This window comes from Saccharibacillus deserti, assembly GCF_013618475.1.
Lineage (GTDB): Bacteria > Bacillota > Bacilli > Paenibacillales > Paenibacillaceae > Saccharibacillus > Saccharibacillus deserti.
The window spans coordinates 1-57671 of record NZ_JABJVN010000006.1; the positions used below are offsets into that span (position 1 = coordinate 1).

A 57671-nucleotide genomic window follows, 5' to 3' on the forward strand; every position below is an offset into this window, starting at 1 on the left:
TCCGGTTGGGACTCGCTCACTTGTTCGAACCGCACGGTCACTCTCTCAAGGCCGTTCCTAGAATATATCATGCTGGGTTTAAGAAAGCAAGCACTTTTTCAAGAAAAGTATCGATTAAAAATAAAAGGCCCCCAATCACTTGAGAGTCTTTGTCTTGGCATTGGGATGCCGGCTTGCTATGTGTTCTATAGCACTTCCAAGATAAACAGTTTTCGATCCTGAATCAGGTTAACGATCTCTCCGTTAATCGATACAATCGGTCGGGTAGGCTGGTGGGCGTCGGCATAAACGATCTCACCCGTTTTTCGATTGCTCAGTTTCACGCGCGTTCCAAGCGACAGCTGGGTCGTATGCTTGATTAGCGTACGGACAATCACCGGATCGAGCTTTCCGAACGAATCCTGTTCCAACTGTTCCAGTACCAGATAAGGCGAAGTGGCTCCGCGATAACGCCGGTCCAGTGTCATGGCATGGAAAATGTCTGCGACAGCTACGATCTTTGAATAGAGATGAAGCTTTTCACCTGTCAATGCAAAAGGATATCCGCTGCCGTCGATCCGTTCATGATGCTGCAGCGCAGCCAACAGAACGCCTTCCTGCAGAGCCGTCGCATTTTTTAGAATCTGGTAGCCGTACGTCGTATGATTGTCCATCTCCGCTTTTTCTTCCGGAAGCAGCGGCGTCGGTTTATGCAGAATCGTCGGCGAAACTTTGACTTTACCCAGATCGTGCAGCAAACCGGCCAGCGCTACCTGAATCCAGTTCTTCTGCGGAACATCCAACCAGCGGGCAAGCATATATGAAGTTAAAGCACACAATACGGCATGATGATACATATAATCGTGCTTATCCGGCATACGCGGCGTAAAGCCCAAAATCCGGTATCCTTGAATTTGATCGATCAGCTTCTCCAGCTGTGCACGCCATTGAAAGACCGGAATTTCCATAGCAAGTACGGATGGAAAACCTGTCTTGGTCAACGCTACCATCTGGTCGTATTCTTCGATGAAGCCTCTTTCCTTACGATTCACGTTCGGACGAACGGTCTCGCCGCTTGGAAGCGCCGATTCTTTGCTTTCTTGTTCCGCTGCTTTTTTGCCGGTTTCTCCCTGAAGTTCTACCTGATCGATCATAAAGGCGTGCAGGATCTCCAGATCTCTCGGAAGCAGCACTCTGCCTTTTTGAAAAAGAAGATTGCCTTTATCGGTATAAACGTTGGCTGCGATTTTTTTTCCGGCCTCAAGTTCGGTTACGGATACACTTACCATGGTACACACCTCCTCTATTGCGGTCGTTCGGGCTTTGGAAATCGGATATTCACCCTTAACCTCGGATAAACGCCGTCTGATTGTCGTACGCAAACCGCTTGCTTACCCTTTCGATTATATGCCGTGATACCAAGAGCAACAATACCAAAAATATCCGAAATCGGTTTTCTATGCGCTCTTTTAAGTAAAAGGAAATTTCCACGCAAAAAAAGGAAGTCCCGGAGGACTCCCTTGGCTTGTCGGCGCCGCTCGGTTCTTACTCCGACGCTTCCGGATCGTTATCCATCATTTCCAGCAGAGCCTTGGCTTCAACGTCCGCCACGACCGCACCGGCCTGCTCTTCCGACAATTCGCCTTCGCCCAGTTCGTCGTCTTCAATCTCTTCGCTCTTGTCGATTCGGCAGACGGTAGCCACTGCGTCTTCATCGCGAATATGAATAAGTCTTACACCCTGTGCGTAGCGTCCCATCGAAGAAACGCCATCCATGCTTGTACGGATCAGCGTACCGCTGGTCGTAATAATCATCAGATCCTCTTCGGATTTGACGACTTTCAGACTGGCAACCGGTCCGTTTTTATCCGTGACATTGATTGTCTTGATCCCTTTGCCGCCGCGGGTCTGAACCCGATACTCGCCGATCGGCGTACGCTTGCCGTAGCCTTTGCTCGTGACGATCAGCAATTCGCGGTCCGTCTTGACGACGTCCATGCCGATAACCGTGTCTTCGCCTTCAAGAGAGATCCCTTTGACCCCTGTCGCGCCGCGGCCCATCGAGCGCACGTTGCTTTCCTTGAAGCGGATCGACAGCCCGGAAGAGGTACCCATGATGATCTCCTGCTCGCCGTCGGTCAGCTTGGCTCCGATCAGGGAGTCGTCGTCGCGCAGCGTGATCGCGATCAGACCGCCTTTACGGATATTGGCATAATCGGTCAGCGGCGTCTTTTTGACAATGCCCCGGCCCGTAGCAAAGAACAGGAAGCGGTCTTCCTTGAACTCGTGTACCGGAATCACCGCATTGATCGATTCGCCCTGTTCGATCTGGATCAGGTTGATGATCGGAGTTCCGCGTGCCGTACGGCTGAGTTCCGGAATTTCGTAGGCTTTTAGCCGGTATACTTTGCCGCGGTCCGTAAAGAACAGCAGATGATTGTGGGAATTGGTCGCAAACAGATGCTCGACGAAATCTTCGTCTTTGGTTCCCATTCCCATTACGCCGCGTCCGCCCCGTTTCTGGCTGCGGTACGTGGTAGCCGGCAGACGCTTGATGTAGCCGGTATGCGAAATGGTGATGACTACTTCTTCCTGCGGAATCAGGTCTTCATCCAGAATGCTGTCTTCGCCGACCGTGATTTCGGTACGCCGCTTGTCCGCGAAACGTTCCTTGATCTCGTTCAGCTCGTCGCTGATGATCTGGACAAGCAGCTTCTCGTCCGCCAAAATGGCGCGGTATTCGCCGATCCGCTCCAGAATTTCGTTATATTCGCCTTCAATCTTCTCTCGCTCCAATCCGGTCAAGCGCTGCAGACGCATATCCAGAATGGCCTGAGTCTGTTCCTGGCTGAGCGAGTAACGCTCGGTCAGCTGCTCGCGAGCGGCATCGGCCGTCTGCGAACCCCGGATCAGGGCGATAACTTCGTCCAGATGATCCAGTGCAATACGCAGACCTTCGAGAATGTGAGCCCTTGCTTCGGCCTTTTTGAGATCGAATTCGGTACGGCGGCGTACGACAACCTTCTGGTGCTCCAGGTAGTGATACAGCACGTCGCGCAGGTTGAGGATTTTCGGTTCGTTGTTGACGATCGCCAGCATGTTGACGCCGAACGTCGACTGCATGGCCGTATGGCGGTACAGGTTATTGAGTACAACGCTCGGGTTCACATCGCGGCGAAGCTCCACCACGATCCGCATTCCGTTGCGGTCGGACTCGTCGCGCAGATCCGTAATGCCGTCGATCCGCTTCTCGCGAACCAACTCGGCGATCTTCTCGACCAGCCGCGCTTTGTTGACCTGGAACGGGATCTCGTTCACGATAATCCGCGCTTTGTTGCCGAATTCCTCGATCTCCGCTTTGGCCCGCATCGTAATGGAGCCGCGTCCCGTCTGATAAGCCTGACGGATGCCCGAGCGTCCGAGAATAAAGCCGGCGGTCGGGAAATCCGGGCCTTGAATATATTCCATCAGATCCATCGGCGTCAGATCCGGGTTCTCGATCAGCGCCTGAACGCCGTCAATGACTTCGCCGAGGTTGTGCGGAGGAATATTGGTGGCCATACCGACCGCAATACCCGATACCCCGTTAACGAGCAGGTTCGGATAGCGGGCCGGCAGGACGATCGGTTCATGCTCTTCGCCGTCGTAGTTCGGCTGGAAATCGATCGTTTCCTTGTTGATATCGCGCAGCATTTCCATTGCGATCTTCGAAAGACGGGCTTCCGTATACCGCATCGCTGCGGCTCCGTCGCCGTCTACGGAACCGAAGTTGCCGTGTCCGTTGACCAGCATATAGCGCATCGAGAAATCCTGGGCCATGCGGACCATCGTCTCGTATACTGCGGTGTCCCCGTGGGGGTGGTACTTACCGATAACTTCGCCGACGATTCTCGCCGACTTCTTGAACGGCTTATCCGGCGACATGCCGAGTTCGGACATCGCATAGAGAATCCGTCTGTGGACCGGCTTCAAGCCGTCTCTGACGTCCGGCAGCGCGCGGCTGACGATGATACTCATTGCATAATCCATAAAGGACTCGCGCATTTCAACGCCGATATCCCGATCTATGACCTGCGATCTTTGTTCTTCCGCCATGACTGCCTCCTTCTATTTGGACACTGGTCCGGGCCTGCCCGCTTCCGGGAAAAGGAAAGACTCGAACCCTGTACCGTTGGTGCCTGCATAATCACGTGGGCTGCTGCTTTTGTATTTGAAAGTAAAGCCTTGAAATCGTCTTGCAAACGCTGGAATATGCGGCTTCCACATCCTTATTATTATACCATTAATCCGTCGGGATGTCCGTATTTTGTCGTGGAAAAACAGCGGTAAAAAGAGCTTTGTTCCACATTCCCCTGCGTTTTTCATACAAAAAAAGAAGAGACGCCCCCTTCGGGCCGCCCCTTCTTCGCCCTCTCCCCCAAGAGGGAGAAATCCGGTGTTAAATGTCCAGGTTGGTTACGTAGCGGGCATGCTCTTGAATGAAATCACGACGAGGTTCGACGTTATCGCCCATAAGCGTATCGAACAGCGTATCGGCCAGCATCGCATCGCCGATCGATACCTGCATCATGGTCCGGCTTTCCGGATCCATCGTCGTTTCCCACAGCTGTCCGGCATTCATCTCGCCCAGACCTTTATAGCGCTGTACGTTGACTTTGACGCCCGGTCCGAAGCTCTCGATGATCTCGTCGCGCTCTTTCTCCGAGTTCGCGTAAATGACCGTTTTGTTGCGCTCGATCTTGAACAGGGGCGGCTGTGCAATATACACATAGCCGGCTTCGATGATCGGACGCAGGTAGCGGTAGAAGAACGTCAGCAGCAGCGTACGAATATGCGCGCCGTCGACGTCGGCGTCGGTCATGATGACGACTTTGTGATAGCGGGCTTTGGCGATATCGAAGTCTTCGCCGATTCCCGTACCGATCGCCGTGATGATGGCGCGGATCTCCAGGTTGGACAGGATACGGTCGAGTCTGGCTTTCTCGACGTTCAGGATTTTGCCCCGAATCGGCAGGATCGCCTGGAAATGCCGGTCGCGGCCTTGTTTGGCCGAACCGCCGGCGGAGTCTCCTTCGACGATATAGACTTCGCTGATCGAAGCGTCCTTGGACGAGCAGTCGGCAAGTTTACCCGGCAGCGCGCTCACTTCCAGTACGCTCTTGCGGCGCGTCAGTTCGCGGGCTTTGCGCGCCGCTTCGCGGGCTCTCGAAGCCTGAAGCGCTTTGTCGAGAATGCGACGCGCCGCAGCGGGATTCTCGTTCAGGAAGTCCGTCAGCTTCTCGGAGAAGAGCGACTCCACGATGCCCCGAACTTCGCTGTTGCCGAGCTTGGTCTTCGTCTGTCCTTCGAACTGGGGCTCGGGGATCTTGACGGAGATAATCGCCGTCAAGCCTTCGCGCACGTCGTCGCCGGTCAGGTTGCTGTTCGCGTCCTTGATGACGCCCGCTTTGCGCGCGTAATCGTTGATGATACGCGTCAGCGCACTTTTGAAGCCGGATTCGTGCGTACCGCCTTCATGCGTATGAATATTGTTCGCAAACGAATAAATGCTCTCGGCATAGCCGTCGTTATACTGAATCGCGATCTCGACCGCGATCATGTCGCGCGAACCTTCGACGTAGATCGGGTTTTCCTGGATTACGATCTTGTTCTGGTTAAGGAATTGGACGTATTCGCCGATCCCGCCTTCGTAGTGGAACGAAGCGTTCTCGCCTGTCCGCTCGTCGAGCAGCGAGATCATGATGCCTTTGTTCAGGAACGCCAGCTCGCGAATTCTCGTCAGCAGCGTGTTGTAATCGTAAACGACCGTTTCGGTGAAAATTTGCGGATCGGGCTGGAACGTGGTGGTCGTGCCCGTTTCGCCGTCCGCCACTTCGCCGATGACGCGCAGATCGTACTGCGGAGCGCCGTAACGGTACTCCTGCTCGTAGATTTTGCCGTCGCGTTTAACCTGAACGACAATTTTCTCGGACAGCGCGTTGACGACCGATACGCCGACGCCGTGCAGACCGCCGGATACTTTGTACCCGCCGCCGCCGAATTTGCCGCCCGCGTGCAGGACGGTCATGACGACTTCGAGCGCCGGACGTTTCATTTTCGGGTGTTCGCCGACCGGAATCCCCCGGCCGTTGTCGATTACCGTAACGCTGTTGTTCTCATGCACAATAACCTGGATATGGTCGCAGTGACCGGCGAGCGCTTCGTCGATACTGTTGTCCACGACTTCCCAAACAAGATGGTGAAGGCCTCTGGCGCTCGTCGAACCGATGTACATCCCCGGCCGCTTGCGTACCGCTTCCAGTCCCTCGAGGACTTGTATCTGACTGGCATCATACGATTGTTGATCCATTGACATGCTTCGTTCACCCACTCCTGTAGTTTGTGAAAATTTGAGAAAAGAATACGAAACGCCCGCTCCCGAAGCCTGTTACCGAAGGCAGAGGGAAGGGCGGCGTATAAGGAATTCCTAGATAAAACCGATTCAATCCGACATCCGAAACCTTTATTTAGAGGCCTGCGCTAAATGTTTTGGAACGCTTTTTTAGCGTCGCGGAAGAAATAGGCGAATAGTAGACGACGGACTTGGTGACGACGATGGACTTGGCCTCTTCCTCGCCGATCGTTTCGACCTGTTTGCTTTCTTTGGCGGCCGTGGTGAACTGCTTGGAGATACGCGAAGATTTTTCGATCGAAACGTCGAAAATGGCAATCAGTTCCGAAGAACGAATGATTTTTTCACCGCCGATATGGATATACATGAGCACCCGAAGCCTCCTTGAGTCACACCTTTAGAATTCCACATGCCCCTCGCTGACCGAGTAAATATGCGCGCCCTGCAGCTTCTCCGCATGGATCGTCTCGATTCCGGTCGCGGTAATGAACGTCTGCACCCGGCTCTGAAAAGTCTCGATCAGTTGGGTCTGCCGGTAGGGATCCAGCTCCGACAGCACATCGTCGAGCAGCAGAATCGGGTACTCGCCGATTTCTTCGTGAATGAGTTCGATCTCGGCCAGCTTCAGCGAAAGCGCGGTGGTGCGCTGCTGGCCTTGAGAACCGAAATTGTGTACTTCTTTGTCGTTGATGAAAAAAGTCAGGTCATCCCGATGGGGGCCGGCAAGCGTCGTTCCCCTGCGGATTTCCTGTTCGCGTACTTGTGATAATTTTATCATAAATTGTTCCAATAAAACAGCTTCATCTTCCTCTTCGGCTTCGCCGAACGAAGGAACATAGCGCAGAAGGAGCTGTTCCTTGCCGCCGGTTATCCCCTTGTGGATATCCTGTGCCCATACCTGCAGCTTGCGGATAAACCGCTTGCGCCGGCGCACGATGCTGGCTCCGTGTTCGGCCAACTGTTCGTTCCAGATCTCCAGCATGACCGGATCCGGCGTTTTGCCGTACGACTGCTTGAGCATGTTGTTGCGCTGCAGCAGAACTTTCTGGTACTGCTGCAGATGGAACAGGTAGCTCGGCTGGACCTGTCCGATCTCCATATCGAGAAAACGCCTGCGAATGCCGGGTGTCCCTTTGACGATCTCCAGGTCTTCCGGAGCAAACATTACCGCATTCAGCGTACCGATAAAATCGCTCAGCTTCCGCTGCTCCAGGCCGTTGATCTTCGCCTTCTTCCCTTTCGGAGACAAAGAAAGCTCCAGGTGGACATTTCCGTATTTCTTTTCCACATGGCAGCCTGCGTAAGCGGAGTCCTCGCCGAAAGCGATCAGCTCCCGATCTTTGGCCGTGCGGTGCGATTTGGTCAGTGCCAGCACGAACAGCGATTCCAGCAAATTCGTTTTGCCCTGGGCGTTGCGGCCGATCATCAGGTTCACGCTGCCGAAGTTTTCCAGTTTCATTTCGCCGTAGTTCCGGTAATTTTTGAGTGCGATGTCTCTAACTAGCACGTGATTTCGATGCCTCCTGTGCGCCGCCGCAAAATGAAGACGGGACCGCATTTGCACGCCGCAAAGCTGCCCCGTCTGCTGTGGATAGTGGATAACCCGCCCTGGGCGGACCTGTTTCGCCGCTTGGGATAAAATATGTTCCCGTCAAAAAGACCTTAGTCTTCCCGCACGACTTTATACGGACCTTCTCCGTCTACCTCAACCGTATCTCCCGGATACAATTTGCGGCCCCGGCGCTCTTCGTTTTCTCCGTTTACCTTGATCAGACCTTCGGCGATCAGCATTTTGGCGCTGCCTCCGGTAGAAATGCAGTCGGCCAGCTTCAAAAAGGTGTCGAGCTTGATATATTCCGTACGAATCGATACTTCATTCATCATTTTGCCTTCCTTTCGGGATTGTGTCAAAAAGAAAAGGCTCGAAGGCTGCAGGGAAGTTCCGTTACGATCGCTTGTTGCCCTCAGGAAGTTTGATTGAAATTTTACGGTATCCTCCTGAGGGCAAAGGCGAACGCTAGCGCTTCTTCACTGGAACTTCCCCTACGCCTGCTGCCTTTTCTTCAGAATTAGGTTTCTGTTTAAAAAAACAAAAAATTTAGTTGGTCGTCCGGTAAGGGAGAATGATGTACAGGCTGTTGCTGTCATCGGTCGGTTCGATAATGATCGGGCTCATGACGCCGGTGAACCGGATCGTCAGCTGCTCGCTTTCGATGACTTTGAGGACATCCAGCATATATTTCGAGTTGAACGACAACCGGAGCTGTTCGCCTTCGAACTCGGCCAATTGAATTTCTTCCTGTACGCGTCCGAGTTCCGTCGAGCTGGACGAAATCTCGATGCCGCCCGCTTCGAGCGTCTGCATCCGGACGATATTCGTCTTTTCTTCGCGGGAAAGCAGATAAGCGCGATCGATCGACTCGCTCAGGTTCTTGGTGTCGAGCAGCAGGCGCGTCTTGTGGCTCGAAGGGATGATCTTCGACGTATCCGGATACAGTCCGTCGAGAATGCGCGAATAGAACAGGACGCGATCGACTTTGAACAGGACCTGATTGTCGGCGACGACGATATCCACAAGCGTATTCTGGTCCGGAATGATTTTGCCCAGTTCGTTCAACGTTTTGCCGGAAATGACCACGTTGTTGAATTCGAGATCTTCGGTGCCTTCAAGGCGGACCGTCCGGGTTGCCAGGCGGTGGCGATCGGTGGCGACAAATTTAAGCTGTCCGTCTTTGAGACTCCACATGACGCCGGTCAAGATCGGAGTCGTCTCCTGGGTCGAAATGGAGAACACCGTTTGACGGATCATATGCCGCAGCAGATCGCCGGGTACGGACAGGACGCGGTTTTCTTCAATGCTCGGCAGCACCGGGAATTCTTCGGGATCCAGACCTACGAGCTGAATGTCCGTTGCGCCTGCGCGGATAAAGGTCTGGAATCCGCTTCCCACTTCCATCTCGATCTCAGCGGTCGGCAGCTTTTTGATAATTTCCACGAAAAATTTGGCCGGAAGCACGACGCTGCCGACTTTCTCCACGGTGACCACCGATTTGTTGTCTTGTTCCGCCGGAATAAAAGCCTGAATAGAAATATCGGTGTCGCTGGCTGTCAGGGTAACGCCGTGATAAGCCACATCGAATTTGATACCGCCGAGGATCGGAATGGTCGTCCGGCTGGAAATGGCTTTCGATACGTGTTGAATAGCTTCGCTGAGGTGGGATTTGGAAATGCTGATCTTCATCTCGTCACTCCTGTAATAGATAATATATTCTTTAAGATCTTTATAGTAAAAGTAGTAGGGGCACTGAATATGTGGATAACCTGTGAAAGAGCCCGGAAAACATAACAAACGAAGCCTATCCACATGTGTATAAGTTGTGCATAGGCTTTTCGCTTATTCAGGACGGATTTTTGATTTTTTCGGTCAGGCTGTGGACAACTTTCGTCAGCTCCTGATCGATCTTCAACGACTGGGAGATTTTCTCGTGCGCATGGATCACAGTCGTATGGTCGCGTCCGCCGAATGCTTCGCCAATCTTCGGCAGCGAATAATCGGTCAGTTCGCGCGACAGATACATAGCCACTTGACGCGGAAACGCGATCGCTTTGGTCCGTTTTCTCGCTTTGAAATCTTCCATTTTTAAATTGTAGTATTCGCCGACCCGCTGCTGGATATCCTGAATCGTGATGATCCGCGGACGGCTGGACGGAATAATGTCTTTCAGGGCTTCGGCCGCCAGATGCGCCGTTACGTCCTGATTGGTCAGGGAAGAGTAGGCCACGACACGGATCAGGGCGCCTTCGAGCTCCCGGATATTCGTATCGATCTGGTTCGCAATGTACATCATCGCTTCATTCGGTACATCCAACTTCTCCGCACGTGCTTTTTTTCGCAAAATCGCAATCCGCGTCTCGAGATCCGGCGGCTGGATGTCGGTGATCAACCCCCACTCGAACCTTGAACGCAGGCGTTCTTCCAGGGTCGGAATCTCTTTCGGAGGCCGGTCACTGGAAATAATGATCTGTTTGCTCTCTTCGTGCAGAGCGTTGAAGGTATGAAAGAACTCCTCCTGCGTCGATTCTTTGCCGGCGATAAACTGAATATCGTCGATCAGCAGGATATCGATATTCCGGTACTTGTTCCGGAAACTTTCCCCGCGATTGTCGCGAATCGAGTTGATGAACTCGTTCGTAAACTTCTCCGAAGAAATGTACACCACGCGGCTGCTGGGATTGTGCTGCAAAATGTAATGGCCGATCGCATGCATCAAGTGCGTTTTTCCGAGCCCGACGCCTCCATAGAGAAAAAGCGGATTATAGGCTTTTGCCGGCGCCTCGGCGACGGCGAGCGACGCGGCATGGGCAAAACGGTTGCCCGAGCCGATGACGAACGTGTCGAATGTATATTTCGGATTCAACATGTTCGTATTCGCCTCGACGCTGACCTGGACCGGCGTTGGCGGCGGAGTCGATTGCTTCTGCAGCGACTCTTCTTCATGTCCGGGTTCCTCGATCACAAATTTCACCGTGACATTGCGTCCAAGCACATCGAAAGCTACCTGCGCGACAAGTTTGGTATAGCGGCTTTCCAGCCATTCCACAGCGAATGTGGTAGGCGCCGATACGGTCAGCGCGCCTTGGGTGAGCTGAATGACCTCGGTTGCCTTGAACCAAGTGTCGAAGCTCGGTTTGCTCAGCTTGGTTTGGATGATAGATAGAATTTGTTGCCACAATTGAGCGGTATGGCTGTCCACAAACTGTCACTCCTTTAAAATCGTACGATGTGGCTTAAGCCGGAGCATCCGCCGAAAGTAGTCGGAAATAAGGAAAGCCGAGAGAGGTTATCCCCACTGCCAAGAATTATGGGAACAAAAAAAGAAGGATAAATTGACTTGTTCACAACTTTATCCACAGACTGTTGATAATATGGAGGCTAAAACCGGATATTCACACCGAAAAGTAATCTAATCATAGCAAAAGAAGCCGTTCATTTCAACGTTTGGCGTTATATTATCCACAATACCAATACCTTGTGCATAATAGATATCCACACCACAAGATATTGTTCATAACGTGTTCAGAATTCGCCTGTGCATAAATCGGTTGCCCAAAACTATACACAGGCCAAAAGGCAATACGGTGGAAAAGTCGATTACGCAAAAACGTCATTCCGAACGGGAAGCTTGAATGGGAACGGGATAAGCGTCTGTGGATAACTTTGGAGCCGCAAAAAGACCGCGAATAGGCCGCGTCAAGAAAAACGAAGCAGGCGACAAACCAGAGAGAGCGAAAAGAGGGTTGGTAGGGAATCGCGGATCCGGAAGCCAGAGAGGGAGAGGATGAACGTGCGGAAAATGAAAAGAGGGAGAGAAGCGGAGGATGCAGCTTACGATTTCCAGCAGTTAAAATGAACATAAAGCGAAGCTTGCCCGCCTGCCTGGAATGCCCTCGAAATTTTCCCTACCTTATATAGAGGTTTTTCGGCCTTGTTTTCTTTCAAAAAAAAGAGGGAGGTATCGCAAGAAGATGACTTGACTTTGCTGGAAACGCATGATTAAATGATAAAAGGCATGTTCTGCGAGAAGAAGAACGAATGTGTGAAACTATATTGGTTTAGCGATTTTGCAAAACCTGTACTACCGTAAAAGGAGGTGCTATTGTAATGGGTCCTACTTTCAAACCAAACACCAGAAAGCGCAAAAAGGTGCACGGATTCCGTAAAAGAATGAGCACGAAAAACGGCCGCAAGGTGCTGGCTGCTCGTCGTCTCAAAGGCAGAAAAGTGCTGAGCGCGTAAGTTCAGGCACATGAGCGAAGACCACCTGGAGGTGGTCTTTTTTTTCTTAAAACAAAGGGGACGCGAGGAAAAGTGCAAAAAAAGCTACGATTACGGAACCGGGCCGAGTTTACTCGCGTATACCGTCACGGCAAGTCTTTCGCGAACCGGCAGCTGGTCTTGTACTGGTTCCATAAACGGGACGTCGAGCGTTTTCGCATGGGCGTGTCGGTCAGCAAAAAAGTGGGCAATGCGGTGGTCCGCAACCGGATGCGCCGTTTGATGAAAGAAATTGTCAGGCAGCATGCCGACGAAATCGTCGATCATGTCGATCTTGTTTTCATTATCCGCAAGGGCGCGTTGGATCTGGACTACAAAGAGCTGGAGAAGAGCGTACTGCACGTGCTTCGCAAATCTTCGCTGATCAAGCGCAAAGGCCGTTGAACGGCGTTTTGGGGGATACGCGAATGAAGCGCTTTTTTGCGTTTCAAATAGCGTGCTAATTATGGTATGATTTTCACAACTGCCGACAATTTGTCCGATCCGGCAAGGAGCCTCACGGGAGTGCAGGAACATGAAGGTTAAGAGAGGGGTTATCAAGTGTCTCATTTGTTTAAACGCAGAGGCAAATGGCTGTTCGTTATCGCCGCTGTCCTGCTGATTGCCGTTCTTGCGGGCTGTACGCCGACGAATACGGCGCTGCATACGACGGAAGACTTGAGAAACAGCGGAAGCTTCTGGCGCAGCAACGTGGTGTATTGGTTCTCGCTGGCGCTCGACACATTCGCCAGATGGTTCGGAGGCGAATACGGCCTCGCCGTCCTGCTGCTCGTGTTGATTGTCCGTACGTTGATTCTGCCGCTGACCATTAAGTCGGTCAAGAGTTCCAAAGCGATGCAAAAGATCCAACCGGAAATGCAAAAGCTGAAAGAACAATTCAAAGACGATCCGCAGCGTATGCAGCAGGAGCAGATGCGCCTGTTCCAAGAGAACAAGGTAAATCCGGCTGCCGGCTGTCTGCCTCTGATTATCCAGATGCCGATTTTTATCGCTTTGTATAACGCTATCATCTATAACAGCGATTTGGCACAGCATTCCTTCTTGTGGATGCAGCTGGGTAAACCCGATATTCCGCTCACGCTGTTCGCAGCGGCAACGACATTCCTGCAAACCTGGCTGATGATGCGTCAGAATCCGGCACAGCAGCAGGGACCGATGCAGTTCATGCTGTTTGTATACCCGATCCTGATCTTCTTTATGGGTTATCAGTTCCCGTCCGCACTGCCGCTGTACTGGGCAATGAGTAACGTGTACACGATTGTGCAGAACTTCTTCCTGTACCGCAACAACGACCCGAAAGCCGCAGCTGCCGTTATCGCGCAGCAGGGCGGATCGAAACCTTCGGGCGGCGGCGTAAGTCTGTCGAAGGGCGCAGGCCCGGTCTCCAGCCGCAAAAAGAAAAAGAAAAAACGTTGATTTTCAAATAGAAAAACCGTTCTGACTAGCATGTGAAAAGACGAAGCGTGAACACAAGGGGGCGCGGATTCGATGACGAGCAAAGTGACGGCTGTGGGGAAAACGGTAGACGAAGCCATAACACAGGGGCTGGCACAGCTTGGCGTAACGAGAGATCGTGTCGAAGTCAATGTGCTTGAGCACCCTTCCAAAGGTTTCTTGGGCCTGTTCGGCAGCCGCAAGGCAAAAGTCGAACTCACGTTAATCCGATCGAACCGCGTCCTCGAAGAGGCAGTCGAACCTTCTCCCCAAACGGAAAAGACGGTTCGGCGCGAACGGCAGGACCGCCCGGGGGATGAACAGGTACCGCGTCGGGAGCGGCCCAATCCGGCCGCTCCCGGTCCGGTCCATGCAAACACTCCGGGTCAAGCGGATCCCGATGCGCCTCGGCGTTCCCGTCCGAATCCGGCCGCGCCGGCTCCTATGGGAACGGCAGGCGAAGGAGATTCGGCGGACGGAGTGACCGTTTTGTCCGAGTCGAAACCGGAAGATCGTTACGGAGAAGCCGCTGCGTTTATTCGCGACGTTGCGCAGTCCATGGGTCTTGAAGTCGAAGTCGATATTCGCAAGAACCGCGACGGCGGCCTGCTCGATATTTCCGGCCCCGAGCTGGGGATGCTGATTGGACGTCGGGGTCAGACGCTCGACGCGCTGCAGCTGCTCGCAAGCGTGGTAGCCAACAAAGACTCGGACCGTTTTGTCCGCCTTACGCTGGATGCGGAGAATTTCCGCCGCCGCCGGGCTAAAACGCTCGAAGAGCTGGCGGACCGTCTGGCCGAACGCGTCGTTCGTTCGCGCAAGGAAGTCGTGCTGGAACCTATGCCTCCGCAGGAGCGCAAAGTCATTCACGCACGGCTGCAGAACCACCCCGAAGTCGAGACGGGGAGCCGGGGCGAAGAACCGAACCGGCGTGTTGTGATCACGCTTAAATAAGCCGGCTGTTCCCGGCAGAACGGCGCCCTCTTTGCCTTCGCGGTGAAGAGGGCCCTCTGCCGTTCGGGAGTCGCTGCATTGAATTTGAATGTGAAAGAAACGGATGCCCAGAACTTCCGGGATGCGTAAGAGCGGCTTCAAGGCTCGGCTTGGCCGGGACCTGTCGAAACCCGCTCAAACGCGGCGCGGAGGGGTCCGTTTCTTCTTGTATATAGGGCGTGCGGCAAGGCAGGCCGAGAAAGAGAGGGACAAGCAGATGATTAGCGATACGATTGCGGCTATATCAACAGCCGTCGGCGAAGGCGGGATTGCCGTCATCCGCGTCAGCGGCCCCGAAGCGGTCGGGGAAGTCAGCCGGCTGTTTCGCGGCGCCAAACCACTGACCGAAGCGCCTACGCATACGGTGCATTACGGATTTATGGTCGATCCCGGAACAAAGGAAAAGTTGGAAGAAGTGCTGGTGACCCTGATGCTCGCGCCCAAGTCGTTCACGACGGAAGACGTGGTCGAGATCAGCGCGCACGGCGGCGTCGTCTCGGTCCGGCGCATCATGGAACTGCTGCTGAAGCAGAAGATCCGTCTGGCCGAACCGGGCGAGTTCACGAAGCGCGCTTTCCTGAACGGCCGGATCGACCTGTCGCAGGCGGAAGGCGTCATCGATTTGATTCGTTCCAAATCGGACAAAGCCTTTTCCGTGGCATTCAAGCAGGTGGAAGGCGATCTGTCCCGCCGCATCCAGGAGCTGCGGCAGACGCTGATCGAGACGCTGGCGCATATCGAAGTCAATATCGATTACCCGGAGCATGATGTGGAATCGATGACTTCGCTGTTTATCCAGGAAAAATGCGGGGCCGTGCTGGAAGAAGTCGAACGGCTGCTCAAGACGTCGAACCAGGGCAAGATCCTGCGCGAAGGCATCACGACGGCGATTGTCGGACGGCCGAACGTCGGCAAATCTTCGCTGCTCAATGCCCTGTCCGGTCAGAACCGGGCGATCGTGACCGATATCCCGGGAACGACGCGCGACGTCATCGAAGAATTTATCACCATCAACAATATCCCGCTCAAGCTGCTTGATACCGCCGGAATCCGCGAGACGCTGGACGTTGTGGAACGGATCGGGGTCGAACGTTCGCGCACCGCACTGAACGAAGCCGACCTGATTCTGCTCGTACTCAGCCATGGCGACGAACTGGATGACGAAGAAATACGTTTGATGGAGCAGATCAGCGGCCGGCAGTCGATCGTGATTTTGAACAAAATGGATCTGCCGCAAAAAATCGAGACGGAAAAAGTGCGCCAATTCTACAAAGAAGAGCTGATTGTGCCGATGACCGTTAAAGACAGCGAAGGGATCGACAGTCTGGAAGAAGCCATTTCTTCCCTGTTCTTCGCAGGCAAACTCGAAAGCGCCGATCTGACCTATGTGTCGAACGTACGCCATATTGCACTGCTGCACCAGACGAAGCGTTCGCTGCACGATGCGATCGAAGCGGCTCGGATGTTCGTGCCGATCGACATGATCCAGATCGATGTGCGGATGGCCTGGGAACAGCTCGGCGAGATCGTCGGCGATACCGCCCAGGACTCGTTGATCGATCAGATCTTCTCCCAATTTTGTCTGGGCAAATAAGCCGAAGCCGCTTTTTCTTTTAATCATACAGTGAAATACAACTACAGCGAAGCCAGTAAACGAGTAAGCGGAATGTCCTGAAGAAGCGAAGCGCTCGCCTCTGTTTTCGGAATATCTCCCTTAGGGAGCTTATTCAAATATTCCGAAAGCAGCAAGCGATCGTAAGGATATTCCGCGGCACGAGTTCACCCAGGCGAGCACCCCCTAAGGAGGGAAACACCAATGACATACTCAGGCGGAGAATTTGACGTAATCGTCGTAGGGGCCGGACATGCCGGCGTCGAATCGGCGCTTGCCGCAGCCCGGATGGGCTGCAAGACGCTGATGGTCACCATCAACCTTGATATGGTAGCCTTCATGCCCTGCAACCCGTCGATCGGCGGCCCGGCCAAAGGCCATGTCGTACGCGAGATCGATGCGCTCGGCGGCGAAATGGGACGCAATATCGACAAGACTTTTATCCAGATGCGGATGCTCAATACCGGCAAAGGTCCGGCCGTTCACGCGCTGCGCGCGCAGGCCGATAAATTCGACTACCAGCAGACGATGAAGGAAACGATGGAAAAAGAACGCAATCTCACCATGCGCCAAGGCATGGTCGAAGAACTGATCGTCGAAGACGGCAAGTGCGTGGGCGTCGTAACCAAGACGGGCACGCGGTATACGGCCAAATCGGTCGTGCTGACGACAGGCACGTACCTGCGCGGCAAGATCATCATGGGCGAGCTGATGTACGAGAGCGGCCCGAACAACCAGCAGCCGTCCGTGCGTCTGGCCGAACATCTGCGTGAGCTTGGATTCAACCTGGTTCGCTTCAAGACCGGAACGCCGCCGCGCGTGCACAAGGATACGATCGACTTCTCGAAGACCGAGATTCAGCCGGGAGACGACAAGCCGAAGTTCTTCTCCTACGAAACAAAAGGGTCGACCAACGAGCAGCTGCCGTGCTGGCTGACCTACACGTCGCCGGAAACGCATCAGATCATCAACGACAACCTGTACCGCGCGCCGATGTTCTCCGGTCTGATCGAAGGGACCGGTCCGCGCTACTGTCCGTCCATCGAGGACAAAGTAGTGCGCTTCAGCGACAAGTCGAAGCACCAGATCTTCCTGGAGCCGGAAGGCAAGAATACGGCCGAATATTACGTCCAGGGTCTATCGACCAGCCTGCCGGAAGACGTTCAGCTGAGCATGCTGCGCACGATTGCCGGTATGGAGAAAGTCGAGATCATGCGCAACGGTTACGCGATCGAATACGACGCGATGGTGCCGACGCAGCTCTGGCCGACGCTCGAAACGAAGCTGCTGCCCGGTCTGTTTACCGCCGGGCAGCTGAACGGAACATCGGGATACGAAGAAGCGGCGGGACAAGGCATTATGGCCGGAATCAACGCCGCGCGCAAAGCCCAGGGTCTTGACGCTATCGTGCTCGATCGTTCGCAGGGGTACATCGGCGTTCTGATCGACGACCTCGTTACGAAAGGGACGAACGAACCTTACCGTCTGCTGACTTCGCGCGCCGAATACCGGCTGCTGCTTCGTCACGACAATGCGGATCTTCGTCTGACGCCAATCGGCCGCGAAATCGGATTGATCGGAGAAGAACGGTACGCAGCGTTCCTTGATAAAAAAGCCAAGGTCGAAGCGGAGATCGAACGTCTGCGCAAAACGAAAGTACACCCGGATCAGGTTAATCCGATGCTGGAACGAATCGGATCGGCCGTAATCAACAACGGCTCCGATCTGCTGACCATCCTGCGCCGTCCGGAAGTGACGTACGCGGAGATCGCGACGATCGTACCGACCGAAATCGAGCTGGACGAAGAGATGAAAGACCAGGTCGAAGTTCAGGTGAAATACGCCGGCTATATCGAGAAGCAGCTGGCGCACGTGGAACGTTTGAAGAAAATGGAACAGAAAAAGCTCCCGGAAGATCTCGCCTACGAAGAAGTGCGCGGTCTGGCGATGGAAGCGAAGCAGAAGCTGGCCGCGATTCGGCCGCTGTCGATCGGGCAGGCTTCGCGTATTTCCGGCGTAACGCCCGCCGATATTTCGATCCTGCTCGTTTACCTGGAACAGGTTAATCGGGTAGCGGCGGCACGGGGGTAAGCATGGACGAGATACAGAAACGGTTTACGGAGCGTTTGAAAGAGCGCGGAATCGAACTGAACGAAACACAGCTGGAACAGTTCGAGACTTATTACAAGCTGCTGGTCGAGTGGAACGAGAAGATGAATCTGACCGGCATTACCGAACGCGAGCAGGTGTATGAGAAGCATTTTTACGATTCGCTGACGCTGGCCTTCTATGTCAATATGAAAAAGGTAACCAGCCTGGCCGATATCGGTTCGGGTGCCGGCTTCCCCGGCGTCCCGCTCAAAATCGCTTTCCCGCATCTGAAATTGTCCATCATCGATTCGCTGAACAAACGGATCACGTTCCTCAAGACGCTGTCGGAAGGACTTGGACTCGCAAATGCCGAGTTTCTGCACGGCCGTGCCGAAGAGTGGGGACACAAGCGCGGATATCGCGATTCGTTCGATCTGGTAACGGCTCGCGCGGTTGCGCGCCTCGCCGTGCTGAACGAGTTCTGCCTGCCGTTCGTCAAGCCGGAAGGGATCTTCGCGGCGATGAAAGGCACGGATCCGGCCGAAGAAATCGCGGATGCCCAGAAGAGTCTGCGCGAGCTGCGGGGCGAGATTTTGGGCGTCGAAGCGTTCCAACTGCCGTTTGACGAGTCGGAGCGCCATATTATCCGGGTGTCGAAATTCGCGATTACCCCGTACAAGTATCCGCGTACGCCGGGTCTTCCGATGAAAAAGCCTCTGGTTTAAGCCGGCTTGTTTCACGTGGAACACAAAAAAACAAAGATTTCGACCCGATGTACGGGTGACACAAGCGCTGCCTCCGGGCGGCGCTTTTTTTGGTTTGGGCCGCCGTTTTCGGAGAGAGTCGGAGGCGGGCCGGCGGTGGATTTCAGGATAGGATTCACCGCTAAAAAGTGATAAACTGGAATTGTCTGCCCGCCGAATTTCCGCGGGCTGCCCAGGATTTGCAATTCAGGAAGAACCGGCGGCCAAAGCCGCCGGTTCCGGAAGATACACGCTGCAAAAAGCTGCAAGAACAGGCTTGGCAGGCGCGATCACAGGCGGGAAACGCAAGGAAGTCCAGGATGCGGGGGGAACGCATCGGCTTCCGGTCTCCGCCCGGGTCCCGCGTACGGCCGGGCAGGGAGTTGAAATTTCTTGAGAAGGACGGCTTAAGGTGCCGCTTTCCCGGAACAGGTGGTCATGGTCGGAATGAAAGAGCAATTTTCCAAGTTATTCGGGCTGACGGAACGTGCGGCCGGAGACGAAGTCAAACAGATTCCGGTCGATGAGATTGTGAGCAGCCCTTATCAGCCGCGAACGATCTTCGATGAAGAAAAGATCGAGGAGCTGTGCCAGACGATCCGGACGCATGGCGTCATCCAGCCGATCGTCGTGCGTCTGCGCGGCGGCAAATACGAGATTATTGCCGGCGAGCGGCGCTGGCGCGCCATCCGGAAGCTCGGCCTTCCGACGGTTCCGGCTATTGTGCGCGAATTCAACGATTCGCAGACGGCTTCGATCGCGCTGATCGAAAATCTGCAGCGCGAAGGATTGACCGCGATCGAAGAAGCGGCCGCTTACGAGAAGCTGATCGAGCTGCATCAGCTGACGCAGGAAAGTCTGGCCCAGCGTCTGGGCAAAAGCCAGTCGACGATCGCCAACAAGCTGCGTCTGCTGCAGCTTCCCGAGCCGGTCAAGCAGGCACTGATGGAACGCAGGATTACCGAACGCCATGCCCGCGCGCTTCTGCCGCTCGGAAGCGAGGAACTTCAGCTCAAGCTGCTGAAAGAGATCGCCGCCAAAGAGCTGAACGTCAAGCAGACGGAAGCCCGGGTCGCTTTTTACAAAGAAACCGTTCAGGTCAAGAAATCCAAGCGCGTCTCTTACAGCAAAGACGTCCGGCTGGCTCTGAATACGATCCGTCATTCGATTGACATGGTGTCGGGATCGGGGATGAACATCCGGACCACGGAAGCCGACCAGGGAGATCACTACGAAATCGTGATTCGGATTCCCAAAAAGTCCTGATTGCGGAGCGCGGCTGCGGAATTCATGCCGGTACGGAACAAACCAATCCCAACCGAGGTGAATCCGATTGTCCAAAATCATTGCAATCGCCAATCAGAAAGGCGGAGTCGGCAAAACGACGACATCCGTCAATCTGAGCGCCGGTCTGGCCAAGCTGGGCAAGCGCGTGCTGCTGATCGATATCGACCCGCAGGGCAATTCGACAAGCGGAGTCGGAATCAACAAAGCCGATGTGGAACACTGCATCTATGACATCCTGATCAACGAAGTTCACCCGAAAGAAGTCGTCGTCTCTACGCATATCGAAGGGCTCGACGTCATTCCCGCCACGATTCAGCTGGCCGGCGCGGAGATCGAGCTGGTCCCTGTCATGTCGCGGGAACTTCGGCTGAAGAAGAATATCCATCTGATCAAAAAAGATTACGATTATATTCTGATCGATTGTCCGCCCTCTCTGGGAATTCTGACGATCAATTCACTGACGGCCGCCGATTCGGTCATTATTCCGATCCAATGCGAGTATTATGCGCTTGAAGGCCTCAGCCAGCTGCTCAACACGGTGCGTCTGGTCCAGAAACAGCTCAATACCGAACTGCAGATCGAAGGCGTGCTGCTGACCATGCTTGATGCGCGGACCAATCTGGGTATCCAGGTGATCGAAGAAGTGAAAAAGTATTTTCAGGACAAAGTTTACGAAACGATCATCCCCCGCAATGTGCGTTTAAGCGAAGCCCCGTCGCACGGTCAGACGATTATGACATACGACCCCCGTTCCAAGGGAGCCGAATACTATATGGAGCTGGCAAGGGAAGTGATGACCTATGAATAAAAGATTGGGCAAAGGGCTTGGAAAAGGATTGGATGCGCTTATTCCGTCCCTATCCGTAGGGGAAAACGATCAAGTGGTCGAGATTCCGCTCAACCAGCTCCGCGCCAATCCGTACCAGCCCCGGCACTCTTTTGACGAAGAAGGACTGCGCGAACTGGCGGAATCGATCCGCCAGCATGGCGTGATCCAGCCGATCATCGTTCGCAGCGTGCTCAAAGGGTACGAGATCATCGCCGGCGAACGCCGGACGCGTGCCTCGGCGTTGGCCGACAAAAGCCGTATTCCGGCTGTAGTGCGCGAGTTCACCGATCAGCAGGTGATGGAAATCGCGTTGATCGAAAATGTGCAGCGGGAAAATCTGAATGCCATGGAGATCGCCGTCGCTTACCAATCGCTGATGGACGAGTTCAAAATGACGCAGGAAGAATTGTCCACGAAAGTAGGCAAGTCCCGCTCGCATATCGCCAATTTCCTGCGGCTGCTGTCGCTTCCGGAGCAAGTGAAAGAGCATGTTTCACGTGGAACGCTCTCGATGGGGCATGCCAAAGCAGTCGTCGGATTGAAAAATCCCGCCGTTCAAATCGAGCTTGCGGAAAAAGCGATCCGTGAAGGCTGGAGTGTACGGGAGCTGGAAGAATCCGTTCAGGAAGCGGTAGTCCAATCCGGCGCCAAACCCAAAAACAAGACCAAGAAACGCGATCCGTATATTGCCGACGTCGAAGACTCGCTGCGGGAGCATTTCAAAACGACAGTCAAGATCAAGCCGGGCAGCAAGGAAAAAGGCAAGATCGAGCTGAGTTATTACGATCAGCAGGATCTGCAGCGTCTGCTCGATCTGCTGCAGTAATCCGGCTTGTTCAAAAAGTTTCTTCATTATTAAACAGCGGAAGGAGGAGCGGCGGTTGAGACAGACGGAAAAACCGGTAATCTATCTGGATCACGCAGCGACTTCCTGGCCCAAACCGGAGACGGTACTTGCGGCTATGCAGCATTCGATGCAGGAAGAAGCAGCCAACCCGGGCAGGGGCGGACATCGCATGGCGATCTCGGCCGGAAGGGTATTGGTCCGAACGCGAATGCTGCTCGGCCGGCTGTTTGGAGCAGCGAATCCGAACGATATCGCTTTTATGCCCAATACGACGACAGCTTTGAACCAGGCGATCAAAGGACTGCTGCAGCCCGGCGATCACGTGATTGCGACCATGACCGAGCATAATTCCGTTCGACGTCCTCTGGAATATATGCGGCGGGAACACGGGGTTCAGCTCGATTATGTACCGGTCGACGAATTCGGGAAGATCGATCTGGGTGAGCTTTCTTCGCTCTGCAGGCCGGCAACGCGGTTGATCGTCTGCAACCACAGCTCGAATCTGCTCGGAAGCATTCTTCCTGTCGCGGACATTGCGGATATCGCACGAAGCTGCGGAGCGCTGCTGCTGGTCGATGCCGCCCAGAGCGCCGGGGTGATGGATATCGACGTAGGGAAAATGGGGATCGATATGCTGGCTTTTCCCGGACACAAAGGGCTGCTGGGACCCCAGGGAACCGGCGGGCTGTATGTGGATCCTTCGATCGACCTCGTACCGCTGATTCATGGAGGAACGGGCAGCCAATCGGAAGAAGCCGACCAGCCTTCCGTGCGTCCCGACCGCTATGAAGCAGGTACGCCCAATACGGTAGGGATTGCCGGGCTGGGTGCGGGAGTCCGCCATGTGCTGGAGGAAAGTCCGTCGGTAATCGGGCAGAGGGAATGGGAACTGACCCAGCAGCTTATGGGACGACTGTCCGCCGTGCGAGGACTTAATTTGTTGGGACCCAAACTTGGGGAGCCGAGAACGGGCATCGTTTCCTTTACGGTAGAGGGGATCGGTTCCGCGGATCTGGCGTTTCGCTTGGACAGGGACTACGGGATCGCGGTGCGGGCGGGTTACCACTGCACGCCCCTTGCTCACCGGTCCGCGAACACGATCGGCAGCGGAGCGGTCCGAAGCAGCGTCGGTTTTATGACCACCGAGACAGAGACGCAGGCCCTGGCGGAAGCCGTACAGGAAATCGTGCGGTCCGTTTTCTGAGGAACGATTGAAGCCAAAAAGCGCCGATTTTACAAACTCCACTAGACAAGCGACAGAAGGGAAAGAGTCGAAGCATGGCAGAATTGAATGAGTTGATTTCCGAGTATTTGTTCGTGGTGGTTGCCGTTCTGGCTTTATTGGTCTTGTTGTTTCTGATTATCGTGGTGGTGCAGTCCGTTAAACTGGGCAGGCTGCGCAAGCGCTACGAACGCATGATGTCGGGTGCGGGCGTCGAAGATCTGGAATCGCTGCTGCTGAACCTCAAAATGCAGACCGATTCAGTGGAAGACGAGCAGGAAAAGCAGCGGCGGACGATGATGCTACTCGAACAGCGCCAGCGGATGGCCAAAACGAAACTCGGCATGAAGCGTTACAACGCTTTTTCCGACCAGGGGAGCGACCTCAGTTTTTCTTTTGCGCTGATGGACGATCTGGACAACGGGATTGTCGTCAGCGGTCTGCATAACCGTGACAGTTCCTATGTGTACGCCAAGCCGCTCGAGCAGGGCAGTTCGAAGTACGCACTGTCGCCGGAAGAAAAAGAAGCGGTCGAATTGGCACGCCGGGAGGGGTCGGCTTGAGCGAACGCGAATGGGTGCTGGCCTTCGATTCGTCCCAACAGGCACTGCGTGCAGAAATGCTGATGGACGAAAATCAGGTTGAATTCGATCTGATTCCCACGCCGGGCGCCATCACGGCAGGGTGCGCGATCAGCCTTGCTTTTGATGCGAAGATGCTGGAAAGCGTGCAGACCGTCGTAGAAGCGGAAAAGATCGAGATCCGGGGGCTTTTCCGTTCAAACGGTACAGGTTACCAACAGCTGGTCTGAATCGACTCGAATGAAATGCCCGCGCCCGGAAGACACCCCTTTGCCATAAAGGGGGTGTTCTCCGGGCGCGGTGCCAGAAAGGAGAGCTGGAATGATTTACGGATTTTTGAATGCCCTGACGGCGGCGGCCGCAAGCGATACGAACGACGCCAATAAGACGCCGGATACGACTGCCGAGACGGTCGATAAAGCCGTGTCGTTCACTCAGGGATTGTGGAACAAACTGACGGACGCCGCAACCTGGATCGGCTTGGCCGATACGGCGCTGCGCATCGTGCTGATTATTCTGCTGGCGCAGATCGCGATCCGAGTCACGTACAAGATCATCGACCGGGCGCTGCTGCGTCAAAAAGAAGACACCGGGGACAGCAGGTTCCGCGTGAAGCCGAGACGTTTCGTGACGATCGGCAAACTGCTGAAAAATATGGTGGTCATCGTGCTTAACTTCATGATGATGCTGCTTATTATTTCGGAACTCGGTTACAATCTTGCTCCGCTGATCGCCGGTGCCGGCGTTATCGGCCTCGCCATCGGTTTCGGCGCGCAAAGTCTGGTCAAAGACGTCATTACCGGATTTTTCATCGTGTTCGAAGATCAGTTTGCGGTCGGGGATGTCGTCCAGATCACCACGTTCAAAGGCACGGTCGAAGTGATCGGCCTGCGGACGACCCGGCTGCGCAATTGGAACGGGGAAGTGTACGTCATCCCGAACGGTATTATTACGAACGTGACGAACTTCTCGCTTGCCGATGCCAAAGCGGTTATCGATATTCCGATGAGCGCGGAGCGTCCGCTGGACGAAGCGACCCATCTGGTAGCCCGTTCTTTGGAAAAAGTGCATGACCATAATGCCAAAATCTTGGCTCCGCCGAATATCCTCGGGGTGCAGGCGATGACGACGGGCGAGTACACGCTGCGCATCTCGGTCAGCTGTTCGCCGAATGCCCAAGCCGAGGTCGAAAGCATGATCCGCGGAGAGATCAAGCGGGCCATGGAACGCGACGATGCGCTCAAGCAGGCGCTGGCCGAAGAATCCGAGCGCAATGCGCAGGCGGAAGACGAAGCGAAGGCCAAGCCGGAGGAAGCTGCGAAAGCGGAAACGGCTCCGGTTCCGCAGAAGCCGGAAGGACCGGGCAAACCGGAGTCCGAGAAGACCGATGCGGAGAAAACGCCGAACACGGAAGACAAGCCGCATTCGGCGCAGTAAGGAAAAGGGGGTGTTCCGGTTGGAACGCAAAGTATTCGCTCTGGGGGACATCGTACAGATGAAAAAGCCGCATCCGTGCGGCAGCAACGAAATGGAGATCATTCGTATGGGCATGGACATCCGGATCAAATGCACCGGATGCCAGCACAGCGTACTCATTCCGCGCGCGAAATTCGAGAAGAACATGAAGAAAGTGCTCAAAGCCGCGGCGGCGGAAGAACAGCCTGAATAAATCTTTGTCCGCAAAATGAATGGGAAAGAGTCCGGACCCTCGCCAACTGCTGCGCCGGCAGAGCGGGCGGGCTGTACCGGACTCTTATTTTTATCATCAAAAACGGAAAATTTCGCTAAAGCGCTTGATTTCGTCCGAAGCCTGCTATATAATAAATCTTGTTGTGAAACTTGCTTTGTGGAGAGGTACCCAAGAGGCCCAAGGGGGCTGACTCGAAATCAGTTAGGCGTGTCAAAGCGTGCGTGGGTTCGAATCCCACCCTCTCCGCCATATTGTTACTCAGACTAACGACCATGGGTCGTTTTTTTGTTTTTATGGACTGGAAATTTTTATTGCTTGCAATAAAGAAGTCTGGTATAATAATACGGTCCGGGCTTACAGCCCGTTCCTTGCTCCCAACCCGATTGGGGGCCTTAGACCAAAAGGAGGTGAAACATATGCGTAACTATGAAGTGATGTACATCATTCGTCCAGACGTTGAACAAGAAGCGGTAGACGCTGCTATCAATAAATTCTCTGGCGTTATCACTGACGGTAACGGCGAAATTACCAAGCACGATGCTATGGGTAAACGTCGCCTCGCGTATGAGATCAAGAAATTCCGTGACGGATTCTACGTTCTGACTAACTTTACGGCAGCGCCGGAAGTTATCGTTGAACTTGAACGCGTTATGAAAATTTCCGATGATGTCATCCGCTATCTGATTACCGCAGTACCAACGAAGTAATCGTCGAACTTAGAGCCTGATTTCATACCGAAGCAATCCGCTTGATATGAAAACGCAGGCTCTACCGGCAAAGGAGGGGACCGAGATGTTGAACCGAGTCATTCTGATCGGCCGGCTGACACGTGACCCTGAGCTGCGGTACACGCCTGCGGGCGTAGCCGTAACCCAGTTTACGATTGCAGTCGACCGTCCGTTTACGAGCCAGGGTGGAGAACGCGAAGCGGACTTCATTCCGGTAGTCACCTGGCGCCAATTGGCGGAAACCTGTGCGAACTATTTGCGCAAGGGACGCCTGACGGCGGTGGAAGGCCGTATTCAAGTACGGAATTACGAGAATAACGAAGGCAAACGTGTATACGTAACCGAAGTTATTGCCGATAACGTCCGTTTCCTGGAATCGCCGAACCGCGAAGGCGGCGGCGGATCGGGCCGTGAAGAGTCGTCTTCCAATGGAGGCGGCAACAGTGGCAGCAGCGGCGGTGGAAATCGTCCCGAACCATCTTACGGTGGTGGCGGAGGCGGCGGAAACCGCGGCGGTGGCAGCCAAGCTCCTCGTGGAGGCGGCAGCAGCAATAATCAGGATCCTTTTTCCGATGACGGAAGACCGATCGATATTTCGGATGACGACCTGCCATTCTAACAACAGAAAGGACTGAATCGAATGGGCTTTAAACAACGTGATACCGGGGACGGCGAAAGACGTCCTAGCGGCGGCCGTCGTGGTCGCAACAAGCGTCGTAAAGTGTGTTACTTCACAGTAAACAAGATCACTTTTATCGATTATAAAGATACGGACCTGCTCCGTAAATTTATCAGCGAGCGCGGTAAAATTCTGCCTCGTCGTGTAACAGGCACAAGCGCGAAATATCAGCGCATGCTGACTGTTGCTATCAAACGTTCGCGTCAGGTAGCTCTGCTGCCTTACACAACGGAATAGTACGAACTCCCAAGAGACGATCGGCATCTGCCGGTTGTCTCTTTTTTTGTGCAGAAAGAGGATCGTTTACCGGGACAAAAAAAGCTGTACAAATATGAAAACGTTCTTATAATAGAAGGAAGCTAAAAAACCCGGTGACAAAAAAGACTATCCTTTTTCGGACAGTATGCTAAAATGAAAAAACTCCCTATTTTAAAGACATCTTCCTCAAACCTTTTCCTTTCATCGCATATTCTTGTCATATTACCTGACGTAAAAAGAATTCGATTTGCATGATTGACGTTAAAAGGTTCCTTTTGTGTAGGAAATATAGTTTTTTTATGCACAAAAGAGATAGAATATACAGATTGATTACGGAAACACAGTATAAAAAGGTGTTTTTTCTCAAAAAAAGTATTGACGTGAGTATATTTTACACGTAGTATTTACATTAAATTTACCGTTGGTTCATTAAGCCGAAGCGCTAAAGTAAGCAGTGGTGCGGTTTTAAATCGACCAAAGGTTAAATGTAAAGGTCTAAAAATGCTTTATACATTTATGCTCAGCCGAATTAGCAGGTTGTAAACCGTCTTCCGGCAAGCATTCCCGCCAATCGGGAAAGGTTTTCGTTTCCTGTCGTTGGGATTAGAGAGAAGCGTTTCTAGTCCGCTTGTCGCCCGTCGTCAAAGGTTTGTTTAAAATAATCAGGATGCTTCACGATTTCCGATTATTTTTATAGCTTTTGCAGCTTTTAAACTTCGATTAGGGGGATCTACATGAAAAAGAGATTATCTTTGATGCTTGTGACGATTATGGCCTTTGGTTCGATTTTGGCCGCTTGCGGCGGCGGAGAAGAAGCGGCGCCGGCAGAGACGACGCCTACGGAAACGACAGACACGACGACACCTGCCGAAACGGGTACGGAAGAAGCGGAACCGGCGGAAGGTGCGGAAAGCGCGATCGGCCTGACAGAAGCGGAAGACACCAGTTTGAATCCGGCTCCTGCCGTAGCGCGTACGGACTCCGCCATTCTGGGTACGGTAGCGCCGCAGGGCGTATTCAACCCGCTGTTCCACCAGACCGCTTACGACTTTGCCATCGATGATACAATCTTTTCTTCCCTGATCAAAATCAAGGGCGACGGCACGTATGAGAACGATCTCGCCGACAACATCGAAATTTCCGAAGACAACAAAACGTATACGTTCCACATCAAAGATAACGCCAAGTACAGCGACGGTACTCCGGTAACAGCCAAAGACTACCTGTTCACGATGAAACTGTACATGGATTCGAGTTATGACGGACAATCCGATCCGCTCAGCTGGAACGTGGTAGGTTCCAAAGAATATAACGCCGGTACGGCCAAAGACATTTCCGGAATCAAAGTTATCGACGACCAAACGGTATCCGTTACGGTCAGCGATTACGATGCCATGACTCAGGTTAACCTGGGCGCGGTGACTCCTCTGTCCGAAGCTTATTACGGCAAAGGCTACAAACAGGGTGATCTGAGCAGCGTCAAACAGCTCAACGACAAGCCGATGGGCCCTGGACCTTACAAACTGACCAAGTACACGCCGGGTCAGGAAGTCGATCTGCAGGCCAACGAGAACTACCACGGCGGAGCGGCCAAGATTCCGAACCTGATCTATAAAGTAACGACCGATACAACGAACATGGCAATGCTGCAGTCCGGCGAGACCGACCTCGATAACGTAACGGTTAACGAAGACAACGTCGAAGAACTGAAAAGCGTAGGCTTCCTGGACGTGAACGTTCTGAAAAACAACGGGTACGGCTATGTGGCCATGAACAATAAAAACCCGCTGTTCGCCGACAAGAAAGTTCGTCAGGCCCTGACTTACGGTCTGAACCGTGCGGAAGTGGTCGAAGCGGCTTACGGTCCTTATGCCGAAGTCATCAATATCCCGCAGTCCGACGTATCGTGGGCTTACACGGATAAAGATATCGAAGCTTACGACTACGATCTGGAAAAAGCAAAATCGATGCTCGACGAAGCCGGCTGGAAAGAAGGCGCCGACGGCATTCGCGAAAAAGACGGCAAAAAATTCGAAATCAACTTCTCCGCTACGGCGGATAACCCGGTTGTCGATGCACTGATCCCGATCATGACGGAAAACTATGAAGAACTGGGCATCAAGCTCGTTACCGAAACGCTCGACTTCAACGCCATCATGGAGAAAAAGGATAAAGGCGATTACGATATGTTCTTCGCCGCATGGGGTCTGACCCCGGATCCGGACACGACCGTATACATCACGGACGGCGCACAGAACAACTCCGGCTACTCGAATCCGGAAGTCGATGCCCTGTATGCCAAAGGCAAAAAAGAGCTGGATCTTGAAAAACGCAAAGAAATCTATGCTCAGGCTTACCAAATGATCAACGAAGACGCTCCTGAAATCCTGATGTACCAAAGAACGAACATGCTGGCGATCAACGGCAGACTCGACGGTTGGGACATTACTCCTTACAAGGAATACCAACACAGCTTGAACCAAGTCGAAATTGCTCAGTAATAGCCGCACAGGCCGATATTTGGACATCCGATATGCTCAGCTCGAGAGAGCTGGGCATATCGATTTATATGCCAGGAGGAGACGAGTCAATGAGTCAGTATATCATCCGGCGGCTGCTGCAGATGATCCCGACTTTGATCGGTATATCGATCATTGTTTTTGTTATTTCACAGATGGTTCCGGGAGACTATATCACCGCATCGCAGAATCCGAACATGACCGCCGAGCGGGCAGACCAACTGCGGGCGATTTACGGGTTGGATAAACCTGCTATCCAGCAGTATTTTATTTGGGCTAAAAATATGTTAACCGGTAACCTGGGAGATTCCTTCCAGCATAAGATGCCGGTCACCAAAGTTATCAATACTTATGTATGGAACTCTTTCGTGATCGCTTTTGTCACCCTGATTCTGAGTTGGGTAATCGCCGCATTTGTCGGTGTTTTTTCTGCGCAGTTTCAATATTCTTTCTTCGACAAGGTCGTGACCCTGCTTGTGTTCCTGCTGATGTCGCTGCCTTCGTTCTTTATCGGGCTGCTCGCCATCAAATATTTCGCTCTCGATTTGAAATTATTTCCGACCGGTGGGATGACCACGGCCGGATTGAATGCCAGCGGCTGGGCTTATATCAAAGACGTTGCTGGCCATATGATACTGCCGGTGACCGTAATGACTACGCTCAGCGTCGGCAGTTTGACCCGTTACTTCCGTACGGGCATGCTGGAAGTGATCCGTCAGGATTATATCCGTACGGCGCGTGCCAAAGGACTTAACGAGCGAACCGTTATTTTCAAACACGCATTCCGCAACGCCCTGCTTCCGGCCATTACGCTGCTCGGGTTCGAGCTGCCCGCTTTGTTCGGCGGCGCCATGATCCTCGAACGCGTCTTCACCTGGCCGGGTATCGGCCAGATTTATCTGGCTTCGATCAACATGCGGGATTATCCGCTGATGCTTGGATTCACGATGTTCCTGGCGGTATTGACGCTTCTCGGGAACCTGATTTCCGATATCCTGTACGGGGTTGCAGACCCGAGAATTCGTCTAAAGTAGGAGGAGATTGAAAGTGGAACAGCCGCAAAACCGTATGGAGCAGCTTCAGGAGCAGCTCAAAATCGTCAAACCCGAATCTCCGTGGAAAATTGCGGCCCGGCGATTTGCCAAAAACAAACTGGCTCTGGTCGGACTGATTATTCTCGTCCTGATGTTTCTGATTTGTTTTCTCGGACCGTTGTTCTCGCCTTACGAATTGAACCAGACCGACGTCAAGAACAAGAATCAGGCGCCGAATGGCGATTTTTGGCTCGGTACGGACAAGCTGGGGCGCGATATTCTGCTGCGCGTGATGCTGGCCGGACGAATCTCGTTGACCGTAGGTCTGGTCGCAACGGCGATTTCCGTAGCGATCGGAGCAACCCTCGGCGCCGTTGCGGGCTTCTATAGAAGATATGCCGATACGATCATCATGCGGATCGCGGATATTTTCCTGGCTCTGCCGACGCTGCCGATCCTGATTACGCTCGGAGCGATCTTGTCCGACCTTAAGATCGAGCCGTCCAAACGGATTTACTTCCTGATGCTGATTATCGGCCTGCTCGGGTGGGTAGGCCTGGCCCGTCTCGTGCGAAGCCAGATTCTGACCCTGCGCGAGCAGGAATTCATGCAGGCCACCGAAGCGCTCGGCCTGCGCGACAGCCGCAAAATTTTCCTTCACCTCATGCCGAACACCGTTCCGATCATTATCGTATCCGCGACGCTCGGCGTTGCCGGAGCCATTTTGACCGAATCCGTATTGAGCTTCCTCGGCCTGGGTGTCGTGCCGCCTACTCCATCATGGGGCAACATGATCACCGCAGCCAACAGTTTGATCGAATTCCGCAAAAGACCCTGGACCTGGATTCCTCCCGGTCTCTGTATCCTGATTACCGTTACGGCAATTAACCTGATCGGCGACGGTCTGCGAGACGCGCTCGATCCGAAGATGAAGAATAGATAAAGCAGTCCATACTGAAGAAGTAGGAGAGACGAAATGGCAAAAGAATTAGTCGAATTCCGAAACCTCGAGACCCATTTTAAAACGTCCGCAGGCACTGTCAAAGCGGTTAACGATGTCAGCTTTTCCATTCGTGAAGGAGAAACGCTCTGCGTCGTAGGCGAATCCGGCTGCGGCAAAAGCGTGACGGCGATGTCTCTGATGCAGCTGATCGAATCGCCTCCGGGCAAAATCGTCGGCGGCCAGATTCTGTTCGAAGGCAAAGACCTGCTCAAGCTCAGCAAGAAAGACATGAGCCGGCTGCGCGGTAACGATATTGCAATGATTTTCCAGGAGCCGATGTCTTCCCTTAACCCGGTCTTCACGATCGGCAAGCAGATTGCGGAACCGCTGCTGCACCATCTGGGCATGACCCACAAAGAAGCCAAAGCGCGCGTGATCGAACTGATTACGATGGTCGGCATTCCCCGTCCGGAGAAAATCTACGATTCGTATCCGCATGAACTCAGCGGCGGCATGCGCCAGCGGATCATGATCGCGATCGCGCTGAGCTGCAATCCCAAGCTGCTGATCGCCGACGAGCCGACAACGGCGCTCGATGTGACGATTCAAGCCCAGATCCTGGATCTGATGCGCGATATCAAAAGCAAGATGAACACCGCGATCATGATGATTACGCACGATCTGGGCGTCGTAGCCGAGATGGCCGATTTCGTCGTGGTGATGTACGCCGGCAAAGTCATCGAGGAAGCACCTGTGCTGGAACTGTTCAAGAATCCCCAGCATCCGTATACCCAGGGGCTGCTCAAAGCCAAGCCGATCATCAACCAGCGGCAGGAACGGTTGTATTCGATCCCGGGACAGGTTCCGAACCCTGTCAACCTGGGCGACAACTGTCATTTCCACGACCGCTGCGAATTCTGCATGGAAATCTGCAAAGTGAAAACTCCGCCTTTGCGTGCGCATGCGGACGGACACAAGACAGCTTGCTGGCTGTACGAAGAGGAGGGAAAGCGCAATGAGCGAAACGTCGGTTCAGTCGGAACAGCAGCGGAATAGCGGAAGCGGCTCACTCCAACCCCTCGTTCAGGTCGAAAACCTGAAAAAGTATTTCCCGATCATGGGCGGCGTATTCCAGCGCAAGGTGGGAGACGTCAAAGCCGTTGACGGCGTATCTTTTACGATCAATAGAGGCGAGTCTTTCGGTCTGGTCGGCGAGTCCGGCTGCGGTAAAAGCACGATCGGCCGTACTCTGCTTCGTTTGAACGACAAGACAGAAGGCAGCGTACATTTCGAAGGCAAAGATCTGCATGCACTGTCCAAGTCCGAATTGCGGCATATGCGCACCAAGATGCAGATCGTATTCCAGGATCCGTTCAGCTCGCTGAATCCGCGGATCAAGGTCGGTGAAGCCATTGGCGAAGCGCTGCTCGATCACGGTCTTGTCAGCCGCAAAGACGTGAAGGATCGGGTCATCGAAACGATGAAAATCTGCGGACTGGCCGATTATCATTACGACCGCTTCCCGCACGAATTCTCGGGCGGCCAGCGTCAGCGGATCGGGATCGCCCGCGCGCTGATCATGGATCCGGAATTCATCGTAGCCGACGAACCGGTCTCGGCGCTCGATGTGTCGATCCAGGCGCAGATCATCAATCTGATGAGCGACCTGCAGCGCGAGAAGCAGCTGACTTATCTGTTCATCTCCCACGATCTCAGCGTAGTCGAGCATTTGTGCAACCGAGTAGGCGTGATGTATCTCGGCACGATGATGGAGATGGCGCCGACGGACGAGCTGTTCAGCAATCCGCTGCATCCGTATACGAAAGCCCTGATGTCGGCTATTCCGGTACCGGACCCGACCTTGAAGCGCGAACGCATCGTACTTCAGGGAGACATTCCAAGCCCGGCTAACCCGCCGTCCGGCTGCAAGTTCCATACCCGCTGTCCGATGGCTTCGGATATCTGCAAAGAGCAGGTGCCGGAGTATCGCAATATGGGCAACGAACATTTCGTCGCCTGTCACTTCGCCTAGAACTTTCCGCGTGAGAATCTGTCGCGGTCATTCAAGCCGAACTTCGAACGTTTCATTCGAAGTTCGGCTTTTTTACGTGCTTCTGCAGCCGTCTTCCACCTTTAAGTGCGTCCGGCGTCCAACTCGGTTACCGATTTTGAAGAAATCTATCCGAAAAAGCTTCTTTTTGCGAAAAAAAACGGAAAAATTTTGGTTTTTGCAGACTAAAACCGAATTTCGTACGTCTAATAAGCATAAGGAAGGGAGCGGATTGGGTGATGAGCGGTGGCATACATAAAAAAGCGATATTGATTGTGCTGGCTGTGGCCCTGCTGCTGATCCCCCAGCAGCTGCTGGCGGGGCGTCCCAAAGTGGATGCGGCGGCCGCCGTTCTGATCGATGCGCAGACGGGCAAAGTGCTGTGGCAGGTGCAGGGAGACCGGGTGCTTCCGGCCGCGGGGATGACGCAGCTGATGACCGAGTGGCTGGTGCTCGATGCCGTTCGCAGCGGACGGATCGGTTGGGAAGATCCGGTCCGCGTCGGCGGGAAAGCGGAAGCGGTAAAGGTCTCGAAGCCCCATGCCAGCCCGCCCAATAATCGGATTCCGCTGCGGGCCGACGACCAGATTCCGCTGAACGAGCTGTTTATGGGAGTCGCGGTATCTTCTTCGCCAGAAGCGGAGCAGGCTCTGGCCCGGCACGCCGCCGGATCGGAAGCTTCTTTTGCCTGGATGATGAACGAAAAAGCCCGGCGGATCGGCATGTCGGGTTCGACATTGTTCAAGCCGGAACCCGGTAAGGAAGAAGCGGTTTCTTCTTCCGACGGACAGCCTGCGGGCAGCCGGATGACGGCCACAGATGCCGCCAAGCTGTGCCGCGAATTGATCGGAGATCACCCGGAAGTGCTGCGCATGTCTTCGGTGACCCAGACGGAGATCCGTTCGCGCGGGATCTATCTGACGAACAGCAACGCCATGCTGCCCGATTTTGCGGGGCCGCACGCTTATCGGGGAATGGACGGACTCAAAGCTTACGGTTCGGAGCAGTCCGGCTACTCGCTTGCCGGAACCGCCCAGCGGGACGGGCAGCGCTTGATCGTCGTCATTATGGGAGCCGAGAGCCGGGAGAAAAGTTTCCAGGCGGCCAGCCGGCTGCTCGATTACGGCTATGCGCGTTCGGGTTCGTTCGCCGACCGTGCGGCATCCTGGCTGAACCTCGTTTGAGCGGATATTTTCAGGCTCTCCGGTCGGAGTTTTACGCAGCAAAAAAGAACATTCGGGAATCAGCGGCCGTTTCGACGGCCGCTGATTTTTACTTTCCTCCCCCACTTTACGCTATAATAGAAAGGCGGACCGACAAACCGGAAGCGCGGCCAAATTAAGACCGGCATTTTCGGGGTGATGAACAGAAGAATCGTCGACCGCCAACCGTTTAACACCAGTACGTTGTCTCAACGTGATCTGTTGTTCGTTTTGCGCGATTCCTTTATTTGAAAGGCAAGGACTTGGGCAGCGACAAGGGAAGATCGGGCGGAGACAACAGAATAGAGAAGGAGAAATCCGCTATGAATATTGCTTTTTTCCTGCTGCCGAAGCACGAAGTTGCCTTTGTTACACTCGATGCCACGCTTCGCCAGGTCATCGAACGCATGGAACACCATCGATACACCGCCATTCCGATCATCGACAAAGAAGGCGAGTACGCGGGTACCGTGACCGAAGGAGACATTCTTTGGCATATGAAGCATTCCGAAGGACGGATCACTTTTGAGAACGCTTCACGCTTTACCTTAAAAGAAGTCCCGCTGCGCATGAACAACAAGCCCGTATCGATCGAATCGGATATGGCCGACCTGATTACCTTGTCCAAAACGCAAAACTTCGTACCGGTCGTCGACGACCGCGGCCGATTTATCGGGATCGTTCGCCGCAGCCAGATTATCGAATACTGCGCAAGTTTCGTCGCCAAGCAGAACGGCGCTCCCCAAAGCAGGTAACGTTCCGGGGGCTCGGTATCGGCGCCCGCCGCGAATATGCTATAATGATTGTCAAAACTTTAGATCCCAAGGAATCTCGCATGCCGCACGTTCGGTAAGCGGTATTCGTATCCGCACAAGAGGTGAATCGATTTGAAATTGCGTTTATCTTCAGCGATGTGGGCGATCCTGTATCTGCTGGTCCTGCTCTCGCTGTTAACGCCGCTGTCCGCGATCACTCTTTTGGTGATGGTCGTTCCGGCAGCCGTGCTTTACGCCTCTTTGCGCGTAAACGTTTTTTGGCTGCATGTTTTACCCGTTTTGGCGATTTTGGCCGTCTTTTCCGGTACGCTGGCTCCCTACACGCTTATTCTGGCCGTCTATTTCCTCGTGCCCGGTATCGTGATGGGCCATCTGTACAAGAAACGCGCTCCGGCGCTGCAGACGATCGTCTATGGAACGGGAACGCTGCTCGGTATGCTGTTGGTGCTGCTGGCCGGTGCCAAACTGATACTGGGCTTCAACCTGTCCGATTATGTGAGCGACTTCGTGCATCAGACGTTCGATCCGCTGTTGGCCGTGGCGGAGATGAATCCGATGCTGAGCGGGCAGTGGAGTCCGGACTTTATCTTTGCGCTGGCCAACCAGACCGTCATGATGATTCCGCTCGGGATGACCGTCAGTTCGTTCATTCTGGCCGTCGTCACGCACGCGATCGTGCGGCCGACTCTGGCTTCCATGGGCGTCGCCGCGCCGAAGCTGCGGCCCGCGCATGAATGGAGACTTCCGCGGGCGCTGATTTTCTATTATTTCATCGTTCTGATCGTGGATATGGTGACTTACAATCAGGCGGACGGATTCTGGAAAGCGGCGGCCGTCAATCTGCTTCCGCTGCTGCAGTTCTGTTTTATCGTACAGGCTATCGGGTTCTGGTTCTTCTTGGGGCACGTCAAAAAATGGCATCGGGTGATTTCTATTCTGCTGGCGATCGTTACGGTTATTTTCCCGCCAATGCGAATCATAGGGATTATCGATCTGGCTTTCCCGCTGCGCGAGTACATTACGAGACCTAGACGATAGGGTGAGGAAACCATGCCAAACTTTTTGCTGAAACGCTGGTACGGATATCGGACGGTCTGGGCGTTTCTTCTGCTGCTGACGCTGACGGTCTTCGTGTCGATCTATAACTGGCTGCTCGGCCTGGTGTCCTTATGTCTGGTATTTGCCGTCGTCTTCGTTATGCTGAGGGCCGAGCTTAAATTCAGGCAGGGGCTTGCCGAATATACGTCTACCCTCTCCTACCGCGTGCACAGCATCGAAAGCGAAATCGCAAGCCGGCTGCCGTTCGGACTGCTGCTCTACGACGCCGAACGGACGGTCGAATGGCATAACCGCCAGGTCGCCCAACTGTTCGAAGTCGAAACGGCCGTAGGCCTTCCGCTCGCGGAACTGCTGCCCGGTCTTCCTCCGCTGAGCCGGGACCGCAAAGACGGTTCGAAAGAGCCGCTCAATCTGGTTCGGGCAGAGATCGAAGTGGGCAAGCAGACGTACGATGTCCACGTCTATCCGGAAGAACGATTGATTTATCTGCAAAAAATGACGGAAATGGCCGAACTGCGGGAACGCTATGAGAAAGAAAGCCTGGCTCTGGGCATCCTGCTGTTCGACAATCTCGACGAAGCGTTCCAGGGAATGGACGACCAGCAGCGGACGCTGACGATTGCCAGAGCGACGACGCTTATCAACGGCTGGGCCCGTCAGTACGACGTTTATCTGCGGAGGCTGTCCAGCGAGCGGTATATGATGCTGCTGAATCAGGCTTCGCTCGACAAGCTGGAGCACAGCCGCTTCGTTATTCTTGACGAAGTGCGCGAATCGACAAGCGATCTGAAAGTTCCGATGACCCTCAGTATCGGTCTGGCCTGCGGGAGCGAGAAGATCAGCGAGTTGGGCGCGCTGGCGCAGTCGAGTCTCGATATGGCACTCGGCCGCGGCGGGGATCAGGCTGCCGTGAAAGTGGGGCAGCGGCTGTCCTTTTACGGAGGGCGTTCCAACGCCGTCGAGAAGCGGACCCGCGTTCGCGCCCGCGTGATCGCTCACGCGCTGCGCGATCTGATGAAGCGCAGCGACCGGGTGCTGATTATGGGACACAAGAATCCCGATATGGACGTGATCGGTGCAGCGATCGGCATGCTCAAAGCCGCCGATCAGCTGGAAGTCGAAGCGAGCATCGTGCTTGACGGCGACAATCCGTCCATCACCAAGATGATGGAGCGCATTCGCACCGACGCCACGCTGGCGGACCGGTTCACTTCGCCGGAGGAGTCGCTTGCGCTGATGACCGAGCGAACGCTGCTGGTCGTGGTCGACACGCACAAGCAGTCGCTGACGATCGAACCCAAGCTGGTTCAGCGGGCGAAGCAGGTGGTCGTCATCGACCATCACCGCCGCAGCGAAGAATTTATCAACGAAGCCGTTATCGTCTATCTGGAACCGTATGCTTCGTCGGCCAGCGAACTGGTGACGGAACTGCTGCAGTATATCCACGACAATATGGCATTGACGCCGCTTGAAGCGACCACGCTGCTGGCCGGCATTACGATGGACACCAAGCATTTCACCCTGCATACCGGCTCGCGTACCTTCGAAGCGGCAGGGTTCCTGCGCCGGAGCGGAGCGGATACCGTCCTGGTACAGCGTATCCTCAAAGAGGATTTGGGCGAGTATATCTCGAAAGCAGAAATTATCAAGAATGCCCGCATTGTCATGGGCGGTGTGGCGATCGCGGCAACCGACGAAGGCCGGCAGTTTCCGCAGCTGCTGATCGCCCAGGCCGCCGACACGCTGCTTAATATGACCGATGTGAACGCATCGTTTGTCATCGGCAGCCGCCCGGACGGGCTGACGGCAATCAGCGCCCGCTCGTTCGGAAAGATCAACGTTCAGGTCGTCATGGAACGGTTGGGCGGCGGCGGGCATTTGACCAATGCGGCGGTACAGCTCGATATCTCCCCGCAGGAAGCGGAGAAGAAGCTGGTTGCCGTGCTTGAAGATATCGAAAAGGAAGAGGGGCTATTCGAATGAAGGTTATTTTTCTGAAAGACGTAAAAGGACAAGGCAAAAAAGGTGAAGTGAAAGAAGTCTCGGAAGGTTACGCACAGAACTTCCTGTTCAAGAACGGCGTCGCCAAACCGGCTACCCAAGGCAACGTGAAAACGCTGGAAAACCAGCATGCCGCCGAAGAAAAACGCAAGGAAGAAGAGAAACAAGAAGCCGTGGAGCTTGGCAAAAAGCTGGAAGAAGCCACGATCGAGATCAAAGCCAAATCCGGCGAAGGCGGCCGTCTATTCGGAGCCATCACAAGCAAACAAATCGGCGAAGCGCTATCCAAGCAGGGCTTCAAAGTCGACAAGCGCAAAATCGAGCTGGATGAGCCGATCCGTACGCTGGGCGTCACTCAGATCTTGATTAAACTCCACAAGGACGTCAAAGCTACGCTCAAGGTTCAGGTTTCGGAGGAATAAGATGGGCGAGGATCTCTTTTTCGACCGGGTTCCGCCGCAAAATCTGGAAGCGGAGCAGGCCGTGCTGGGTGCGGTACTGCTTCAGGCCGAGTCACTTATTACAGTCATGGAGAAAATTACGGCCGACGATTTCTACGACAAGTCGCACCAGATGATATTCGAGGCTATGGTCCAGCTCGGGGAAGAGAGTCAGCCGATCGACCTCGTGACGCTGACCTCGCTGCTCAAAGACAGGGGTCAGCTGGAAGATCTCGGCGGGGTCAGCTATTTGGCCAAACTGGCAAATGCCGTTCCGACGGCTGCCAACGTCGAATATTATGCGCAGATGATCGAAGAAAAAGCGATGCTGCGCCGGCTGATCCGCACCGCGACGCAAATCGTCAGCGAAGGCTATACCGGCGGCGAAGACGTCGGGCTGATGCTGAGCGACGCGGAGCGCAAAATTCTCGAGATTTCCAACCGCCGCTCCAGCGGCGGTTTTGTCGCGATTCGCGATGTGCTCATGGAAGTGTTCGACCGCGTCGAAATGTTGAATCAAAACAGCGGCAACTCGACCGGCATTCCGTCCGGCTTTGTCGATCTCGATCGGATGACAGCCGGATTCCAGCGCAACGATCTCATCATCCTGGCGGCGCGTCCTTCGGTCGGCAAGACGGCGTTTGCCCTGAACGTTGCGCAGAACGTATCGGTACGGGCGGGAGAGACGGTAGCCATTTTTAGTCTGGAAATGTCGGCGGCTCAGCTCGTTCAGCGGATGATCTGCGCCGAAGCCAACCTTGATGCGAGCGTAATGCGTACGGGCGAATTCAAGGACGAGGACTGGACCAAACTCACGATGGGGATTGCGTCGCTGTCCGAAGCCGAAATCTATATCGACGATACCCCTGGGATTACGGTAGCCGATATTCGTTCCAAATGCCGCCGGCTCAAAAAAGAGCGGGGACTCGGCATGATCGTGATCGACTATCTCCAGCTGATCCAGGGCCGCGGCAAGTCGGGCGAGAACCGTCAGCAGGAAGTTTCCGAGATTTCGCGGACGCTCAAACAGATTGCGCGGGAACTGGAACTGCCGGTTATCGCGCTGTCCCAGCTCAGCCGGGGCGTCGAGCAGCGTCAGGACAAGCGTCCGATGATGTCCGACCTTCGAGAATCCGGCTCGATCGAGCAGGATGCCGATATCGTCGCTTTCTTGTACCGGGACGATTACTACAATGCCGATACGGAAAAAAAGAATATCATCGAGATCATTATCGCCAAGCAGCGGAACGGGCCGGTCGGAACCGTGGAGCTCGTGTTTTTGAAGAACTTCAACAAATTCGTCAATTACGAGCGGGCCCATTCGGATTCGTTTGCCGGATAGAAAAGAGCCGCCGGAGAAATCCGGCGGCTCTCATGTTGTCGAGAACGTCCTATGCGTAGGAGAAGCTCGTCGGCTGCGGGAGAAATTCGTTTCGGTCGCGTGTTGAAATCGGGAAAAGAGATTGAATTTTAATAGAATTTTCCCGATTTCAAAGGCGAACGCTTGCGCTCCTACACTGAATTTCTCCCTTCGCCTTCTCCCTTCACTCGGAATCAGATACTTCTCAACAAGTTGAGCCGCCGGAGAAATCCGGCGGCTCTTTTTTTGGAGATGAGGTTGAGAGACTACAATCTCGTAAGCAGCGAAGTCTGCTTAACGCTGGGCACGGAAACGGGCATGTCCGGCGTTGTCTTTGCGTCCGGGAATTCCGTCTTGCAGCAGCCGGATATGGAAGAAGAACTCGAAAATACCGACGATCAGGGCAATGACGAACATGTCGAAGTAAGAAAGGTTCCAGTCCAACATGGACGAAGCGGCCCAAAGTACGACATACGTCAGAGCGCCATCGGCCAGGGTTGCGGCTGTATTGCCGGCAGCGGGCAGAATAAACATATCGCCGATTACGTAGGCGAGAGCCCCGAGAATGACGGTTACGATTAACGCGCTCACAAAATCGGCTTCTCCGAACCACATCGTCAATCCGATCACGACAATGGCGTTGACCAGCATTTTAACAGCAACCTTAGTCATTTCTTCACCTTCTCTTCGTTGTTTTTCCCTGCTGATGTATAGGCTTGGGTCAAATAAGGAACAGCGCTGTCTTTGTTATTTTTATTTTAAACCGATCGCGCGGATTGAAACCCTTTTATGGAAATGAAAAGGATGAATGGCCGAAAAGAAAAAATTGCGCAAACAATAATGCGAATTCCAAGTAACAGTGTTATACTTAAGTTTAGTTCATACGAAAAACCAAGCCACGCGGTTCTTTGCGGCGACCCGGTCGCCAGGAAAGACGCCGCTGTAGTTTGCACGGCAGCAGTATCAATGCTACCGCTCTGCGGGTGCGATCCGGATTTCGAGCTTCGAAGATTCCGGTACCCGAAGAGCGGCCGGCCCTCTGATAAATACATGCTTTTTTCCTTCGTGGGGAGGGAACGACGGCGCTTGGGCCTGCAAAGGCTTAAGCGCCGGTATGAAGCAGACTGCAAAAAGCGGAAGAGACTGTCTCTTCCGCTTTTTTGCGTTTTCTTGGCGTCAAGCTTTGCTTGCTCCCTCCTCATTTCCGAACATTAAATTCCTTCTGCTTCTTATTCGTTCGTTATTTATTTGACTTTGAAAAAACGGGCTGGTACACTGTAATTGCTGCGTTAAAGCAGCGCAAGGAGCGCTTTTTCGTATTCTGCGTCCTTTTTTTCAGGCGAAAATGCGTACAAAAGCCGTCTCCGCTCGTCCGTTAGCACGCTTCTCCGCCGGTATTTTCCACTGACGAAATTCCTGCCGGGATAGAGGACGGACGACCAATACAAAGGTGCAAAGGCACCCACGGAGGAATGTACAATGTCAACGGTAGTCGTAGTGGGAACGCAGTGGGGAGACGAAGGAAAAGGCAAGATTACGGACTATTTGGCGGAAAGCGCCGACGTGGTCGCCCGTTATCAAGGCGGCAACAACGCGGGCCATACCATTTTGATCGAAAATAAAAAATACAAATTGACGATGATTCCATCGGGCATTTTCTATACGGACAAAGCCTGCGTAATCGGCAACGGGATGGTCATCAACCCGAAAGCGCTGATCGAGGAAATCAACTATATTCACGATAACGACTTCACGACGAAGAACCTGTCCATCAGCGATCGCGCGCATATCATCATGCCGTATCATATGGTGCTGGACGCGCTCGAAGAAGAACGCAAAGGCCCGAACAAGATCGGAACGACCGGCAAAGGCATCGGCCCGTGCTACATGGACAAAGCGGCCCGGATCGGTATCCGCATGGCGGACCTGATGGACGCCGAAGAGTTCGAGCTGAAACTTCGCCATCTGGTCAAAGAAAAGAACCATATGATCGAACAGGTCTACGAAGGCACTCCGGTCGACGTGGAAGAAATCCTCAAAGACTATCTGGCGTATGCCGAAATTCTGCGTCCGTACGTTTGCGACACATCGGTCGTGCTTAACGAATACATCGATCAGGATAAAAAAGTGCTGTTCGAAGGCGCCCAGGGCGTTATGCTCGATATCGACCAAGGCACGTACCCGTTCGTCACTTCGTCCAACCCTTCCGCGGGCGGCGTCTGCATCGGGTCGGGCGTCGGCCCGGCGCGCATCAACCAGGTCATCGGCGTAGCCAAAGCCTATACGACCCGCGTCGGCGACGGTCCTTTCCCGACCGAGCTGCACGACTCGATCGGCGACACGATCCGCGAGACCGGCCACGAGTACGGTACCGTGACGGGCCGTCCGCGCCGCGTCGGCTGGTTCGATACCGTCGTCGTTCGCCACGCCAGACGCGTCAGCGGCATCACGGGCTTGTCCCTGAACTCGCTGGACGTGCTGACCGGTCTCGACACGGTCAAGATCTGCACCGGCTACAAGTTCCGCGGCGAGATCATCTCGCACTATCCGGCAAGCCTCAAGCAGTTGGCGGAATGCGAAGCGGTCTACGAAGAAATGCCGGGCTGGAGCGAAGATATCACCGGGGCCAAGACGCTTGCAGACCTGCCGGAGTCGACCCGCAACTACGTGAAACGCGTCAGCGAATTGACCGGGATTCCGATTGCCATCTTCTCGGTCGGCCGCAACCGCGAGCAGACCAATCCGGTCCTGCCGATCTACGTCTAAGAAACGCGGCGTTCCCGCAGTGCCGCGCTTTATGCGCAAATCAAGCTGCTCAAAACGTCCAAACCCGCGCCCCGCGCGGGTTTTTTGCTTTGCCGCAAAGTTGAATTACCGACCGAAGCTGTGTTAAAGTAGACGAAGGTTTTAAAAGGTTAAAATTTTGACACTATTTCGTCGGTAAGCTGCTGGGCAAAGGAGAAGATTGAAGACCATGAAGAGCTTGAATAACAACAGCCAGGGCGAGGCCGTATCTTCCGAGCAGTCGGAGATGCAGCAGGGGAGCAAGGTCGTCTTGGCCGGGGGAAAGCCGAGAAAGATTCGCCGCTGGGCGGCAGGCATCGCGAGCGGTGTCGTGCTGGCGGGCGGACTGACTTTCGGCGGATTCAAATATGTAGAAGCCCATACGTTCACTTACTATACGGTGTATGCCGGGGATGCGGAGATCGGAACGATCGCCGACAAGAAACAACTCGACGAGCTGATCGCCAAGAAGCGGCAGGAGTTCGAAGCCAAATATCCGAACGCCGACATGAAGCTGTTTACGGCGAACATTCGCGCGGAAAAAGCCGAAGGCTACAAAGTCGTACCGGACACCGCCGCGACGCTGGATAAACTGGAAGGCACAATCAAAGCCTACGCCACCGGCGTCGAGCTGGTCGTGGACGGCAAAGTCATCGGAATCGTCAAAGACGAACAAACGGCGAAGAAGCTGGTAGCCAAAGCGGAAAAGTCCTACATCGAAAAAGGAACCCGAACCGCCGGAACCGCGACGAAAAAGCTGGCTTCGACAGGCAGTTCTTCCGCGGCAGACGCTTCGTCGTCCAAGCTGAATTCGATCCGGATCAACGAGAAGATCGATTACAGCGAGACCGAGACTTCGCCGACGCGTATTCTGACCGAAGAAGAAGCCTACAAGCTGCTGACGGTCGGCAAAAAGGATCCGGTGACCTACACCGTCGCCGAAGGCGATACGGTGAGCTCTATCGCGGCTAAATTCGGGATTACGCAGGACGAGATCTACGCCAACAACACGGATATCAAGGAATTCACGCTGCAGATCGGGGAAGAACTGCGAATCACCCTGCCCGACCCGCTCATTACCGTCACTACGGTCGAATCGGTATCGGAGGTTATTCCGACCGCACCGGAGCTGGTCATTCGCCGGAATTCCGATCTGGCCGAAGGCAAGCGGATCGTCGCTTCTCCCGGCAAAAGCGGAGCAAAACGCGTCGATTACCGCCTGACCAAAGAAAACGGCGAGATCGTGCGCGAAGAATGGGTCGGACAGGAAGTGGTGCGCCGCTCCGCTCCGATTGTCATCGTAAAAGGGACCAAAGTGATCGTCGAAGAAAAGCCGGTGGTGGAAGAAGCCGAGGAAACAAACGAACCGGCCGCGGAAGAACCCGCGGCCGAACGTTCTTCGTCGGAATCCGATGCATCGGAAAAGGAAGCCGCGTCCGAATCTTCTTCGGACAGCGACAACCAGGAAGAAGTGACTTCCGGCGGCAGCGGCTTCAGCTGGCCGGTCAGCGGCGCTTCGATCTCCAGCACCTACGGCACCCGCTGGGGCAAGCTTCATGCCGGAGTCGATCTGACAGGCCCGTCCAATATTATGGCGTCCGCACCCGGTACCGTCACGTACGCCGGCGAGATGAACGGCTACGGCAGTATCGTGATCATCAGCCACGGCGACGGGTTCGAGACCCGCTACGGCCACCTGAGCCGTATCAACGTCAGCTCCGGCCAATCCGTATCGCGCGGCCAGTCGATCGGCGTGATGGGCAATACCGGCCGTTCCACCGGCACTCATCTGCATTTCGAGGTCCGTAAAAACGGCTCGCCGGAAAATCCTTTGTCTTATCTGCCTTAAGACTGTTAAGTCTGCCTAGAGTGATTTTCGCTTTAATGTTTGAGTATTTAATGTTTTGTGTCTTGATATTCTTGAAGTCTTTGCATCTTACGCAGGCAGGCTGAGGCTTTTCCCTGCCGAGGCAGCTTCTTTCTACTTTCTTAAAAAAGCGCCGCCGGTATTTTCCGGCGGCGCTTTTCATGTCTGGAAGGTTTCATGTTGGAGGCTGCCAAGGCAGAGGAGGAAGTCCGTGAAGGAGCTGAGTCTTTTCGAAGAAAAGGCACTTCGGAAGCATATGCTGTGTATCGCCTTTGAAATCGGGAAGCCTCTGCCTGAGTCTAATCCAGCTTCCCGATTTCAACACGCGGCCGAAACGAATTCCCCTGGAGCTCTCCCACGCCTCCTGCCCACAACGAAACTTTCACGACATTCCGCGTCCCCGGACCTTTCCCGGCGGCGCTTTTTCCCGTCTCCTATGGTAAAATAACGAAGATATCCCCGGTAAAGATCCCAAGAAGAACGGGGAGTCGAGCAAGGGGGCCAAACGAAATGCAGGGCAAAATCCTGGTTGTGGACGACGAACAGCCGATTGCGGATATTTTAAAATTCAATCTTGAAAAAGAAGGCTACGAGGTCATCTGCGCGTTCGACGGGATTCGGGCGGTAGAGCTTGCGCTCAGCGAGCGTCCGGACCTGATTCTGCTGGATCTGATGCTGCCGGGCAAAGACGGCATGGACGTCTGCCGCGAAGTGCGGACGCATCTGTCGGTGCCGATCATCATGCTGACCGCCAAAGACGGCGAGATCGACAAGGTGCTGGGCCTGGAGCTGGGCGCGGACGACTACGTTACCAAGCCGTTCAGCACCCGCGAACTGCTGGCCCGGGTCAAAGCGCAGATGCGCAGGCATCAGCCGGGAGCGGCGCTGCATCCGGGCACGGGAGCCCAGCCGCAGCCGCGTCAGGGACTGACCGTGGATGCCCTTTTTATCGATACGGATATGTATATGGTGTACAAGAACGGCGAGCCGCTCGATCTGACGCACCGCGAATACGAACTGGTGTATTATATGGGCAAAAACGCCGGCAAAGTCATGACCCGCGAGCATCTGCTCCAGGCGGTATGGGGTTTTGAATATTTCGGCGACGTGCGCACGGTGGATGTGACGATCCGGCGCCTGCGCGAGAAGATCGAAGACGACCCGAGCAAGCCGGAATACATTTTGACGCGCCGGGGTCTGGGCTACATGATGCGTTCGAACAAGCCCGGAGGGTTTTAGGCCATGTTTCGCGGAGCTTCCTTTTTCCGTTCCGTGCAGGCCAAGCTGATTATCGTCTATATGCTGCTGATCCTGATTGCGATGCAGCTGATCGGCGTTTACTTCGTCAGCGCGATGAAGACGTCGCTGACGAACAACTTTACCAACGATCTCAAAGAGCAGGCCGAACTGCTGTCCGTACTGGCCGGGCAGAACTGGTCGGGCAGCGGGGAAGCGGCCGAAGACAAAGCGGCAAGCCTGCGCACGCTGGTCGACAACTTCTCCAGCATGAGCAGCGGCGAGATCCAGGTGCTCGACGTCAGCGGCCGCGTGCTGATCACGTCGCTGTCCACGCATGCGGATCTGGTGAACAGCAAGAATACCCAGACCGTGGTCAGCCGGGCGCTGCAGGGCATCGACGATAACGAGGAATACATCATCGACGAAGACAATCTGCGCAAGAAAGTCGTCGCCAAGCCGGTGGTCAGCAGCGGCAAGATCGTCGGGGCGATCTATATCGTCGCTTCGATGCAGAGCCTCTACGATACGATGCAGCGGATCAACGGGATCTTTATCTCCGGGGTATTGATCGCGCTCGGGCTGACCGCCGTACTCGGCGTCATTCTGGCTCATACCGTCACGCAGCCGATCAAGGAGATGACCAAGCGGGCAACCGCCGTCGCCGAAGGAAAGTTCCATGTCCGCATGCCGGTATTCGGCAGCGACGAGATCGGCCAGCTCGGCGAAGCGTTCAACCATATGACGAACCGCCTGCAGGGCGTGCTGTCGTTGAACGAAGAAGAAAAAGAAAAATTGGCTTCGATTCTGACCAATATGAGCGACGGCGTGATCGCCGCCGACGAATCGGGCTCGGTTATTCTCGTGAACCGGGTGGCCAGCGCGATGCTCGGAATGCGCGAAGCCGAAATGATCGGCCTGAGCATCTCGGAGCTGCTCGATCTGCCGGAAGAAGACGAAGAACTGCCGTCCGCCGGACTGCGCAGCCTGATTCTCGGCGGCAGCGGCGGTACGCCGGATTCGCCCGGCGGCCCGTCCGGCCTCGGCGACCTGACGATCAAAGCGACGCTAAGCCCGATCCATCGGCGCGAGAGCGGCACGGAGATCGGCGTCAGCGGTACGATCGCGGTGCTGCAGGATATTACCGAGCAGGAGCGGCTCGACACGCTGCGGCGGGAATTCGTCGCCAACGTGTCGCATGAGCTGCGGACCCCGCTGACCACGATCAAGAGTTATACCGAAGCGCTGGAAGACGGAGCGCTGGACGACCGGGCGGTGGCCGGACGTTTCGTTGGGGTCATCCAGAACGAGACGGAGCGCATGATCCGGTTGGTTACGGATCTGCTTCAGCTGTCGCGAATGGATTCCAAGGAAACGTCGCTGCGCCGCAAGAAGACCGATTTGTTCGAACTGGTCGAGGAAGTGACGGAACGCTTTACGTTTCCGCTTATGGACAAAGGCATCGGGATCCGGTTCAAAGCTTCGCCGGAACTCGGCACGGTCGACGTGGACCGCGACCAGATCGACCAGGTGCTGGATAATGTCGTCTCCAACGCCATGAAATACACGACCGAAGGCGGAGAAGTGACTTTGGATGCGTACCGGCTTGAAGAAGGGCTGCGGTATGCGGTTGTCGTATCGGATACCGGGATCGGGATCCCCAAAGAAGAGCTGGGGCGGATCTTCGAGCGGTTCTACCGGGTCGAAAAAGCGCGTTCGCGCGGCATGGGAGGCACCGGGCTCGGGCTTGCCATCGCGCGCGAAATCGTGGAAGCGCACGGCGGGGAAATTGCGATCGAATCGGAACTCGGGCAGGGTACGCGCGTGACCTTTACGCTGCCCGCCTATACGGAAGGAGGCGGCGACAAGTGAAAGAGCGGCTCAAAACGGCGATGCTCACGCTGCTCGTCGCCGTCAGCCTGGTACAGAGCTATCTGCTGATCTACCGGCTGCCGGGTACGGGGTCGGCTGCCGTCTCGTCGGCCGGCTACGTGCGTACCGACGAGATGGGCGAGCAGCAGGGAGTCGAAGATACCCTGTATCCCGACCGGATGCTGATCCATATGGGCAAAGACCGGCATACGATCTTTTATCCCGATTCGGCGTTCTACAAGCTGATTTACGCAAGGATTCAGGCGCGCGACTTCGCCGCGTTTCAGGTGCAGCGTATCTCGGACGCGAACTGGGAGAAGATCGCAGCCGACAATCCCGGTATCGAGCTGTCGTTCGGTACCGGACTGCCCGTGTCGCTGCTGCAAAAAACGATGCGCATCGCCGCGGATCCCGCGTTCGAAACGGCTCTGATCGATCGGATCTGGATCTATACGGGAAGCGGGGAAGAGAAGCCGAGGGCATTCTTCTTCAGCGCCAAAGGCAGCGAAGTGTATGAAGCGAAGCAGCTGGATCTGACCGTGCAGGATGTGCTTCAGCATGTGGCATTCGGCGAAGAATGGATGCCGTACACCCCGCTGAAAAAACATACGCTGTATGTGCCGTCCAAACCAGTCGTTCTGGCCGAAGCGGTGCTTGCGACCGATTCGTTCACCAGCGACCAGATGCAGCGCAACCTGTTCGCCGACCCGGCCGTGACGCGCAACATCCACGAGCAGGACGGTTCGGAGATCTATACCGACAGCAAGCGCAGCCTCCAGATCGAAGACAAAGCCCGCTGGATGACCTATACCGACCCGGCCGCCGCGCCGGCCATGCGGGCCGATGCGACCGAGAGCATGCTGTCGGCCGTCGACTTTATCAATCAGCACGGCGGCTGGAACGGCCGCTACCGGGCGGAAATGGCCCAGATGGTCGATGAGTCGAATCTTGGCGTACGCTTTCAGCAGTATTACGGTTCGCTGCCGATCCTCGGCAGCGGTACCATACGCTACGGCTATATGAATCTGATTCTGCAGCAGGGAACCGTCTCGTTCTATGAACGGTCGCTGCTGGAGACGCCGGAAGCCGGCAAACAGGGGCCGCAGTACACCCTGCCTGGCGGTCAGGAACTGATCAATCGGATTACCAATATCGAAAAGGTACACGGCCAGCAGGTGGTGGATCTCTACCCGGCGTATACGCCGCGTATGAACGGCGACACTCTTCGGCTTGTCCCCGGTTGGGTCGTCGCCTTGGAAGACGGCTCGATCGCTACATTCAGCTGAGCGTGAACGAACCGGCAGGCAGTTCCGGCCGGCGAGAGGAGGAAGCGGACCTTGGATTGGGGAAGGGCGAAAAACGTATTGATCTATGCGTTTCTGCTGCTGAATTTGGTGCTGGGCTACCAGCTCTGGAGCGATGTGCGCGAGCAGCGCGGAGTCAGCCTCGGTTTCGGCTCGCTGAGCGAGAGCACCCAGCGCGCGATGGAGGAGAAGAATATCCAGGTGCTGACGTCCGTTCCGGCCGACACGCCGGCGCTGCCTAAGATTTCGTACCGATATACCCGCCAGGCAAGCAGCAAGCCGGTGCGGCTGGACGTTCCGGCGGACAGCAAACTGATCTTCGCTCCCGGCGATCTGGCCGCGGCGCTGAAAAGCGAGATCCCGGAGATCAGCCAATACAGCTACGATGCGTTTGCCGCAGGCGGCAGCGGGGACGGTTCGTTCACGCTGCACCCGCTGTTCGGCAACCAGTGGCCGCTGTTTAACGCGAACCTGGAACTTTTTTATACGGATCAGAAGATTACCGCTTACCGTGGCGCTCCGGTGGAGATCCAGGATGCGGGCGGTGAGACGGAAGTGCTGCCGGCGCAGAAAGCGCTGGGCACCCTGATCGAGAATTATCTGCCCGAAGGGGCGGTCGTGAAAGAGATCGTGCTGGGCTTCTACGGCCAGACGTTCGACTCCGAGACACAGGTGGCGGCCCCGGTCTGGCGGTTCACGATCGAAAACAGCGCTTCGCCGACGTACAGCGTGTATTATGTACAAGGGGCAAGCGGAGACGTTATCAGTCCTTGAGCAGCAGAGAGAAGGAGATTATCAATGAGTATGGGAATGCGTTTTACCGTCTTGTCCAGCGGATCGACGGGCAATGCCACGGTGATCGAACTGGGCGGCACGTCGGTTCTGGTCGATGCGGGCCTCAGTGCCAGAAGACTGGAAGAGCTGTTTCGCGAGCGCGGCGTGTCGCCGGATCAGCTCAGCGGCATACTGGTTACGCACGAGCACTCGGATCATGTCAAAGGCCTGGGTGCGCTTGCGCGCAAATACAAACTGCCGATTTATGCGAACGAGAAGACCTGGGAAGGCATGAAGAAATTCGTCGGCCAGATCGAACCGAACCAGCGCAAGGTTCTGGAGACCGGGGCGGCCGTTGATTTCGGTTCGCTGCGCGCCGCTTCGTTCGGCATCTCGCACGATGCGGCGGAGCCGGTCGGCTATACGTTCGACGACGGGATCAACAAGCTCAGCCTGGCGACCGATCTCGGATATATGAGCGACCGGGTCAAGGAATCGATCTACGATTCGGATGTACTGGTACTGGAATCGAACCATGATATCGAGATGCTGCGCATGGGCCGGTATCCCTGGAATATCAAACGGCGGATCCTCAGCGATATCGGCCATTTATCCAACAATGCGGCGGGAGAAGCCCTCGGCGAGCTGATGAACGGACGCTTGAAGCGGACGTATCTGGCCCACCTCAGCCGCGACCACAATATGCTGGATATCGCAAGAATGACGGTTCGCTGCTCGATGGAAGACAGCGGCGTCTTTTTTAAGGACAGCGAATTCGAACTGCGCGATACGTACTGGAACATGCCGACGCCGTGGGACGAAGTCGGCAGCAAAAGCGGCGAATAAACGGAGCGTCGGCGGGCAAGCAATCGGTTTAATGGATAGGGACTATCGGCATCGGAACAAACGTCCGAAGCTGCCGCTTCGCCCATCCGGCTCGGCCGGAACCGGGCTTGCGGCAGACGGTTGGCATAGATGGAAGGAAGGGTGACCATGAGCCTGTTTGACGACGAGTATTACCGCGGCAGCGGCAGCCGCAAAGGCTTCAGCGAACAAAGCCCGCGCCGCCGGGGACGTTCCGGCGGAAACGGATACGGGCGGGGAACGCGCGGCGCCGCTTCGGCTTTCTTGGGAGCGGTGATCGGTTCGCTGCTGACCGTGCTGCTGCTGGGCGGAATCTTTGCGGCGTTCGTGCTGCCCCGCATAGGCGGAACTTCGCTCGCGTCGGCTTCCGCTTCGACGGATCCGTATGATCGCATCGTGCAGGCCGCGGCTTCGGCCCGTCCTGCGGTGGTCAGCATCGTCAACCACCGAACCGCCGGAGAACTGACCCTGGAGAGCGCCGCTCTCGGTTCGGGGGTCGTTTTTGAGAAGCAGGGGAGCAAAGCCTACATTATTACCAATCATCATGTCGTCGCCGACGCCGAAGAACTGGAAGCGGTGCTGATCGACGGAACCCGGCTCAAGGCGAAAGTGATCGGTTCGGATATGATCACCGATGTGGCCGTGCTGGAAGTCGACGCCAAAAAAGTCCGGAGCGTCGCGGAGATCGGCAATTCGGATCAGCTCGACCTCGGCGAGACGGTGATCGCGCTCGGCAATCCGCTGGGTCTCGGCGATACGCTGACCTCGGGTATCGTCAGCTATCCCAAGCGGATTATGCCGGTCTCGCTCAATGAAGACGGCGTCTACGATTGGGAACAGCAGGTCATTCAGACGGATGCCGCTATCAACGAAGGCAACAGCGGCGGCGCGCTGGTCGATCTCGACGGCCGGCTGATCGGCATCAACACGATGAAGATCGCAAGCACCGGCGTCGAAGGCATTGGTTTTGCTATTCCGATCAATCAGGTCATGACAACGGTCGACGAACTGCAGAGCAGCGGGCGGATCAGCCGGCCTTATCTGGGGGTCTACTCGCTGGATCTGAGCAATCCGTACTCGCCGATGGCCGAAGACCAGGTCGATAAGCTGAAGCTGCCGAGCAGCGTGGAGAAAGGCGTGGTTGTGCTGGAATCGCTCGGACCCGCCAAAGAAGCGGGGATCAAGCTGAACGATGTCATCGTCGGCTTCGACAACCAGTCGATCGATTCCACGCTGATGCTGCGCAAGTATCTGTACGGCTACAAGAAGATCGGCGAGAAAATGACCATCAGCTATTACCGCGACGGCAAAAAGCAGAAAGCGACCGTGACGCTTGGGGAGCGTCCGGAAGCGGGCCAATAGACCGCTTCCTGCCTCGCGGTCCATGTATTCAAATCCAATAACCGGGAGTGTCCTTCATGTACTGTGTATGCAAACAACATATCGAAAATGCGCTTGAACAATTTCTGGACGAATACGAAGAAGCGCCGGATCTGGTGAATCTGCAGGAGACCGAATTTTCGGACTGGGATCCGCCGCTCAAATGCGCGCACTGCGAGGAGCCGGCCATCGTGCTGGTTGTCTAGACGGAATTTGTCCGGAGACAGGCTTGAAATCTCATACCATACGACCGACCGACAGGCCGTCCGCATGATCCGGCACCGCCGGGTCCGTGGACGGTTTTTCGGCTTTCGGAACGAAAGGGAGCTTTGACAACCGATGATCTTCCTTTTTAGCTACGGATTGACCGCTCTGATCCTGCTGGCCTTTGCGGTCAGCTACATACGCGACAAGCGCCGGATTCGCGTCGGCATGCTGCTGACTTCGGGGCTGCTCCTGCTGGCCTTCTCGCTGATGATCAGCCTGCTGCAGGCCGCCAACGACAATGACACCATCATGTACGCCGCCGCTTTCGGCGCGCTGGCCTTCGTGGTTCTGCTGCCGCTGCTCGTGATCGGAACAGGCGCAGGTTTGATCTACAATGCGCGCATTTTATGGAGAAAAGAAGGATTGAAGCCCAAAAACCTGCTAACGCTGGGCCTGGGCCTGCTGATCTTTGCATTCCTGGGGGTGCTGATCTCTTCGCCGCTGTGGTCGCCCCATGAAGAATTAGCGCTGCCGATCGCGCTGGCCACGACGATTGCCGGCTATCTGGGCTTCGTGTTTCTGTGCTACCTGGTCTCCTGCGTCCTCTATAATCTGGTACGTCCGCGCGTGCCGCGCGATTATATCGTCGTGCTCGGCGCGGGACTCAAAGGCGACCAAGTCACGCCGCTGCTCGCCGGACGGCTGAAGCGCGGGATCGCTTTTTACCGGAAGCAGGAAGACCTGCTGTACGTGCCGCCCGTATTCGTCGTCTCCGGCGGCAAAGGCTCGGACGAGATGATCTCCGAAGCTGCCGCCATGCGCAATTACCTGCTGGAACAGAACATTCCCGATTCGCAGATCCGGATGGAAGACCAATCGGTGAATACGCTGGAGAATATGGCTTTTTCCAAAAAAATCATGGACGCCGAAAGCGGGGAGGGGAAGTATACGTGCGTGTTCGCGACCAACAACTTCCACCTGTTCCGGGCCGGCGTCTATGCGCGCAAAGCGGGGCTGAAGGCGGACGGAATCGGAGCCAAAACGGCTTTCTATTATCTGCCGAACGCTTTTATCCGCGAGTACGTCGCCATCTTGTCCATGTACCGGAAATGGCATCTTATTCTGCTCGGTACCGTGGTCGTTCTGTTCGGCTTGATGGCACTCGTCCTTTGGTGGTCAAATCGCTCGCTTGGCGTCTAATTTTCGAATAGGTCGATTGTTGGCGCGAAAAAGAGTACACTAGAGAGAGAAGAAATTCGAGTGGGGTGAGCAAAAGCATGGCAGACGAAGAAGTAGTAGTACTGACTCAAGAAGGATTCGACAAGCTCCAGGCGGAGCTCGACGACCTCAAATACGTGAAACGCAAAGAGCTGGCCGCGCGCATCAAGCTTGCGATCAGCTACGGCGACCTGAAGGAAAACAGCGAGTACCATTCGGCCAAGGATGACCAGGCTTTCATGGAGACGCGTATTATGCAGCTGGAGAAAATGCTGATCAAAGCACGGATCGCGGATGCGAGCAGCGGCAGTTCCGGCATTATCGTCGTCGGATCGAACGTGGTCCTCAAAGACATCGAGTTCGGCGACACGCTGGAATACCAAGTGGTCGGACCGGCCGAAGCGGACGTGGCGGATGGCAAGATCTCGTACGAAAGCCCGCTCGGCAGAGCCTTGATGGGCAAAAAAGTCGGCGAGAAGATCAATGTCGACGCGCCGATGGGCACGATTCATTACGAGCTGCTGGAAGTTAAAGGTTCGTAAGAAGCGGCGTGCGAGCGTCCGGGGCATTCAGGCTTGAGTAGATAGTGGAATGGAAAGAAGACGGCTGACCGGCGGATACGCGCGGGTGCCGTCTTTTTGTCGTGCGGAGGGACGGGGAGACAGGCGGCGGAAGACTGCCTATTTTCCTTCGTTCGCGCCGTCCGGGCTGTCGTATAATAGAGGCAGACGCATATTACGAACGGATAACGGGAGGACTTATGTTTATTCAAATCATCGGAGTCGGCAAGCTAAAAGAAAAATACCTCGTCCAGGGCATCGCGGAATACAGCAAGCGACTGACGCCTTATTTGAAATTGCAGATCGTCGAAGTGCCCGACGAGAAAGCGCCGGACAGCTTAAGCGAAGCGGAAGTAAAGATCGTGAAGGACAAGGAAGGCGAGCGCATCCTGAGCCATATCAAGCCCGACGCCCACGTGATCGCTCTGGCGCTGGACGGCAAGATGTGGAGTTCGGAAGACTTGGCCTCCGAGCTCGACCGGCTGGGCACCTACGGCAGCAGCCATGTCGTCTTCGTGATCGGCGGCAGCCACGGCATCAGCGACGACGTCCTGAAGCGCGCCCAGCAGAAGCTGTGCTTCGGGCGGATGACGCTGCCGCACCAGCTGATGCGGCTGGTGCTGGTGGAGCAGGTGTATCGGGCGGTGAAGATTAATCGGGGGGAACCGTATCATAAGTAGGGCGAAGTTTCGTGCTTTACGCAGAGAAGTTATAGAAGGTTTGTGAACATAGAAAATAAGCTTGTTTGGTGTTGACTTTAATATCAACATACTATATCATGTATGTCAAAAGGATGATGAAAATTGAACGAGTTTGGAGAAATGCTCAAAGAACTTCGTAAAGAGCATAAGATTAGTCAACGCAAACTCGCTGATATGATTGGCATTGATTTTACCTATATCAGCAAGATCGAGAGTGGCTCTATGGCTCCTCCTGCAGAAGATAAAATAATAAGGATAGCCGAAATTTTTAATGAAGACTCTGATCGTTTGTTGATAGCAGCCAATAAGATACCTAGCGAGCTTCAAAAAGTCATTACTGAGATTGAAGAGGTTCCACTGTTTCTTCGAAGTGCACCAAAGCTATCGCAAAACCAGTGGAGTCAGATCCAAAAGATTATTGATGAGTCCAGTGACGATAAGGAGTAGATGCAATGGCTAAGGTTCCTTATATCTCTTCAGAAGCTATGGAAGACATAGCATTAAACATACTCACTGCTTACGAATTTGATTTTGAAGATGTGGTTTTTCCGAAACCGACTCCGATTGATGAAATCATCGAATTTCATTATGATCTAGATGTCGCCTGGGAGCCAATCGATCATTTTGATCCAGAAGGAAGTGTGATGGCTGCCATCATCCCTAGCCAAAAACGAATCATTATGAATGAGAGTCAGAAAGATCTTTTTGAAGAGAAGATAGGGACAATGAATTTCACCATGGCTCACGAGTTGGGTCACTGGGTGCTTCACGTAGATGACAAGGATAACTTGCAAACTGCATTGAGCTTAAAGGAGAAGCAAGAAGTTTTCTACTGCAGAAGTCATTCTATGCGCTCTCCAATCGAGCAACAAGCCGATATGTTCGCAGGAGCTATACTTATGCCGAAACCAGTGGTTGAGAAGTTTATTGGTCGTTTTAAAGCAGCGAGAACCATAGAGATGGGACAACTATACATGTTGGCGAACTGTTTCCAAGTATCAATTAGCGCGCTCTGTGTTAGACTTGACCGTTTGGGGCTACTGTACGTTCATAAAGGAAAGGTATACAACTCAAGAAGTGAATATGAAGGACAGATAGCTTTTGATTTTTGAGCTATCTCTCTTTTTAGATATAGTGTAGAGTTGATTATCAACGCAACATTGAAAGGAGGTGAGAATCTTGGCTAGAAACGGAGCTAAAGGCAACGGAAGAGTTGGTGCTGTGAAAGGTAGAAGTCAGTTTAAAGCACCTAATGGCAACTGGGTGAAGAGAGATACTTCGACAGGCAAATTTATGGATCAAAAGACGAGCAGCAGTAAACCATTTAAAGGTGTAACGAAGGAATAACGGAAAGGGAGGTGTTTTATCTTGGCAGGCAGACATGAAGTTTTGTGTGTGAACAAAAGAGATCGTTACAATCCGCATGAGAAGATTACGAGTATTGGCGGTAAAAATCAAGACGGAACAAGGTGGAAAGTTTCTCAGGAAAGTGCTATTGAAGGCATTGAAAGCGGAAAGTGGAGCTTTTTCGTTAGTAGAGGAGGACGTACTGTAGACGTAATTGTTGCTCTTAGCCGTTATGGAAATAAGTATTTGAAAACAGAAACCGATGGGGAAAATCCAAATAACCTCCTTAGTCTGGCTGAATGTCCACTCTAATTACTTTGCTATTCAGAAAGGGAAATCGTTATCGTTTATAGTACAAGCAAAATACTTGTAACAAAGCGAACCCCTCCTGCTAAGTTATCAGCAAGAGGGGTTACGTTTAAAAAATGCTTCTGAGCTTCTTCATTAAGTGCTAATTCGATCCGATCCACTCTTTTTCTCTCATCCAAAGTAATCCGCTTCACAATCAAGTGAAGCAACGTCTTCCGCTGCACAAAAGGCGACTGCCTCAGCAACTCCTCAAACCTCTCCATCAAGGAACGTACAAATTCGTAAGGAATCGGCTCCGACTGATCGTCTCGAACCGCCGCCTCCAGTTTCGACCTTCGCCTCAGCTCTACATCCAGCTCCTCATTCAGTTCTTTAAGCCGTTCACTGAACAGCGTCCGATCAATCTCATCCATCTCGTATAGCTCCAGGTACTTCCGTTTCTTCTCCTCCAGCTTCTCAATGCGAGACTTTACAGACGAGAGTTCAATTTCTTGCGCTGAAGGAACTGGACTTTCTCCCACAGCTCTTCGGAAATGATCGCCGGGTGCAGCCCTTCCGCGATAATCTCGTTATCACTCTGGCCCCGCCGTCGCTTTTCGGACCAATTCTCGTAGCGATTATAGCGGATCTTTCCCACGAACATGGGATTGGTCACGATGTTCTT

56 protein-coding genes and 1 tRNA gene (1 of these 57 running past the window's edge) are annotated in these 57671 nt (G+C 54.5%); 46 read left to right on the forward strand and 11 right to left on the reverse strand.

Annotation, left to right across the window (positions count from 1 at the left end; translation table 11 throughout):
* Positions 1 to 185: 185 nt before the first annotated feature.
* The 8 genes from HOP44_RS15205 to dnaA all read right to left on the reverse strand — a co-directional run bounded on the left by HOP44_RS15205 (position 186) and on the right by dnaA (position 11124).
* Entirely contained in the window at positions 186 to 1268 is a 1083-nt protein-coding gene (locus HOP44_RS15205; protein WP_172254823.1) for an HD-GYP domain-containing protein, read from the reverse strand.
* Positions 1269 to 1524: 256 nt separating this feature from the next.
* On the reverse strand, positions 1525 to 4074 hold the full coding sequence (gene gyrA / locus HOP44_RS15210) for a DNA gyrase subunit A (protein ID WP_172254825.1): 2550 nt from the start codon (positions 4072 to 4074) through the stop codon (positions 1525 to 1527).
* 343 nt (positions 4075 to 4417) lie between these two features.
* Entirely contained in the window at positions 4418 to 6334 is a 1917-nt protein-coding gene (gyrB, locus tag HOP44_RS15215) for a DNA topoisomerase (ATP-hydrolyzing) subunit B (protein WP_172254827.1), read from the reverse strand.
* A 151-nt stretch (positions 6335 to 6485) separates the two neighbouring features.
* Positions 6486 to 6737, reverse strand: a complete 252-nt coding sequence (gene remB, locus HOP44_RS15220; RefSeq protein WP_172199033.1) for an extracellular matrix regulator RemB — start codon at positions 6735 to 6737, stop codon at positions 6486 to 6488.
* Positions 6738 to 6767: 30 nt separating this feature from the next.
* On the reverse strand, positions 6768 to 7877 hold the full coding sequence (gene recF, locus HOP44_RS15225; protein WP_172254829.1) for a DNA replication/repair protein RecF: 1110 nt from the start codon (positions 7875 to 7877) through the stop codon (positions 6768 to 6770).
* A gap of 155 nt (positions 7878 to 8032) precedes the next feature.
* Entirely contained in the window at positions 8033 to 8251 is a 219-nt protein-coding gene (gene yaaA / locus HOP44_RS15230) for a S4 domain-containing protein YaaA (RefSeq protein WP_281358144.1), read from the reverse strand.
* Between the two features lie 217 nt (positions 8252 to 8468).
* Positions 8469 to 9611 (reverse strand): DNA polymerase III subunit beta, encoded by a 1143-nt coding sequence (gene dnaN, locus HOP44_RS15235; protein ID WP_172199024.1) that lies wholly within the window; start codon positions 9609 to 9611, stop codon positions 8469 to 8471.
* 157 nt (positions 9612 to 9768) lie between these two features.
* Positions 9769 to 11124: a chromosomal replication initiator protein DnaA gene (gene dnaA, locus HOP44_RS15240; RefSeq protein ID WP_172254831.1), complete on the reverse strand. Its 1356-nt coding sequence runs from the start codon at positions 11122 to 11124 to the stop codon at positions 9769 to 9771.
* A 908-nt stretch (positions 11125 to 12032) separates the two neighbouring features.
* Here dnaA and rpmH point away from each other — a divergent pair.
* The 30 genes from rpmH to dnaB all read left to right on the forward strand — a co-directional run bounded on the left by rpmH (position 12033) and on the right by dnaB (position 40566).
* Positions 12033 to 12167: a 50S ribosomal protein L34 gene (gene rpmH / locus HOP44_RS15245; RefSeq protein WP_018976936.1), complete on the forward strand. Its 135-nt coding sequence runs from the start codon at positions 12033 to 12035 to the stop codon at positions 12165 to 12167.
* 72 nt (positions 12168 to 12239) lie between these two features.
* On the forward strand, positions 12240 to 12590 hold the full coding sequence (gene rnpA / locus HOP44_RS15250) for a ribonuclease P protein component (protein ID WP_172254833.1): 351 nt from the start codon (positions 12240 to 12242) through the stop codon (positions 12588 to 12590).
* 156 nt (positions 12591 to 12746) lie between these two features.
* Complete coding sequence (locus HOP44_RS15255) at positions 12747 to 13622, forward strand: YidC/Oxa1 family membrane protein insertase (protein WP_343059912.1); 876 nt, start codon at positions 12747 to 12749, stop codon at positions 13620 to 13622.
* A 72-nt stretch (positions 13623 to 13694) separates the two neighbouring features.
* Complete coding sequence (gene jag / locus HOP44_RS15260; RefSeq protein WP_172254835.1) at positions 13695 to 14594, forward strand: RNA-binding cell elongation regulator Jag/EloR; 900 nt, start codon at positions 13695 to 13697, stop codon at positions 14592 to 14594.
* 256 nt (positions 14595 to 14850) lie between these two features.
* Positions 14851 to 16227 carry a tRNA uridine-5-carboxymethylaminomethyl(34) synthesis GTPase MnmE gene (gene mnmE, locus HOP44_RS15265; RefSeq protein WP_172254837.1) on the forward strand — a complete coding sequence of 459 codons (1377 nt, stop codon included), beginning with the start codon at positions 14851 to 14853 and terminating at the stop codon, positions 16225 to 16227.
* A gap of 222 nt (positions 16228 to 16449) precedes the next feature.
* Positions 16450 to 18336 (forward strand): tRNA uridine-5-carboxymethylaminomethyl(34) synthesis enzyme MnmG, encoded by a 1887-nt coding sequence (gene mnmG / locus HOP44_RS15270; RefSeq protein WP_172254839.1) that lies wholly within the window; start codon positions 16450 to 16452, stop codon positions 18334 to 18336.
* A gap of 2 nt (positions 18337 to 18338) precedes the next feature.
* Positions 18339 to 19061: a 16S rRNA (guanine(527)-N(7))-methyltransferase RsmG gene (gene rsmG / locus HOP44_RS15275; RefSeq protein ID WP_172254841.1), complete on the forward strand. Its 723-nt coding sequence runs from the start codon at positions 18339 to 18341 to the stop codon at positions 19059 to 19061.
* A 465-nt stretch (positions 19062 to 19526) separates the two neighbouring features.
* Positions 19527 to 20345 carry a nucleoid occlusion protein gene (noc, locus tag HOP44_RS15280; protein WP_172254843.1) on the forward strand — a complete coding sequence of 273 codons (819 nt, stop codon included), beginning with the start codon at positions 19527 to 19529 and terminating at the stop codon, positions 20343 to 20345.
* A 67-nt stretch (positions 20346 to 20412) separates the two neighbouring features.
* Positions 20413 to 21174, forward strand: a complete 762-nt coding sequence (locus HOP44_RS15285; protein ID WP_172254845.1) for a ParA family protein — start codon at positions 20413 to 20415, stop codon at positions 21172 to 21174.
* 4 nt (positions 21175 to 21178) lie between these two features.
* Positions 21179 to 22021 (forward strand): ParB/RepB/Spo0J family partition protein, encoded by an 843-nt coding sequence (locus HOP44_RS15290; RefSeq protein ID WP_172255300.1) that lies wholly within the window; start codon positions 21179 to 21181, stop codon positions 22019 to 22021.
* A 55-nt stretch (positions 22022 to 22076) separates the two neighbouring features.
* Positions 22077 to 23246 (forward strand): aminotransferase class V-fold PLP-dependent enzyme, encoded by a 1170-nt coding sequence (locus HOP44_RS15295; RefSeq protein ID WP_172254847.1) that lies wholly within the window; start codon positions 22077 to 22079, stop codon positions 23244 to 23246.
* 74 nt (positions 23247 to 23320) lie between these two features.
* A complete protein-coding gene (locus HOP44_RS15300) occupies positions 23321 to 23827 on the forward strand; it encodes a DUF4446 family protein (protein WP_172254849.1) in 507 nt (168 codons plus the stop codon).
* Positions 23824 to 24075: a putative Se/S carrier protein gene (locus HOP44_RS15305; protein ID WP_172254851.1), complete on the forward strand. Its 252-nt coding sequence runs from the start codon at positions 23824 to 23826 to the stop codon at positions 24073 to 24075. The genes HOP44_RS15300 and HOP44_RS15305 overlap by 4 nt, the downstream gene beginning before the upstream one ends.
* Positions 24076 to 24166: 91 nt before the next feature.
* On the forward strand, positions 24167 to 25282 hold the full coding sequence (locus HOP44_RS15310) for a mechanosensitive ion channel family protein (protein WP_172254853.1): 1116 nt from the start codon (positions 24167 to 24169) through the stop codon (positions 25280 to 25282).
* A 19-nt stretch (positions 25283 to 25301) separates the two neighbouring features.
* A complete protein-coding gene (locus HOP44_RS15315) occupies positions 25302 to 25514 on the forward strand; it encodes a DUF951 domain-containing protein (RefSeq protein WP_172198987.1) in 213 nt (70 codons plus the stop codon).
* Between the two features lie 179 nt (positions 25515 to 25693).
* A tRNA-Ser gene (locus HOP44_RS15320) sits at positions 25694 to 25784 on the forward strand.
* A 167-nt stretch (positions 25785 to 25951) separates the two neighbouring features.
* Positions 25952 to 26242 carry a 30S ribosomal protein S6 gene (rpsF, locus tag HOP44_RS15325; RefSeq protein WP_172198984.1) on the forward strand — a complete coding sequence of 97 codons (291 nt, stop codon included), beginning with the start codon at positions 25952 to 25954 and terminating at the stop codon, positions 26240 to 26242.
* Positions 26243 to 26327: 85 nt separating this feature from the next.
* Entirely contained in the window at positions 26328 to 26882 is a 555-nt protein-coding gene (ssb, locus tag HOP44_RS15330; RefSeq protein ID WP_172254855.1) for a single-stranded DNA-binding protein, read from the forward strand.
* A 21-nt stretch (positions 26883 to 26903) separates the two neighbouring features.
* Complete coding sequence (rpsR, locus tag HOP44_RS15335) at positions 26904 to 27179, forward strand: 30S ribosomal protein S18 (protein WP_172198978.1); 276 nt, start codon at positions 26904 to 26906, stop codon at positions 27177 to 27179.
* A 755-nt stretch (positions 27180 to 27934) separates the two neighbouring features.
* A complete protein-coding gene (locus HOP44_RS15340) occupies positions 27935 to 29701 on the forward strand; it encodes an ABC transporter substrate-binding protein (protein ID WP_172254857.1) in 1767 nt (588 codons plus the stop codon).
* Positions 29702 to 29790: 89 nt separating this feature from the next.
* Entirely contained in the window at positions 29791 to 30753 is a 963-nt protein-coding gene (locus HOP44_RS15345; RefSeq protein WP_172254859.1) for an ABC transporter permease, read from the forward strand.
* A 34-nt stretch (positions 30754 to 30787) separates the two neighbouring features.
* Complete coding sequence (opp4C, locus tag HOP44_RS15350) at positions 30788 to 31696, forward strand: oligopeptide ABC transporter permease (RefSeq protein WP_172255302.1); 909 nt, start codon at positions 30788 to 30790, stop codon at positions 31694 to 31696.
* 33 nt (positions 31697 to 31729) lie between these two features.
* On the forward strand, positions 31730 to 32752 hold the full coding sequence (locus tag HOP44_RS15355) for an ABC transporter ATP-binding protein (protein ID WP_172254861.1): 1023 nt from the start codon (positions 31730 to 31732) through the stop codon (positions 32750 to 32752).
* Entirely contained in the window at positions 32712 to 33728 is a 1017-nt protein-coding gene (locus HOP44_RS15360; RefSeq protein WP_172254863.1) for an ABC transporter ATP-binding protein, read from the forward strand. Before HOP44_RS15355 ends, HOP44_RS15360 begins: the two co-directional genes overlap by 41 nt.
* 257 nt (positions 33729 to 33985) lie before the next feature.
* Complete coding sequence (locus HOP44_RS15365) at positions 33986 to 34930, forward strand: D-alanyl-D-alanine carboxypeptidase family protein (protein ID WP_172254865.1); 945 nt, start codon at positions 33986 to 33988, stop codon at positions 34928 to 34930.
* Positions 34931 to 35271: 341 nt separating this feature from the next.
* Entirely contained in the window at positions 35272 to 35703 is a 432-nt protein-coding gene (locus tag HOP44_RS15370) for a CBS domain-containing protein (RefSeq protein WP_172198965.1), read from the forward strand.
* A gap of 132 nt (positions 35704 to 35835) precedes the next feature.
* On the forward strand, positions 35836 to 36762 hold the full coding sequence (locus HOP44_RS15375; RefSeq protein ID WP_172254867.1) for a DUF2232 domain-containing protein: 927 nt from the start codon (positions 35836 to 35838) through the stop codon (positions 36760 to 36762).
* Positions 36763 to 36774: 12 nt separating this feature from the next.
* Complete coding sequence (locus HOP44_RS15380; RefSeq protein ID WP_172254869.1) at positions 36775 to 38766, forward strand: DHH family phosphoesterase; 1992 nt, start codon at positions 36775 to 36777, stop codon at positions 38764 to 38766.
* Positions 38763 to 39206: a 50S ribosomal protein L9 gene (gene rplI, locus HOP44_RS15385; RefSeq protein WP_172254871.1), complete on the forward strand. Its 444-nt coding sequence runs from the start codon at positions 38763 to 38765 to the stop codon at positions 39204 to 39206. The genes HOP44_RS15380 and rplI overlap by 4 nt, the downstream gene beginning before the upstream one ends.
* Position 39207: 1 nt before the next feature.
* Entirely contained in the window at positions 39208 to 40566 is a 1359-nt protein-coding gene (gene dnaB / locus HOP44_RS15390) for a replicative DNA helicase (RefSeq protein ID WP_172254873.1), read from the forward strand.
* A gap of 312 nt (positions 40567 to 40878) precedes the next feature.
* On the opposite strand, the gene HOP44_RS15395 is transcribed toward dnaB, so the two are convergent.
* Positions 40879 to 41256 (reverse strand): DUF2512 family protein, encoded by a 378-nt coding sequence (locus tag HOP44_RS15395; protein WP_172254875.1) that lies wholly within the window; start codon positions 41254 to 41256, stop codon positions 40879 to 40881.
* Between the two features lie 807 nt (positions 41257 to 42063).
* On the opposite strand from HOP44_RS15395, the gene HOP44_RS15400 reads away from it, so the two are divergent.
* The 16 genes from HOP44_RS15400 to HOP44_RS15475 all read left to right on the forward strand — a co-directional run bounded on the left by HOP44_RS15400 (position 42064) and on the right by HOP44_RS15475 (position 57010).
* The gene (locus HOP44_RS15400; RefSeq protein ID WP_172254877.1) at positions 42064 to 43350 is read left to right on the forward strand and encodes an adenylosuccinate synthase; all 1287 of its coding nucleotides are present in this window, start codon (positions 42064 to 42066) and stop codon (positions 43348 to 43350) included.
* A 208-nt stretch (positions 43351 to 43558) separates the two neighbouring features.
* The gene (locus HOP44_RS15405; RefSeq protein ID WP_172254878.1) at positions 43559 to 45217 is read left to right on the forward strand and encodes a M23 family metallopeptidase; all 1659 of its coding nucleotides are present in this window, start codon (positions 43559 to 43561) and stop codon (positions 45215 to 45217) included.
* Positions 45218 to 45745: 528 nt separating this feature from the next.
* Positions 45746 to 46474 (forward strand): response regulator YycF, encoded by a 729-nt coding sequence (gene yycF, locus HOP44_RS15410; protein WP_172254879.1) that lies wholly within the window; start codon positions 45746 to 45748, stop codon positions 46472 to 46474.
* A 3-nt stretch (positions 46475 to 46477) separates the two neighbouring features.
* Entirely contained in the window at positions 46478 to 48343 is a 1866-nt protein-coding gene (walK, locus tag HOP44_RS15415) for a cell wall metabolism sensor histidine kinase WalK (RefSeq protein WP_172254880.1), read from the forward strand.
* Positions 48340 to 49629, forward strand: a complete 1290-nt coding sequence (locus HOP44_RS15420; RefSeq protein ID WP_172254881.1) for a two-component system activity regulator YycH — start codon at positions 48340 to 48342, stop codon at positions 49627 to 49629. The genes walK and HOP44_RS15420 overlap by 4 nt, the downstream gene beginning before the upstream one ends.
* A gap of 51 nt (positions 49630 to 49680) precedes the next feature.
* On the forward strand, positions 49681 to 50421 hold the full coding sequence (gene yycI, locus HOP44_RS15425) for a two-component system regulatory protein YycI (RefSeq protein WP_172254882.1): 741 nt from the start codon (positions 49681 to 49683) through the stop codon (positions 50419 to 50421).
* A 30-nt stretch (positions 50422 to 50451) separates the two neighbouring features.
* On the forward strand, positions 50452 to 51267 hold the full coding sequence (locus HOP44_RS15430) for an MBL fold metallo-hydrolase (protein ID WP_172255304.1): 816 nt from the start codon (positions 50452 to 50454) through the stop codon (positions 51265 to 51267).
* A 147-nt stretch (positions 51268 to 51414) separates the two neighbouring features.
* Positions 51415 to 52647: a S1C family serine protease gene (locus HOP44_RS15435; protein WP_172254883.1), complete on the forward strand. Its 1233-nt coding sequence runs from the start codon at positions 51415 to 51417 to the stop codon at positions 52645 to 52647.
* Positions 52648 to 52703: 56 nt separating this feature from the next.
* On the forward strand, positions 52704 to 52871 hold the full coding sequence (locus HOP44_RS15440; protein ID WP_172198939.1) for a CxxH/CxxC protein: 168 nt from the start codon (positions 52704 to 52706) through the stop codon (positions 52869 to 52871).
* Between the two features lie 133 nt (positions 52872 to 53004).
* Complete coding sequence (locus HOP44_RS15445; RefSeq protein ID WP_172254884.1) at positions 53005 to 54072, forward strand: YdcF family protein; 1068 nt, start codon at positions 53005 to 53007, stop codon at positions 54070 to 54072.
* A gap of 77 nt (positions 54073 to 54149) precedes the next feature.
* A complete protein-coding gene (gene greA / locus HOP44_RS15450) occupies positions 54150 to 54632 on the forward strand; it encodes a transcription elongation factor GreA (RefSeq protein ID WP_172254885.1) in 483 nt (160 codons plus the stop codon).
* 218 nt (positions 54633 to 54850) lie between these two features.
* Complete coding sequence (rlmH, locus tag HOP44_RS15455) at positions 54851 to 55330, forward strand: 23S rRNA (pseudouridine(1915)-N(3))-methyltransferase RlmH (RefSeq protein ID WP_172254887.1); 480 nt, start codon at positions 54851 to 54853, stop codon at positions 55328 to 55330.
* 123 nt (positions 55331 to 55453) lie between these two features.
* Positions 55454 to 55798 carry a helix-turn-helix domain-containing protein gene (locus HOP44_RS15460; RefSeq protein ID WP_172254889.1) on the forward strand — a complete coding sequence of 115 codons (345 nt, stop codon included), beginning with the start codon at positions 55454 to 55456 and terminating at the stop codon, positions 55796 to 55798.
* Between the two features lie 5 nt (positions 55799 to 55803).
* Positions 55804 to 56463, forward strand: a complete 660-nt coding sequence (locus HOP44_RS15465; RefSeq protein ID WP_172254900.1) for an ImmA/IrrE family metallo-endopeptidase — start codon at positions 55804 to 55806, stop codon at positions 56461 to 56463.
* 67 nt (positions 56464 to 56530) lie between these two features.
* On the forward strand, positions 56531 to 56698 hold the full coding sequence (locus HOP44_RS15470) for a hypothetical protein (RefSeq protein WP_172254902.1): 168 nt from the start codon (positions 56531 to 56533) through the stop codon (positions 56696 to 56698).
* A gap of 21 nt (positions 56699 to 56719) precedes the next feature.
* A complete protein-coding gene (locus HOP44_RS15475; RefSeq protein ID WP_172254904.1) occupies positions 56720 to 57010 on the forward strand; it encodes a DUF3892 domain-containing protein in 291 nt (96 codons plus the stop codon).
* 35 nt (positions 57011 to 57045) lie between these two features.
* Here the strand turns inward: HOP44_RS15475 and HOP44_RS15480 are convergent, their stop codons facing one another.
* Both HOP44_RS15480 and HOP44_RS15485 read right to left on the reverse strand, forming a co-directional pair.
* Positions 57046 to 57420, reverse strand: a complete 375-nt coding sequence (locus HOP44_RS15480) for a hypothetical protein (protein WP_172254906.1) — start codon at positions 57418 to 57420, stop codon at positions 57046 to 57048.
* A 56-nt stretch (positions 57421 to 57476) separates the two neighbouring features.
* A protein-coding gene (locus tag HOP44_RS15485; protein ID WP_172254908.1) for a recombinase family protein crosses the window boundary here: on the reverse strand, positions 57477 to 57671 show its end. It continues 690 nt past the right edge of the window; only the last 195 of its 885 coding nucleotides appear in the window; its start codon lies off the right edge, out of view; its stop codon occupies positions 57477 to 57479.

Excerpts from the sequence above, each read along its gene's own strand:
- HOP44_RS15430 (WP_172255304.1), top strand. The coding sequence starts at position 50,452 with ATGGGAATGCGTTTTACCGTCTTGTCCAGCGGATCGACGGGCAATGCC.
- gyrB (WP_172254827.1), bottom strand. The coding sequence starts at position 6,334 with ATGTCAATGGATCAACAATCGTATGATGCCAGTCAGATACAAGTCCTC.
- HOP44_RS15435 (WP_172254883.1), top strand. The coding sequence starts at position 51,415 with ATGAGCCTGTTTGACGACGAGTATTACCGCGGCAGCGGCAGCCGCAAA.
- HOP44_RS15205 (WP_172254823.1), bottom strand. The coding sequence starts at position 1,268 with ATGGTAAGTGTATCCGTAACCGAACTTGAGGCCGGAAAAAAAATCGCA.
- HOP44_RS15405 (WP_172254878.1), top strand. The coding sequence starts at position 43,559 with ATGAAGAGCTTGAATAACAACAGCCAGGGCGAGGCCGTATCTTCCGAG.
- rpsR (WP_172198978.1), top strand. The coding sequence starts at position 26,904 with ATGGGCTTTAAACAACGTGATACCGGGGACGGCGAAAGACGTCCTAGC.
- HOP44_RS15440 (WP_172198939.1), top strand. The coding sequence starts at position 52,704 with ATGTACTGTGTATGCAAACAACATATCGAAAATGCGCTTGAACAATTT.
- HOP44_RS15445 (WP_172254884.1), top strand. The coding sequence starts at position 53,005 with ATGATCTTCCTTTTTAGCTACGGATTGACCGCTCTGATCCTGCTGGCC.
- mnmG (WP_172254839.1), top strand. The coding sequence starts at position 16,450 with ATGACATACTCAGGCGGAGAATTTGACGTAATCGTCGTAGGGGCCGGA.
- dnaN (WP_172199024.1), bottom strand. The coding sequence starts at position 9,611 with ATGAAGATCAGCATTTCCAAATCCCACCTCAGCGAAGCTATTCAACAC.
- rpsF (WP_172198984.1), top strand. The coding sequence starts at position 25,952 with ATGCGTAACTATGAAGTGATGTACATCATTCGTCCAGACGTTGAACAA.
- HOP44_RS15360 (WP_172254863.1), top strand. The coding sequence starts at position 32,712 with ATGAGCGAAACGTCGGTTCAGTCGGAACAGCAGCGGAATAGCGGAAGC.
- HOP44_RS15480 (WP_172254906.1), bottom strand. The coding sequence starts at position 57,420 with ATGGATGAGATTGATCGGACGCTGTTCAGTGAACGGCTTAAAGAACTG.
- HOP44_RS15370 (WP_172198965.1), top strand. The coding sequence starts at position 35,272 with ATGAATATTGCTTTTTTCCTGCTGCCGAAGCACGAAGTTGCCTTTGTT.
- HOP44_RS15345 (WP_172254859.1), top strand. The coding sequence starts at position 29,791 with ATGAGTCAGTATATCATCCGGCGGCTGCTGCAGATGATCCCGACTTTG.
- opp4C (WP_172255302.1), top strand. The coding sequence starts at position 30,788 with ATGGAGCAGCTTCAGGAGCAGCTCAAAATCGTCAAACCCGAATCTCCG.
- HOP44_RS15310 (WP_172254853.1), top strand. The coding sequence starts at position 24,167 with ATGATTTACGGATTTTTGAATGCCCTGACGGCGGCGGCCGCAAGCGAT.
- greA (WP_172254885.1), top strand. The coding sequence starts at position 54,150 with ATGGCAGACGAAGAAGTAGTAGTACTGACTCAAGAAGGATTCGACAAG.
- HOP44_RS15355 (WP_172254861.1), top strand. The coding sequence starts at position 31,730 with ATGGCAAAAGAATTAGTCGAATTCCGAAACCTCGAGACCCATTTTAAA.
- jag (WP_172254835.1), top strand. The coding sequence starts at position 13,695 with ATGACGAGCAAAGTGACGGCTGTGGGGAAAACGGTAGACGAAGCCATA.
- HOP44_RS15340 (WP_172254857.1), top strand. The coding sequence starts at position 27,935 with ATGAAAAAGAGATTATCTTTGATGCTTGTGACGATTATGGCCTTTGGT.
- rsmG (WP_172254841.1), top strand. The coding sequence starts at position 18,339 with ATGGACGAGATACAGAAACGGTTTACGGAGCGTTTGAAAGAGCGCGGA.
- mnmE (WP_172254837.1), top strand. The coding sequence starts at position 14,851 with ATGATTAGCGATACGATTGCGGCTATATCAACAGCCGTCGGCGAAGGC.
- rpmH (WP_018976936.1), top strand. The coding sequence starts at position 12,033 with ATGGGTCCTACTTTCAAACCAAACACCAGAAAGCGCAAAAAGGTGCAC.
- yaaA (WP_281358144.1), bottom strand. The coding sequence starts at position 8,251 with ATGAATGAAGTATCGATTCGTACGGAATATATCAAGCTCGACACCTTT.
- HOP44_RS15465 (WP_172254900.1), top strand. The coding sequence starts at position 55,804 with ATGGCTAAGGTTCCTTATATCTCTTCAGAAGCTATGGAAGACATAGCA.
- rlmH (WP_172254887.1), top strand. The coding sequence starts at position 54,851 with ATGTTTATTCAAATCATCGGAGTCGGCAAGCTAAAAGAAAAATACCTC.
- rplI (WP_172254871.1), top strand. The coding sequence starts at position 38,763 with ATGAAGGTTATTTTTCTGAAAGACGTAAAAGGACAAGGCAAAAAAGGT.
- remB (WP_172199033.1), bottom strand. The coding sequence starts at position 6,737 with ATGTATATCCATATCGGCGGTGAAAAAATCATTCGTTCTTCGGAACTG.
- HOP44_RS15300 (WP_172254849.1), top strand. The coding sequence starts at position 23,321 with ATGGCAGAATTGAATGAGTTGATTTCCGAGTATTTGTTCGTGGTGGTT.
- noc (WP_172254843.1), top strand. The coding sequence starts at position 19,527 with ATGAAAGAGCAATTTTCCAAGTTATTCGGGCTGACGGAACGTGCGGCC.
- yycF (WP_172254879.1), top strand. The coding sequence starts at position 45,746 with ATGCAGGGCAAAATCCTGGTTGTGGACGACGAACAGCCGATTGCGGAT.
- HOP44_RS15365 (WP_172254865.1), top strand. The coding sequence starts at position 33,986 with ATGAGCGGTGGCATACATAAAAAAGCGATATTGATTGTGCTGGCTGTG.
- dnaB (WP_172254873.1), top strand. The coding sequence starts at position 39,208 with ATGGGCGAGGATCTCTTTTTCGACCGGGTTCCGCCGCAAAATCTGGAA.
- HOP44_RS15395 (WP_172254875.1), bottom strand. The coding sequence starts at position 41,256 with ATGACTAAGGTTGCTGTTAAAATGCTGGTCAACGCCATTGTCGTGATC.
- gyrA (WP_172254825.1), bottom strand. The coding sequence starts at position 4,074 with ATGGCGGAAGAACAAAGATCGCAGGTCATAGATCGGGATATCGGCGTT.
- HOP44_RS15400 (WP_172254877.1), top strand. The coding sequence starts at position 42,064 with ATGTCAACGGTAGTCGTAGTGGGAACGCAGTGGGGAGACGAAGGAAAA.
- walK (WP_172254880.1), top strand. The coding sequence starts at position 46,478 with ATGTTTCGCGGAGCTTCCTTTTTCCGTTCCGTGCAGGCCAAGCTGATT.
- HOP44_RS15380 (WP_172254869.1), top strand. The coding sequence starts at position 36,775 with ATGCCAAACTTTTTGCTGAAACGCTGGTACGGATATCGGACGGTCTGG.
- ssb (WP_172254855.1), top strand. The coding sequence starts at position 26,328 with ATGTTGAACCGAGTCATTCTGATCGGCCGGCTGACACGTGACCCTGAG.